Genomic DNA, 50,262 nt, shown 5'->3' with positions numbered 1-50,262 from the left:
CCCCCCCCCCCCCCCCCGGGGGGGGCGGGGACGGGCGGCCGCGGCCTCGGGCCCGGCGCCGGCTCCGCCCGCGGCCGCGGATCCACCGCGTCGCGCTCCATCGGGGAGCGGGGCCCCGCCGGGCGCACGGCCGGGGCGCCGACCCGGCGCGGGAGCAGCGCCGCCGCCGGGCGGGCCGCCGGATCGCGCACCAGGCACTCCCGCAGCAGCGGCTCCAGCCACGGCGGCACGTCGTCGAGGTCGGGATCGTGGTGCACGACCCGGTATCCGACCGCGGAAGCCGGACCCGTGCCGTACGGGTGGCGGCCGGTCGCCGCGAAGGCCAGCGTGGCCGCGAACGAGAAGACGTCGGCCTCCGGCCCCGCCGCGCCGCCCTCCAGGATCTCCGGCGCCAGGTAGCCGGGCGTGCCGAGCACGGCCCCGGAGACGGTGACCGCCGCGGAGTCGACCAGGCACGCGATGCCGAAGTCGATCACCACCGGCTCGCTGCCCTCGATGATGACGTTGGCCGGCTTCAGGTCGCGGTGGATCACCCCCGCGGCGTGGATGGCCGCCAGGGCCTCGGCCAGGCCGCGCGCCAGCCGTACCAGGGCGTCGTCGGCGACCGGGCCGTCGGCGGCGACCACCGTGTTCAGCGGCCGGCCCTGGACGTAGCGGGTGGCCACGTAGGGGCACTCGCCGTCCAGCGAGGCGTCGAGCAGCTCGGCGACGTACGGGCTGCGCACCCGCCGCATGGCCTCGACCTCGCGGGCCAGCCGGGTCAGCGCCGTGCCGTCGGCGGCCAGGTGCGGGTGCAGGATCTTGACCGCCACCGTGCGCCCCTCGGGGTCCAGCCCGAGGTGGACCTCCCCGAAGCCCCCCGCCCCCAGCGGCGAGAGCAGGCGGTACGGGCCGCAGTGCTCACCGTCCGGCGCTCCCATTCCACTCCTCCCGGCGACGTCCCCTTCATGTTTCCCCGCGGACCGCCGGAACGCACGGCGTCAGGACAAGAAAACGCCCGCCGGGTAAGGGGACGCGGGCCGCGCCCCCTCCGGGCGGGCGGGGCGGAACCTACGCCCAGAAGGCCAGGAAGCCGAGGCCGACGCTCTTGAGCAGGTCGTTCACCAGGCCCCCGATGAGGTCCATCGTGCCCATCACGCTCTCGTTGGCCTGGGTCTTCCAGCTCTCGGTCAGCTCGTCGACCGCGACGGACGGCGGCCGCCACGGCTCGAAGGACGGGGCCATGCCCAGCGCGGCCATCACCGCGAAGAAGGCGAGCGTGCCCAGGACGATCGTGGTGACCATGGCGGCGCCGGGGCTGCGGATCACCCCGGTCAGCGCGCGGGAGACGGCCTTGCGCGGCTTGCCGCCGCCGGGCAGCACGAACAGCCCGGCCACGAAGCCGCCCGCGGCGTAGGCGGCGGCCTGATCGGTGCCCATCTGCCCGATGAAGTGCAGCGCTCCCCACACGCACATGCCGAACATCGCGGCCAGCGGGGCGGTGACGGCCGTCGCCGCGACGGCCTTGACCAGCGCCCACGGCGTGCCGACCACGGCGAGCAGCGCGTCGGAGGCGCTGCTGCCCCGCACCGAGCGGCGCTCGGCCAGGTCTCCGAAGAGGTGCTCGCCCACCCGCAGGCAGAGTGCGGCGACCAGCGCGGCCGCGCTCACCATGACGGGCAGCACGCAGGCCAGCGCGACCGCGATCATCAGCAGCAGCGCCGCGGCCAGCGGGTGGCCGGTCCGGTACGGAGGGCGGGACTGCCGCTCGGGAGCGGGCGGGGTGTGCCGGGGCGGGGCGGGCGGGGTGTAGGGCGGGGGCGGGGCGGCCGGGGGCGCGTACGGCCGGGCCGGGCCGCTCGGCTGCGGCGCCGGGTAGCCGGCGACCCGCTGGTCCGGGTAGGGCGGCGCGGCGGGGCGCCGCGCCGCGGGCGGGGCCGGGACGTAGGGCGGGGGCGGAGCGGCGGGGACGTACGGCGGCGGGGGCGCGGCGGCGGCGCGGCCCGCATCGTCGCGGACCTCGCGGGCCCTGCGGTCGCGCCGTTCCGGTTTGGCGTACTCGACCGGCGGGAGCAGGTCGGAGAAGGACTCGTCCTGGGGCAGGGCCCGGGTGCCGTCCACCGGCGGCGCCGGGGCGGCGGTCCTCGTGCCGTCCGGCGGGACCGGATCGATGATCTTCGTCCCGTCCACCGGCGGGGCCGGGTCGATGATCCTCGTGCCGTCCGGCGGGACCGCGTCGATCACCTTCGTCCCGCCGTCCAGCACGGCCGTGGGCGGCGGCTCCTCGTGGAACGCCGTCACCGCGGGGTCGAGGGAGCGCGCCATCCGGTGCAGCTCCTGCGCGGTCGGCCGGGCCGCCGGATCGACGTCCAGCGCCCGCCGCAGCCAGCCGCGCAGCCAGGCCGGGGCCAGGTCGAGGTTGGCCCGACCCTCCATGATGTTGAAGCAGACGACCTCGAAGCTGCCGGTGCCGAACGGCGGCTTGCCGACGGCGGCGAAGAAGACCGTGGAGGCCAGCGCGTGCACGTCGGCCGCCTGCGTGATCTCCGAGTCCCGGATGATCTCCGGGGCGAGGTAGCCCGGGGTGCCGACGAACATGCCCGTCTGGGTCAGCCGCGTCGCGTTCACCAGGTGCGCGATGCCGAAGTCGATGACCAGCGGCTCGCCGTCGACGAGCATCACGTTGGCCGGCTTGAGGTCGCGGTGGACGACGTCGGCGGCGTGGATGGCCACCAGCGCGGCGCACATGCCCCGGGCCAGCCTGATGACCTGCTCGTCGGGGAGCGGGCCGTCCGCCAGGACCGTCTCCTCCAGCGTCCGGCCGGGCGCGAAGCGGGTCACGATGTACGGCTGCGCGCCGCTCAGCCGGGCGTCCAGCACCTCCGCGACGTACGGGCTGCGCACCCGCCGCATGGTCTCCACCTCGCGGGTGAGCCGGTCGCGCGCCTTGAGGTCGGCCGCCACGTGCGGGTGCAGGACCTTGACGGCCACCTCGCGCCCGTCCTCGTCCAGGCCGAGGTGGACGGCCCCCATGCCGCCCTCACCGATCTTCCTGAGCAGCCGGTACGGCCCCAGCCGCTCAGGCGCCTGCGTGTCCCCCGTCATCGCGCGGCCCTCTTTCTCAGCCCGTTCAGTTCGTCCACCACCGTTCCGACGTCCGCGGGCGCCCATTCCGCCCTCCGCGCCCCGTCCCCCACGGTGCCGGCGGCGAGATAGACCATCAGGACGGCCACCACGCCCAGCACCGCCGCCGTGGCCGTGGCCGCGGCCCGGGAGGGCAGCAGTGATGCCAGCGTACGTCGCATCTGGCGGCCGGGTCCTTCGACTCCCGGTCCCGCGCAGACGGTCGCCAGGGCGACCGCCGCGCCCCAGCCGAGCGCGTTGGTCGCGGGCATGTCCGCGACCAGCACGGCGAGCAGCAGCGTCACCGGCAGGCCGAGGATGAGCCCGTACGGCACGAGCGCGAGCGTGATGCCGGCCGATCTCACCAGCGCGTCCGGGCGGCCGAGCACCCGGATGACGTCGGTGGCCGCCGCGCCGATCGGGCGGCGGGCGTTCAGCCACGGCTGGGCGATGTCGGCGGCGCGCAGCAGGACGACGGCGGGGAGCACCACGATCGCCACGACGACCGGGAGCATGACCGCGCAGACCACCATGACCACCAGCAGCAGCGTGCTCGCCACGCCGTACGCCGGGGAGCGCCGGAGCGTGTAGCCCTGCCCCTGCGGGTCGTCCTGGTAGGGCGGGCCGGGCGCGATCGGCGGCTGCCGGACCGTCGGCGCCGGCGTGTACGGGTACGGCGGCGGCCCGGGCTGCCGGAGGTGCGGGGTGTCGAAGGAGGCCGGGGCCTGCTCGAACGAGGCGTGCTGCGGGTGCGGCTGCTGCGGCTGCCGGTAGGAGTGCGGGTCGTGCCGGTGGCCCTGCGCGCCCTGGTGGGGCTGCGCCTGCGGAGGCTGCGGCCGGTGGGGCCGGGCCTGGTGGGGCTGCGACGGCTGCCGGTGCGGCTGCGCGGGAGCGCGCAGGTGCTCCGGCAGGTCCTGGGGACGGACCCGCTGGGTCGGGATGTCGCCGTCGGCGATCGGCGCGGTCGCCGGACCGCCGGCCGTACCGGATGCCGTCCGGCCCTGCTCTCCCGTCCGGCCCGGCTGTCCCGGCCGGTCACGGGCGACCCTGCCGGTGGGCACGTCCTGCGGGTCGAGCGCCCCGGTCGGCAGCTCGTGCGAGGCCTGCGGGGACGGCGGCTGCGGGAACGCCGCGGCCTGGCGCAGCTCCTCCGGCGTCACCCTCCGGGTCGGCCACGGGTCGGGCTGCTCGGAGCCGAGCAGCGAGGAGTAGTCGCCCGGCCGGGCCGGGGACCGGGGCGCGTCGGCCGGGCCCGTCGGCCGCGACGCCACCGGGGTGGGCACGTCGCCGGGGTCCGCGGGCAGCAGCGAGCCCGTGGCGAACGCCGGTCCGGCGCCGGCCGGCGACGCCGGAGCGCCGTGGCCGCCCGTACCGCCCCGCCCGCCCGGGCCGGGGTCGTCGAACTGCGGGACGGTGCTGATCTCGTCCGGGACGCGGGGACGGCCCCGCTCGGCCGCCGTCCGGGCCAGCAGGCGCGCCGTCACCGCGGCCAACTCGGCCGCCGGGGGCCGCCTGGCCGGGTCGCGCGCCAGCGCCGCGCGCAGCACCGGCTGCAGCTCCGGCGGGGCGCCGTCCACGTTCACCTTGCCCGCGGTGATGTTGTAGAAGATCATCTCCAGCGTGCCCTTGCCGAAGGGCGGCTGGCCGGTGGCCGCGTAGACCAGCGTGCCCGCCCAGGCGTGCACGTCCACCTCGGGCCCCGCCTCGTGCCCCTCGATGATCTCGGGGGCGAGGTAGCCGGGCGTGCCGATGAACATGCCCGTCTGGGTGAGCCGGGTGGCGTCCACGGCCTGCGCGATGCCGAAGTCGATCAGGACGGGCGCGCCGTCCAGGATGAGCACGTTGCCCGGCTTGAGGTCGCGGTGGATCACCCCGACGGAGTGCACGGCGGCCAGCGCCGCGGCGACCCCGTGGGCGACCTGGAGCAGCGCGGGCAGGTCGAGGGGGCCGTCCTCCTTGACGACGTCGTCCAGGGACCGTCCGGGGACGTACCGGGTGACGATGTAGGGACGGTGGCCGGTCACGTCGGCGTCGAGCACCTCGGCGATGTACTCGCTGCGCACCCGCCGCATGGTCTCCACCTCGCGCGAGAGCCGGCGGCGCGCGACGTCGTCGCCCGCCACCTCAGCGCGCAGGACCTTGACCGCGACCTGGCGGCCCTGCGGGTCGACGGCGAGGTGCACCACGCCCATGCCGCCCTCGCCGAGCCGCCGCAGCAGCCGGTACGGGCCCAGTCGATCGTCCTGATTCATGGCATGAAGCACCATACCGGCTTAAACCCCGCCTACGAGATGAACCATCAGGCCACATTCCCCGGTTGGACAACGTCTGGCACGCCTCAACGGTTTCCCAAGCGGAGGTAAGGCGCAATCTCATTTCGGCGTCAGTTTGCCAGGGGCAGGACCTCCGCCGAGCCGAGGCCGGCCAGCACCGCGCCCGCGAGCGCCAGCTTGGAGCGGCGCACGCCGCTGCCCACGACCACCCCCGGATGGGCCGCCACCGCCTCGTCGACGAGGACCGGCCACTCCTCCGGCAGCCCCAGCGGCGTGATGCCGCCGTACTCCATCCCGGTCAGCGTGACCGCGTCGTCCTGCGGCGCGAACGAGATCTTCCGGGCCCCCAGATGCCGCCGGACCGCCCCGTTGACGTCGGCCCGCGCCGTGGCGAGCACCACGCACGCGGCGTAGCGGATCTCCCCGGCCCGCTTGGCCGCCACGATCACGCAGTTGGCCGACTCGTCCGGGCGCACGCCGTACCGCTCGCAGAAGGCGGCCGTGTCCGCCAGCGCCGGGTCGATCTCCGCCACCCGGACCCCCGCGGCCGCGCCGAGGTCCTCCACCGCGCGCGCCACCGGCTCGGCCAGCAGGTCCGGCCGGCCGGCGGCCTCCCGCCAGTCCAGCGTCCCGATCGTCATCTCCGTCCCCCTTCGCTCGCTCTCCGCCGACCCTACGGCCCCGCCGCGGGCCCCGGCCGGGCGGTCCCTCCGGACGGCCCCGCGCCCGGGGCGCCGGGACTCCCTGGCGGAAGCCGCCCGGGGTCCCGCCGCTCAGGTCTCCGCGAGCACGCGCCGGTGCAGGGCCGTGACGGTCCTCCTGGCCGACTCCATGGAACCGGCCTGCCAGGCGACCAGGTGGGTGAGCCAGTCACCGGCGAAGTACACCCGGCCGGCCGGCTGCTGCAGGACGGTGAACATCCCGGTGCGGGAGGGCCAGGAGACCCAGCCGCCCTCGATGTGCGGGCGGCGGTGCCAGGCGACGGAGACGCTGGAGCGCAGCTCGGCGCGGTACTTCTCGCCGTGGATCTTCTTGCCCTGGGTGAGCGCGCGGGCCCGGCGCTCGTGGTGCGGGAGCGCGCCGTACAGCTCCGCCTCCGGGCCGGTGTTGTAGTAGCCGACGATCACGCCGCCGTCGCCGTGGTAGCCGTGCGAGGGGTACCAGATGTGGGTGATGTCCAGGTCGGTCTCGGTGATGCCGCCGTAGATGCGGTCGTCGATCTCCCACCAGCGCCTGCCGTACTCCAGGCCCATCTTGCCCGCGGCGACCGGCCGGGGCGTGCGCAGCGCGGCGGTGACCTGCGCGCCCAGGTTGTGCGGGATCCGGGCGAACAGGTGCGGCGGGAGGGTCGCCACGCAGTAGTCGGCCCGGACCACGCCACCGGAGCCGCCGGGACCGCCGTCGTAGGCCACCTCGACGCCGTCGGCCAGGCTCTTCACCCCGGTGACCCGGGCGCCCGTCCTGATCCGCTCCTCGCCGACCGCCCGCGCCAGCGCCGTCACGATCGCGTCCATCCCGCCGACCGGCTGGAACATCGGCACGGCCTGCTCGAACCCGAAGTCCGCGGTGACGGCCCGGCCCGTCCCCGCGGCCAGCACCTCGCTCAGCGACGGCGGCCCGGCCAGCGGCTCGCCCGGGCCCGCCCCCGGGTAGGCGGCGAACCCCCGGCGCGGGGAGCCCCGGTAGGTCAGGTCCGGGCCGATGTCGCCGAAACGGCGCAGGAAGTCGGTCAGCCGCTCGCGGTCCTCGGCCGTCAGCCGCCGGTCCAGCGCGCCCGTGTCGGCCGCCTTGGCCAGCAGCTCGGCGACGTAGCCGTACAGGTCGGCGCGGGCCGTGCGGGCGCGGACGGGCGCCTCCATGCCGCCGGTGTGGACGTAGGCCGAGGCGTTGTTGTTGACGAAGACCTCCAGGGGCACGCCCAGCTCGCGGCAGTAGTCCATGGTGACCATCCACTGCGCGATCCGGCCGGGACCGGCGTTGAAGTAGAGGTCGTCCCGCGCGAACCCGGCGGTCTGCGTCAGGCCGCCCAGCTCCTCCAGCCGGTCCCCCCGGCGCACCGTGAGGTTCCTGCCGCCGGCCTTGCCCGCGGCCTCCAGGACGGTGCAGTCGTAGCCGGCCTTGCCCAGCTCGTAGGCGCAGGTCAGTCCGGCGACCCCGGCGCCGAGGACCACGACCTTCGCCGCCGCCCGGCCGGTGAGGGAGAAGTCCGAGCGCTGCGGCGGGGTGAACGACGTGTCCTGGGAGTCGGGGGCCAGCCCCAGCGCGCCCATCGCGGCGAACATCGCCCCGGCGCCGCCCGCCGCGCCGAGGCCGACGAGCAGCGCGCGCCGCGTCAGCGTGCCCGGCCCGCTCCCGGCCGGGCGCTCCCGGGCGGGCCGCTCCCCGCCCGGCCGGGCGGGCACCGCCCCCACCGCCGCCGCCCCGGCGGGGGCGTCCGGCACGCCCGCGGTGGTCCCGCCCCCGGTGGGTCCGTCTCCGGTGGGTCCGTCTCCGGTGGGTCCGCCCATCTCAGCCGTAGATCCCGCTGCCGCAGGCGATCTGGCCGCCGACCATGGCGAAGACGCCGAACAGCGCCATGATCTCGCCGAAGTCGCCGGTGGTGAACTCGGTGTGCCGCGGCCCCGCCGCCCGCACCCCGGGGATCGTCGCGCAGCCGGCCGCGATGGCGGTGGAGTTCCACTCCACGCCCAGCGTGTAGGGCGGCTCGACGACGTACGGGCGGAAGTCGCCCAGGCGGCCGAGCGCGCGGGCCGCGGCCTCGCGGATGCGGGCCTGCGCCACGACCGGCGGGAGGAGCTCGGCGGAGAAGCGGTCGATGCCCTTCTTCACCGCCGCGGTCTCGACGTCGCCGAGCAGCTCCCGCGCCTCCTCGCAGACGGCCTCGTCCCCGGTCACCAGCGCCACCGGCACGCCGAGCGAGCCGGCGAAGGCCGCGACCAGCCGCGTCTCGCCGCAGATCTCGCCGTTCAGATAGACGTTCTGGATCTCCTTGCCCATCCAGGTGTGGTTGAGCACGCCGTGCCGCACCCCGGCCCGCGCGTGGTAGCCCGCGAAGCAGGCCGCCGTGTAGGTCTCGTCGAGCCCCTGGCCCATCCGCAGCGGCTTGCCCGGCCCCCGGACCAGGGTGGCGCGCGGGTCGAGCAGGTCGATCCTGAGGTTCTTGGTCGAGCCGTGCGCGTCGTTGACGAGCACGGCCCGCGCCCCGGCGTCGAAGGCGCCCTGGACGACGGCGTTGGCGTCGCCGGTCATCAGCTCGCAGCCGCGCTCGTAGCCCCGGCCGCCGGCCTGCATCTCCTCCGGGTCCGTCAACCCGGTGACGCCCTCCATGTCCACCGACACGTAGACCTTCACGACAGCTCCTCCCGGAGTCCCCACGTCTCGACGCGGCGCGCCTCATCCTCGTCCATGAACCCGACCTCCGCGGCCATGAACGCGCGGACCCGCTCGCGCCACGGCTCGGGGATCTCCTCGATGGCCGGGGGGTAGCAGCGGTCCAGCCAGGCGGTCGACTCCTCGGTGGCGTTCAGGTGGGCCGCGGCCTTGGCGAAGACCGTGTCCTCGATACCGGGTACCCGGGCGCAGCCGTACTCGATCATCTCCTGCCCGCCGTACGGCGGGGGCTGCTGCCACTTGCGCGCGACCGGGCGGTCCGCGGTGATCGTGGTGCGCAGCGGGCGGCGCTCGACGGAGGCCACGATGAACTCCTTGCGCAGGCACTTGCCGCACGTGCCGCAGGGCCCGTCGACCCCGCGCAGGCACCAGCGGACGTGCTCGCGCAGCGGGGAGGCCAGGGCGAGCCGCATGGTGACGGCCTCGCTGACCCCGCCGACCGGGAGCACGAGGTTCAGGCCCGCCGCGGCGAACGCCCGGCCCCAGGCGCCGTGCGCGGCCCACATCGGGTTGTCGGGGGTGTAGCGGAGCAGGTAGCGGTCGCCGCCCAGCCAGCGCGACCCGAGTTCGTAGCCGAAGGCGATCCCGCCCAGGTCGAGCTCGTCGGCCAGCAGCAGCGCCCCGGCGGCCACCGCGTGGTGCTCGGGGTAGCCGGGGCGGGGCTCGGCGAGGGTGAACTCCAGGTCGGAGCGGACGGTGGTCAGCTCCCTTCCCGACTCCCGGGCGGTCCGGGTGACCAGCCGGGCCAGCACGTCCGCCCGGTAGTGGGTCCAGCGGTCGGGCACGCGCGGGTGCCGGACCCGCTGGAAGTGCACGAACGGCGCGTCGGGCAGCATCGCGGCGACCGCGGCGGAGTCCGCCCCGCCGCTGTAGGAGATCGCCAGCCTGCTCCCGGAGCGCGGGGACCCGCCGACCGGGCCGGCCTCGATCCCCCACCCCTCCTCGATCGCCTCGGCCAGTTCCGGCGAGATCGGCCGGTCGAAGACGACCCGCCGGCGGGTCCACGGCGCGACGACCGTCCACGCGGCCAGGGCGAGCAGGTCCGGGTGGATCTCCCCGGGGTCGTGCGGGAGCTCCACCCGGCAGGAGTTCGTGGCCAGTTTCAGGGGCTGGCCGTCGGTGCACAGGCCGGTGATGGAGTCCTCGGCGTCCAACCGGAAGGCGAGGTGCCGGACGCCGTCCCCGGCCGTCCAGGAGACCCTCACGCCGCCCCTCCGGACGGCAGCGCCCGCTCCGGGAGCGCCCGGCCATCGGACGGGCCGCCGTCCCCGGCCGCGCGGTCCACCGCCTGCCAGAGCAGGACCTCGTTCTGCAGCACCCGGTCCAGCGCGGCGGCGGTCTCCTGCGCCAGCCGGTGGGCGTCGTCCCACCGGGCGGCCCGGGCCTCGTCGACCCTGACTCCGGAGGCGGCCGGCCGGGCCCGGAGCCGGTCGACCTCCTTGCGGAGCCTGTCGGTCTCCGCACGGAGCACGGCGACCTCCCGGCCCAGCGTCTGGACCTCCCACAGCGCGTCCTTGATGTCCTGCCGGTGGTCGGCCCGTGAGATGTAGCGGGAGTCGAACCAGCCTCGGATCATCCGCCGCAGGCGCGCGGGCACCAGAGCACGCTTCACCAACCGAACCATAATTTCGCACGATATACGCAAAAGATGATCTATTTCATTGCGGAATCGTATTCTGGGGAAGATCGTGGCGCAGTGGGTGCGCGCCGGGGTGCGGGATCACAGAAACGGTCAGGCATGTCTCGAACGCGTACACGGCTCGCGGCCGGCTCGCTCGCCGCGGGCCTGCTGCTCCCCCTCCTCACCGCGGTGTCCGCCGCCCCCGCCACCGCCGCCGCGGAGCTCGGTGCGGCGCTGGTGCGGACCGTCGACCTCTCGGCGCTGGACCCCCCTCTGCCCGACCCCTCGGGCATCGCCTACGCCGCCGACAGGGACCGCCTGCTGGTCGTCGACGGCGAGGTCGACGAGATGCCCGTCTTCGACGGCGCCAACCTCTTCGAGATCACCCGTTCCGGGACGCTCACCGACCGAGGGCTGACGAACCCGCCCACCAAGGAGCCGGTGGGCGTCAGCCACGACCCGGGCAGCGGGCACGCCTTCGTGGTCGACGACGACCAGCAGCGCGTCCACATCTTCGACCCCGGACCCGACGGGCGGTTCGCCACCGCCGACGACGTGCGCACCTGGTTCAGCACCGGGGCCTTCGGCAGCACCGACCCCGAGGACGTCGCCTTCCACCCGCGGACCGGTGAGGTGTTCGTCCTGGAGGGCACCGACAACGACATCCACCGGGTCTCCCCCGGGCCGAACGGCGTCTTCGACGGGGTGGCGCCGGCCGGCGACGACGTGGCGGTGGAGTTCGACGTGCTCGGGCTCGGCATCCGCGACCCGGAGGGCATCGGCGTGCACCCGGCCAGGGACACCCTCCTGGTGGCCGACTTCACCACCGGCCGCGTGTACGAGCTCAACCGCGAGATCATGCTGGTCAACACCATCGACATCTCGGCGTCCGGCCAGACGAAGGCGGCGGGCGTCGCGGTCGCCCCGGCAACCGGCGACCCCGGGCGGCTGAACCTCTACATCGTGGACCGCGGCGTCGACAACGACACCGACCCGGACGAGAACGACGGGAAGATGTACGAGATGTCGGTGGACCTGCCGCCGATCCCCAACCTCGCCCCCGTGCCGCAGGCGGGGCGCGACGTCGCCTCCCACCTCACGGACCCGCTGACGCTGCGCGGCGCCGTACGCGACGACGGCGGCCCGGCACCGGTGTCCGTCACCTGGTCGCAGGTCTCCGGGCCGGGCACCGCCGCGTTCGCGGACGCGACCGCCGCCGCGACCTCCGTCTCCTTCTCCGCCACGGGGACCTACGTCCTGCGCCTGACCGCCTCCGACTCCGCGCTGTCCGCCTCGGACGACGTGGCCGTCACCGTGCTGGCCGACGGCGCGCCCATCCCGCTGAACATCCCGGTCGCCAAAGCCTTCGACGACGTCGAGCAGCCGCCGACGGGCTACGTGGACTGGCTCGGCAGGTCGCTGAACATCCCGAACGCGGGCGGCACCGCGCAGACGATCGGGCTGCGCTTCGACGGGCTCGACGTGCCACCGGGATCCACGATCACCTCCGCCTCCGTCCAGTTCACCTCCGCCCGCTCCGGATCGGCCGCCGCCTCCGTCCAGGTGCGGGCCGTCGCGGAGGACGACACGCCGACCTTCGCCACCACGCCCGGCAGCGTCGGCGCCCGGCCCCGCACCCGGGCCTCGGTCACCTGGAACCCGCCCGCGTGGTCCGGCGCGGGCCAGGCCGGGGAGGCGCAGCGCACGGCCGAGCTGAAGACGCTGGTGCAGGAGGTCGTCGACCGGCCCGGATGGGCGCGCGGCAACGCCATCGCGTTCGTCATGACCGGGTCGGGAGAGCGCGCCGCCCAGTCCCACGACGGCGGCACGGCCCCGGTGCTGCACCTGAGCTACGTCGCGGGCGGCACGCCGCCGGCCCAGCCGATCGCCTTCCGCGCCGCGGCGCACACCGTCGGCAACACCACGAGCGCGAGCGTCACCGTGCCGCCCTCGGTGCAGAGCGGCGACGGCATGCTGCTGTTCGCGACGCTCAACACCGCCTCCGCCGCGGTCACCGGGCCGACCGGGGTGATCGGCTGGACGCAGATCGCCGACTTCACGACCGGCTCCGCGCGGACCCTCGTGTGGAAGAAGACCGCCGTCGCGGGCGACGCGGGCGGCGCGCTCACCCTGGAGCTCAGCCCCATCACCAAGATTGGCCTGCAGCTCGTCGCCTACGGCGGGACGTCCTCGGCCGACCCGGTCGCCGCGGTGGCCACCCGCTCGGAGACCGCCTCCACGACCTCCCACACGGGACCGGCCGTCGAGGTGGGCGAGCCGGGCGGCTGGCTGGTGTCCTACTGGGCCGACAAGTCCTCGGTCACCACCGGCTGGACCCCGCCGGCGGGCGTGGTGGTCCGGGACGGGGTCGCCGGATCCGGCTCCGGGCGCATCACCGCGCTGCTCGCCGACAGCGGCGGCGCCGTACCCGCCGGCACCGCCGGAGGGCTGACCGCGACGACCGACGGCTCCTCCCGGGCCGCGTCGGTGAGCGTCCTGCTGGCCCCGGAACGGTGACCGACCGCCCGGGAGCACCGGCGGCCCGGCCCGGCGGGCGCCGTCGGCGGCCTTCCGGGCCGGGCCGTTGGCCGTTGGGCGGACCCGGCGGCCCGGCCCGGCGGCGCGGGTCAGCGGCCGGTGAACTTCGCCTGGGTCTTCTCCGCGAACGCGCGCATGCCGATCCGGGCGTCCTCGGTGGCGAACAGGCCGGAGAACTCCAGCCGCTCGATCTCCAGGCCGGTGCCGAGATCGGTCTCCAGGCCGTGGTCGACCGCCCGCTTGGCGGCGCGCAGGGCCGCCGACGGGCCGCCGACGAACGCGGCGGCGTAGGCGAGGGCCTCGGCGTAGACGTCGGCGTCGGGCACGACCCGGTCGACCAGCCCGATCGCCAGCGCCTCGGCGGCGGGCACGTGCCTGCCGGTGAAGATGAGGTCCTTCGCCCTGGCGGGACCGATCAGCCGGGGCAGCCGCTGGGTGCCGCCCGCGCCCGGGATGATGCCGAGCAGGATCTCCGGCTGGCCGAGCTTGGCCGACTCGCCCGCGATGCGGATGTCGGCGCAGAGGGCGAGCTCGCAGCCGCCGCCGAGCGCGTACCCGGTGATCGCCGCGATGACGGGCTTGCCGATCTCGGCCACCGCGGTGAAGCAGTCCTGCAGGACCGCGGAGTGCGCGGCCATCTCCGCGTAGGGCATGTCCGCCATCTCCTTGATGTCGGCCCCCGCCGCGAAGACCCGCTCGCCGCCGTAGACGACCACGGCGTACACGCCGGGATCGGCGTCCACCTGCCGGGCGCAGTCCGCGATCTCCCGCTGGACCTGCCCGTTGAGCGCGTTCATCTTGGGGCGGTCGAGCCTGATCGTCGCGACTCCGTCGGCCGACTCGACCCGTACGAACTCACCCATCGTCGTCCTTTCGCTGGAAGTGCCGTCGCCCCACGATAGAGCCGGGCACTTCCGCCTCCGGACCGGCCGGGGGCGCAGACGCACCGCAGGAGTCACCGGCTCCCCGGCCGCGCGGCGCCGGCGCACGGGCGGCTCACCGGCCCCCGGCCGGGGGTCAGCGCACGGGCAGCGCCGCCAGCCCGTCCGCCTCCCCGGCGAGCCCGGCCGGGCCGGCGGCCGCCTCCCGGTAGATCCGCTCGTAGCCCTCGGCCATCACCTCCACGTCGAAGCGGTCCTCGACCCGGGACCGGCAGTCCCGCGGGTCGAGCGCGCCGACCGCCTCGATCGCCTCGGCGAGTTCCTCCGGCCCGCTCCGCACGAACCCGGTGAGGCCGTCCACGACCACCTCGGACACCGCTCCCCGGTCGAGGGCCACCACCGGCGTGCCGCAGGCCATGGCCTCGATCATCACCATGCCGAACGGCTCCTCCCACAGGATGGGGAAGAGCAGGCAGCGGGCCGCGGCCAGCAGCTCGCGCTTGCGGGCGGCGTCGGCCTCCCCGACGTACAGGGCGTCGGGGCCGAGCCGGGGCCTGACCCTGCGGTCGAAGTACTCCTGCTCCCCCGGTTCGGTGACCCGCCCGGCGAGCAGGATCCGCCGGCCCGCCTCGCGGGCGGCGTCGATCGCCAGGTGCGCCCCCTTGTCCTCGTTGAACCGGCCGAGCCACAGGACCCAGTCCTCCTTGCGCTCCCGGAAGGGGAACGAGCCGGTCTCGACCGCGTTGTGGACCACGCCCGCCCAGTTCAGGTCGGGGGCGATGCGCCGCTGGGCCGAGGAGATGGCGGCCATGGACACGCTCGTGCCCAGAGCCCGGTAGTACGCGCCGAACTCGCCGTCCACCTCGTGGTGGCAGGTGACCACGGTCGGCACGGGCCGCGCCGCGGCGGTCAGCGGCCCGGCCAGGGAGTGGTCGTGGACGACGTCGGCGTCGATCCCCGCGATCATGTCGTACGCCTGCGCGGCGTGCAGCACCTCGGGCAGCGCCTGGCCGATCCGCTCGGACGGGGGGGAGACGTAGGTGCGCAGGAAGCGCGCGGGTGCGTCCGACCTGCCCGCGCCCACCAGTGTGACCTCGTGCCCGCGCCGGGACAGCCCCGCGATGAGTTCGGCCAGCACCGACTCGATCCCTCCGTAGCCGCGGGGCGGCACCTCGTACCAGGGCGGCGCGACCATCACGATGCGCAGTCCGTCGCGCCACCCCTGGAGATGATCCGTCACGGAACCCATGTCAACCTCACCTACGGCCACCCGGCCCTCGAGAACGTCAGGAAATCTGGACAGCTGGTCGGAAAGGAGCGGCGGGGGCCTTCCGCTCGGGACGGTCAGTGGATCTGCTCCAGGACGGCGGTCAGCGGCGGCCGCGGCTCGTCGAGCACGGTGATGCCCTCCGGCAGACCCGTGACGGAGGTCTCGCCGCCGTCGATGTCGATCGTGATGCGGGCGCCCGCCAGCTGGAGTCCCGAGATCTTCAAGGTCGTCAGGCCCACGGGGGACATCCACACCCTCTTCTGCGGCACGCACGGGTCGAGGCGGAGCAGGCTGCGCATCAACTGGATGGGGGCCGCCGAGGCCCACGCCTGCGGGGAGCAGGAGGTGGGGAACGGCACCGGCTGGGGGAACTCCTCCCGGTCGAACCCGCAGAACAGCTCCGGCAGCCGCCAGCTGAAGGCCTTGGCCGCGTCCAGCAGGCCGAACGCGACCCGCCGGGCCTCCTCCTCGAAGCCGTAGCGCATCAGGCCCGCCGTGACCAGCGCGCTGTCGTGCGGCCAGACCGAGCCGTTGTGGTAGCTCATCGGGTTGTAGGCGCCCATGCTGGAGGCGAGGGTGCGCACGCCGTACCCGGTGAACATCGCCGGCGACATCAGGTGCTCGGCGACGGAGGCCGCCTTGTCCTCGTCGACGATGCCGGTCCACAGGCAGTGGCCCATGTTGGAGCCGAGCCCGTCGATGGGGCGCCCCGCACGGTCGAGGCCCATCGCGTAGTAGCCCCTGTCCTCCAGCCAGAACCGCTCGTTGAACGCGTCCCGCAGCCGCATCGCGCGCTCCGTCCACTGCTCCTGGAGCGCCAGGTCGCCGGCCTCCCGGGCGAAGTGCGCGCGCGCGATGAAGGCCGCGTAGACGTACCCCTGGACCTCGGCGAGCGCGATCGGCGGGCGGGCCAGCGTGCCGTCGGCGAAGTTGACGCCGTCGAAGGAGTCCTTCCAGCCTTGGTTGAGCAGGCCGTGGTCGGTCTTGCGCCGGTAGTACAGGAACGGGTCGGCGGACCTGGTGATCCAGTCGAGGGCGGCGTCGGCGTGCGGCAGGAGGTCGTCGACCGCCTCGTCGTACAGGCCCCACCGGCGCAGTTCGCCCAGGACCATCACGAACAGGGCGCTGGAGTCGACCGAGCCGTAGTAGGCGTGGCCCTCCTCGGGGGTGACGCCGTCCTTCACCCCGAAGCGGAGCTCGTGCATGATCTTTCCGGGCTCCTCCTCGGAGAGCGGCTCGTCCTGCCTGCCCTGCAGGCGGGCCAGCCGGCGCAGCGTGCCCAGGGCGAGCGACTGGTCGAGCGGGAGCGCCATCCACGAGGTCAGCAGCGAGTCGCGGCCGAACAGCGTCATGAACCACGGCGCGCCCGCGGCGATCGACGGCGGCTCACCGGGCTTGTCCGACTCGAAGAGCCGCAGCGAGCCGAGGTCCTCCCGCGACCGGAACAGGACCTGGGCGACGGAGCGGTTGGAGGTGGTGACGACCGGCGTGAGCCGTTCCCAGTCGGCGCGCCGCCGGACCGGCTCGGCGTGCTCCAGCGGGTGGTGGGTGGAGAACCAGGCGGGCGTCTCCTCCCCGTCCACGATCGGGTTGACCTGCACGGTGACGGTCCACTCGCCGCGGGCCGGGACGATGACCCTGAAGTGGAGCAGGCCGGGGGCCGCCGCCGGCATGGGGTTCGTCATGATCCGCACCCCGCGGCCCCGGCTGGCGGACACGACCAGCAGGCCCGAGATGTCGGAGGTCATCTCCACGTCGGTCACGTGCACGATCCGCCCGGTCTTGACCTCGAACAGGTCGGCGAGGTCGGAGCCGACGTGCAGGCTGACGGCGCACCCGGCCGCCTCGTCGGACATGTTGCGCAGGGTCAGATCCTCGCGCAGGCCGCCGCCGACGTAGCGGTCCCTGATCACCAGCATGGTGCTCTCCGCCTGGCCCGGGCGGGGTCCGGTCCGGCCGAGGAACGTCGCGTGGTACGGCTCGGCGTTGATCGTGCGCAGGGACTCGATCGGGGCCTCGTCCACCCTCAACTCCAGGCGCGACACCAGGCGGGTGTCGGCGTGGTACATCCCCTGGGCCCCGCCGGGCGTGATGTCGCCGTTGCAGTTGGACACGCAGAAGGAGCCGCCCTCGACCAGGGTCACCGTGGTGCCGCCCAGCGCCCCCGGCTGGCCCTCGAAGGTCCATGCGTTCACTGTTCTCTCCGCCGTGTGGAAGGGTCCCCGTTCCTGAGCCATTCCCTTTCCACCCCGAAGGGGGCAACAAAAGCGCATTTCAGAGGCATTGCGGATTCTTTGCGGTAAAACTAATGAATCTCCCTGCTTGCCCCCTCCCGTCTCTCCGGAACCTCGTCACCATGGAAGCCGTCACCCGGGGAAGCGCGGCCCCGGTCCCCCCTGCCCCGGCCTCCGCGCGCCCACCCGGCCGGCACGGCGCGCCGCCGGCCGGGGTCACCGCCTCCCCTGCCCGGCCGGCCGGTAGCCCCGCACGTAGTCGACGGTGAACCGCTTGGGGTAGGGGTGCTCCGGTGCCGCCGGCGTGTCCCGCTCCGGCGCCTGCGGGAACTCGTAGATGTTCAGCATCAGCTGCATCGGATAGCGCGGCGACTGGCGGACCGTCCGCACGTGCCGCCCGTCGACGAGGAAGGAGACCCGCTCGGGCGTCCACTCGGCGGCGTAGACGTGGAACTCCCGGGCGTCGATCGGCAGGGTCTCCACCGTGAAGTCGTCGGTGATCCCCGGGTCGCCGAAGGGGTGCAGGCCCATGCCGACCCGCGCCGAGTCCGGCCCGACGTCCCGGCCGAAGATCTCGCAGACGCAGATCTCCGCCGACCGCTCGGGCTCGTCCTCGTAGCCGATCATCCAGAGCGCCACCATGGAGCGCGGGTCGTCGATCGCCCGCGCCCGCATCTCGACGAGGCCGTACCGCGGGGTGTAGAGCCGCACGTCGCGCTGCTCCTCCCGCACGACCGCGCCGGAGCCGCGCCCGTGCTGCCCGACCGTGCTGCCCACCGGCCCCGCGAAGACGCCGGTCTGCAGCGACGAGACGCGCAGCGGCCCCTCCAGCTCCGGGCACCAGGGCGGCTGGTCCTCCTCGATCAGCAGGTGCAGGTGACCGCCCGCCAGCTCGTACCGGGCCGCGGCGCGCTCGCGCCCGCTCCACTGCGGCAGGTAGTACGGCACCCAGCGGCTCCCGTCGAGCCGGTCTCCCTCGAAGGCGTCCTCGAACTCCAGCTCGTAGCCGGCCTTCGTCACCGGGTCGAGCCCCTCCGGCCACCGCTCCGCCGTCTCCGCCACGCCGTACCCGCCCTCCCCGACGAATTCCAGCCATCCGACGCCATGATCCCCCACCCGCCGCCCGTACGGCAGTGCCGCCGGGCGGGTGCAGGACCGGGCGGGTTTCCGCCTCCCTGCATGGCCGCGCGGCTCCCGGGTACCGGCGGGGCATGCCGGATCTGCTGCCCGAGGCGTTCCTGCGCGAGGCCGTCGACCTGCTCGTCCGCCTCGTGGAGGCGGCGGGCGCGGTCGTCATCTTCGCCGGGGCGGCCGCGGCCTTCGTCCGTTTCCTGCGGATCGCCGTACGGCGGCGCGGCGACGACGACTTCGTCGCCGTCCGCCTGTTCCTGGGGCGCTTCCTCGCCCTGGGCCTGGAGTTCCAGCTCGCCGGCGACGTGCTCCGGACAGCCGTCGCCCCGAGCTTCACGCAGATCGGGCAGCTGGCGGCGATCGCGGCCATCCGGACCGCGCTGAACTTCTTCCTGAGCCGGGAGATCGAGCGGGAGGGCCGCACGGTGCGCGAGTCCCGCCGGGCCTCCCCGGCGGGCGCCTCCGGCCCGGACCTCCCGTCGGGCGGCGACCGCCGCGGCTCCTCCGCCGGACCGGGGGACGGCTGAGCTCGTCGCCGTGGCCGTCCCGCTCGTCGTCGTGGCGGGGCCGCTGCCGGCGGCGGCCGTCCTGCTCGGCGGCGGGACGCCGGCGACCTCGTGCTGATGAGGACCGATCAACTGGAGCAGGACGGCTGGAAGCACCTGGCCCGGCACGTACCCGGCGATCTGCGGCGCGCGTTCGAGGCGATCCGGGCGAATCCCCGCTCCGCGACCGATCCCGCACGGCATCACCGTTCGAAAGGAAGCCTCGGAAAGGCTCCGTCCGAAGGTGAGCAGGTCGAACGCTGGCAGTACGAGGTCACCGGCGGAGGCCGGATCCGGCATCTGATCGACGATCCGAACCGCGCCGCATGGATCACCCACGCAGGCACCGGTCACCCCGGAGCCACGGACTGATCCAAGGACTTCGCCACTCGCTCCCGTCTCGGCCACCCGCCTCCCGGATCCGGTGGTCCGGGAGGAGCGACTCCTTCCGGACCACCGGGGACGGGTCAGCGCAGGGTGCCGTTGGTCATGCCCTCGGGCTCCTGCGGGACCGTCATCAGGCCCAGCTCGGCGGGAGCGGCCATCAGCGGGTGCGACGGGACCACCCGGACGGTGTAGCCGAAGGCCCCGGTGCGCTGCAGCGGGACCGAGCCGGTGAACACGGCCCGGCCGTCGTCGCCCCGGGAGTCGGGGGTCAGGGGCGCGTAGGAGGGGTGGACCAGTTCGTCGTGGATCCCGACCCGGCCGTAGGCGACCTGGACCTCGACGTCGTCGGGGCTCAGCTCGCCCAGCGCTATCGTGGCCCGCAGCTCCAGGGAGGCGCCGACCTCGGGTGTGTCGCCCAGCCCGGAGGCCTCGACGTGCTCGACCCGCACGCCGGGCCAGGCCCGGCCGACCCGGAGCTTCCAGGAGGCGAACTCCTTGGCCGGGGCGTGCCCGTCGGACGTCAGCGCGCGCGCGGCGTGGGCGGCCGGCGTGTAGAGGCCGACGACGTAGTCACGGAGCATCCGGCCCGCCAGGACCTTGGGACCGAGGGAGGTCAGGGTGTGGCGGACCATCTCCAGCCAGCGGCGGGGCAGGCCGTCGGCGGGGCGGTCGTAGAACCGGTCGGCCACCTCGTGCTCGATCAGGTCGTAGAGCGCGGCCGCCTCCAGCTCGTCGCGGCGGTCGGGGTCGGCGACGCCGTCTGCGGTGGGGATGGCCCAGCCGTTGGTGCCGTCGAACCACTCGTCCCACCAGCCGTCGCGGATCGACAGGTTGAGCCCGCCGTTCAGCGCGGCCTTCATCCCGCTGGTCCCGCAGGCCTCCAGGGGGCGGAGCGGGTTGTTCATCCACACGTCGCAGCCCTGGACCAGGAGCTGGCCCAGGGCCATGTCGTAGTCGGGCAGGAAGACGATGCGGTGCCGGACCTTCTCGCCGTCGGCGAACCTCACGATCTGCTGGATGAGCTTCTTGCCGCCCTCGTCGGCCGGGTGGGCCTTGCCCGCGATGACGATCTGGACCGGCCGCTCGGGATGGAGCAGCAGCTCGCGCAGGCGCTCCGGGTCGGAGAGCATCAGCGTCAGCCGCTTGTAGGAGGGCACCCGGCGGGCGAAGCCGATGGTGAGCACCTCCGGGTCGAGGGCCTCCTCGATCCAGCCGAGCTCGGCCGGGGAGGCGCCCCGGTCGATCCAGGAGCGGCGGAGCCGGACGCGGGCCTCCTCGACCAGCCGCGCGCGCATCCGGCCGCGGATGGCCCAGATGTCCTCGTCGGAGATCTTGCTGACGTCCTCCCAGCCCTGGGCGCGCTCCACCAGCGAGGGCAGCTCGCGCCCGGCCAGCTCCATGATCTCCCGGCCGACCCAGGTGGGCGCGTGCACGCCGTTGGTGATCGACCCGATCGGCACCTCGTCGACGTCGAAGCCGGGCCAGAGCCCCTTGAACATCTCACGGCTGACCTCGCCGTGCAGCTGCGAGACGCCGTTGACCCGCTGTGCCAGGCGCATGCCCATCGCCGCCATGTTGAACACGCCCGGCTCGTCCTCGGCCCCGAGCGCCAGGATGCGGTCCACCGGGACGGTGGGCCAGGCGTTGTCGCCGCCGAACTGGCGGGCGATCAGCTCGGCCGGGAAGCGGTCGATGCCCGCGGGCACGGGGGTGTGCGTGGTGAAGACGGTCCCGGACCGGACCGCCTCCAGCGCCTCCTCGAAGGAGAGGCGGGCCTCGGTGAGCTCGCGGATGCGCTCCAGGCCGAGGAAGCCGGCGTGCCCCTCGTTGGTGTGGAACACCTCCGGCTCGGGATGGCCGCTGATCCGGCAGTAGGCGCGGATGGCGCGCACGCCTCCGATGCCGAGCAGCAGCTCCTGCTTGAGCCGGTGGTCGGTGCCCCCGCCGTACAGGCGGTCGGTCACGTCGCGCTCGGCGTTGTCGTTCTCGGCCACGTCGGAGTCGAGCAGCAGCAACGGGACCCGGCCCACCTGGGCCACCCAGACCTGGGCGTGGAGCGTGCGGTGCTCGGGCAGGCCGATCCTGATCCGGACCGGGTCGCCGCCGGGCTCCTTCAGCAGGGTCAGCGGCAGCCCGCCCGGGTCGAGCGACGGGTAGTGCTCCAGCTGCCAGCCCTCGGGCGACAGGGACTGCGTGAAGTAGCCGTGCCGGTAGAGCAGGCCGACCCCGAGGATCGGCACGCCGAGGTCGCTGGCCGCCTTGAGGTGGTCGCCGGCGAGAATGCCCAGGCCGCCGGAGTACTGCGGCAGCGCGGCGGCGATGCCGTACTCGGGTGAGAAGTAGGCGATGGCCCGCGCGGCGTCCGGCAGGGACTGGTACCACCGCGGGGCGGTCATGTACTCGCGGAGGTCGTCGGCCATGTCGGCCAGGCGCCTCAGGAAGCGGCGGTCGCCGGCCAGCTCGCGGAGGCGCTCGGGCTCGACGGCGCCGAGCAGCGCCACCGGGTCGTGCCCCACCCGCTCCCAGGTGACCGGGTCCACCTCGGCGAACAGGTCGAGCGTCTCGGGATGCCAGGACCAGCGGAGGTTGTGCACGAGCTCGCCGAGGGCGGCCAGCTCCGAGGGCAGGACGGTGCGGACGGTGAACCTGCGGATAGCTCTCACGCTGTCAGACCCTAGTTACTCAACGCCACAGGGGCGACCAGAATGCTCACGCGTGTCCCCCTCACCGCTATCGACCGGGTCCAAACGCGGCCGGGCGAGTTCGTCGTGCGACCGGCCGGGAGGTGAACTCCCGGGAAGGAAGCCGCGCCCCTCTTCCTCCGTCAGGTATGAAGAGCCACTATTGGGGCAACCCAGATATGAGCCAGCAGCGCTGCCTCCCGGATCCGGCCGTCCATGTGGGAGGCGGTGCTCCGCCCTGCCCTGCGGCCGGTCAGGGAACGTTTGAGACGCCGAAGGGTCTTTCTTGATCTCTCTTGCCCGGACCATCCCGGCGGCACCGGTGTGCCGCCGCTACCGTGAGACGCGATGATCGGACGAATCCCTATCCAGGACATCCACCCCGTCGTCGAGTGCGGCCGCTATCCCGCCAAGGCCGCCGCGGGTGAGACATTCGAGATCACCGCGGTCGTGTTCCGGGAAGGGCACGACGCGGTGGCCGCCGGTGCCGTGCTGACCGACCCGGAGGGGGTGCGCGGGCCGCTGCTGCGCATGCGCGAGCTCGCTCCGGGGACCGACCGCTGGGGCGTGGAGGTGACGCTGCCCGCCGAGGGCACCTGGCACTTCCGCGTCGAGGCGTGGAGCGACCCCATCGCCACCTGGCTGCACGACGCGGGCATCAAGATCCCGCGCGACATGGACGCCGACCTGATGTGCGAGGAGGGCGCGCGGCTCTTCGAGCGCGCGGCCAAGGCCGTACGGTCCGCGGACTGCTCCGGGAAGGGCAGGCCGGACGACGAGGAGAACGGCGCGGCGGGCCGCGACGGCGAGGGGAGGAACGGCAGGAACGGCAGGAACGGCAACGGGGGCTGCGGGCACCGCGCCGCGCTGCTGGAGGTCGCCGCCGTGCTGCGCGACGAGAGCCGTGACCCCCGGGCCCGCTTCGCGGTGGCGCAGACGCGGGAGACGGCCGGGCTGCTGCGCCTGCACCCGCTGCGGGAGCTGGTGACGAGGTCGGCCCGCTACGCGATCACGGTCCACCGGCGCAGGGCGCTGTTCGGCTCCTGGTACGAGTTCTTCCCCCGCTCCGAGGGCGCGGTCGTCGAACCGGGCCAGGCGCCCAGGTCCGGCACTCTGCGGACCGCGGCCGAGCGGCTGCCCGCGGTGGCGCAGATGGGCTTCGACGTCGTCTACCTGCCGCCGATCCACCCGATCGGGCACGCCTTCCGCAAGGGGCGCAACAACACGCTGACCCCCGAGGAGCACGACCCGGGCTCGCCGTGGGCGATCGGCTCGGAGGCGGGCGGCCACGACGCGATCCACCCCGACCTCGGCACGTTCGCCGACTTCGACGCGTTCGTGGCCAGGGCCCGGTCGCTCGGCATGGAGGTCGCCCTGGACCTGGCGCTGCAGTGCTCCCCGGACCACCCGTGGGTCAAGGAGCACCCGGAGTGGTTCAACGTCCGCGCCGACGGCTCGATCGCGTACGCCGAGAACCCGCCGAAGAAGTACCAGGACATCTACCCGCTCAACTTCGACAAGGACCCCGAGGGGATCTACGCCGAGGTCAAGCGGGTGGTGCGGCTCTGGATGGACCACGGAGTGCGGATCTTCCGGGTGGACAACCCGCACACCAAGCCGGTGGCGTTCTGGGAGCGGCTGCTGGCCGACATCCACAGCACCGACCCCGACGTGCTGTTCCTGGCGGAGGCGTTCACCCGGCCGCCGATGATGCGGGCCCTGGCCAAGGTCGGCTACCACCAGTCGTACACGTATTTCACGTGGCGGAACTCCAGGCGGGAACTTGAGGACTACCTCAACGAGCTCGCCCACGAGACGTCACATTTCATGCGCCCCAACCTCTTCGTCAACACTCCGGACATCCTTCACGAATATCTTCAGCATGGCGGGATCCCGGCGTTCAAGATCAGAGCGGTCATCGCAGCCCTGACCTCGCCGACCTGGGGGATGTACGCGGGGTACGAACTGGGAGAGAACATCCCGGTACGGCCCGGCAGCGAAGAATACCTCGATAGTGAGAAATATCAGTACAGACCGCGTGATTGGGCTAGGGCAGAGCAGGAAGGGCGCAGTCTGGCGCCTTTCATCACCCGGCTGAATTTGTTCCGAAGAGCGCACCCCGCCCTGCAGGAATTGCGTAATCTACGGTTCCACAGCGTGGACAACCCGGACATGATCTGCTTCTCCAAGCGGCTCCCCGGGGCCCGCGACACGGCCTCACGACGGCACGGCGCGGGTGACGTCGTGCTGGCCGTCGTCAACCTGGATCCCCACCACACCCATGAGGCGACGGTGTTCCTGGACATGCCGGCCCTCGGTCTCGACTGGCAGGACGAGTTCGTCGTCGACGACGAGCTGTCCGGCGAGTCGTACCGCTGGCGGCAGTCGAACTACGTGCGTCTCGATCCCCACATCCACCCAGCGCACGTCTTCACCCTGCGCACGGCGGCGGCGCACTCCAGGTGAGCCGGCCGGGCGCGATCCGGCAGAACAGCGGGGAGAAATGAGCCATTCGTCCGAGCCCATTCCGAACACCTTCGACGAGGAAGAGCCGCGCGATCCGTACTGGTTCAAGCGCGCGGTCTTCTACGAGGTGCTGATCCGGGGATTCGCCGACTCCAACGGGGACGGCACCGGCGACATCCGCGGCCTCATCGACAAACTGGACTACCTCCAGTGGCTGGGGGTCGACTGCCTGTGGCTGCTGCCCCTGTACGAGTCGCCGCTGCGCGACGGCGGCTACGACATCTCGGACTTCATGAAGATCCTGCCGGACTTCGGCGACCTCGGGGACTTCGTGCAGCTGGTCGAGCAGGCGCACCAGCGGGGCATGCGCGTCATCGCCGACCTGGTGATGAACCACACCAGCGACGCCCACCCGTGGTTCCAGGCCTCCCGGCACGACCCCGAGGGCCCGTTCGGCGACTTCTACGTCTGGTCCGACACCGACGAGCTGTACAAGGACGCCCGGATCATCTTCGTCGACACCGAGTCGTCCAACTGGACCTACGACCCGGTGCGGCAGCAGTACTACTGGCACCGCTTCTTCTCCCACCAGCCGGACCTCAACTACGAGAACCCGGACGTGCAGAACGCGATGCTGGAGGTGCTGCGCTTCTGGCTCGACCTGGGCATCGACGGCTTCCGGATGGACGCCATCCCCTACCTGTTCGAGGCCGACGGCACCAACTGCGAGAACCTGCCGAAGACCCACGAGTACCTCAAGCGGGTCCGGGCCGAGGTGGACCGCCTCTACCCGGACCGGGTGCTGCTGGCCGAGGCCAACCAGTGGCCGGCCGACGTGGTGGAGTACTTCGGCGACCCCGCCACCGGCGGCGACGAGTGCCACATGGCCTTCCACTTCCCGCTGATGCCGCGCATCTTCATGGCCGTGCGCCGGGAGTCCCGCTACCCGATCTCGGAGATCCTGGCGCAGACCCCGAAGATCCCCGAGAACTGCCAGTGGGGCATCTTCCTGCGCAACCACGACGAGCTCACGCTCGAGATGGTCACCGACGACGAGCGCGACTACATGTACTCCGAGTACGCCAAGGACCCGCGCATGCGCGCCAACGTCGGCATCCGGCGCCGGCTGGCCCCGCTGCTGGAGAACGACCGCAACCAGATCGAGCTGTTCACCGCCCTGCTGCTCTCCCTGCCCGGCTCCCCCGTGCTCTACTACGGCGACGAGATCGGCATGGGCGACAACATCTGGCTGGGCGACCGCGACGGGGTGCGGACCCCGATGCAGTGGAGCCCCGACCGCAACGCCGGGTTCTCCGACTGCGACCCGGGCCGGCTGTACCTGCCGGTCATCATGGACCCGATCTACGGCTACCAGGCGATCAACGTCGAGGCGCAGCAGAAGAGCGCCGGCTCGCTGCTGAACTGGACCCGGCGCATGATCGAGATCCGCAAGCGCCACCCGGTCTTCGGCCTGGGCGCGTTCACCGAGCTGAACGCCTCCAATCCGAGCGTGCTGGCCTACGTGCGCGAGCTGGGCGACGACCGGATGCTGTGCGTCAACAACCTCTCGCGCTTCCCGCAGCCGGTCGAGCTCGACCTGCGCCGGTTCGAGGGGTCGGTCCCCGTCGAGACCATGGGCGGCGTCCCGTTCCCACCGATCGGCGAACTTCCGTATCTTCTGACGCTTCCTGGGCATGGGTTCTACTGGTTCACCCTGCCGCCCGCGCCCAAGGAGGCATAGATCGTGCTGACGGAGCTCCTTACCGGTTGGATAGCGCATCAGCGATGGTTCGCCGGTAAGGGGCGCCCCATCGACGCGCTCGCGGTCGACTCCGACCTCGAACTCGCGCCGGGGCTCCGTCACCTCATCGTCTCCGTCCGCCAGGGGGAGACGCGCGACCGCTACCAGCTCCTGCTGGGGTGCCGCCAGGAGATCCCCGACCGGCTCACCCACGCCCAGATCGGCTACGCCGACGGCCAGGGGTTCTACGACGCCGCCCACGACGCCGACCTCACCGGCACCCTGCTGGAGGCGATGGCGGCCGGGCGCGACCTCGGCCCGCTGCGCTTCCGCCACCTGGAGGGCGCCGGGATCGACACCTCCCAGCGCAGCCTGGTGCTCGGCGCCGAGCAGTCCAACACCTCCCTGGTGTACGGCGACGCCTACATCTGCAAGCTGTTCCGCCGGCTGATCCCCGGCGTCAACCCCGAGCTGGAGATCACGAACGCGCTGGCCCTGCGCAAGGCGGCCCACATCGCGCAGCCGTACGGCTGGATCGAGACCGACCTCGACGGCGAGCCCACCACGCTCGCGATGACCCAGGAGTTCCTGTCCAACGCCAACGACGGCTGGGCGCTGGCCCTGGCCAGCGTCCGCGACCTGTACAACTCCCCGGAGCGGTCCGCCTCGGACGCGGGCGGCGACTTCAGCGCCGAGTCCTTCCGGCTCGGCACCGCCACCGCCGAGGTCCACCGGGAGATGGCCGCCGCGTTCCCGACCGGCGTGATGGAGGCGGCGGAGGTCAAGAGCCTCATGGAGGACCAGCGCCGCCGCCTCGCCCGCGCCGTCGAGGAGGTCCCCGAGCTCGCCGCCCGCGCCCACGTCGCCGAGGAGGCCTACCAGCGGGTCGTGGACGTCGCGCACGCGGTGCCCGTCCAGCGGGTGCACGGCGACTACCACCTCGGCCAGGTGATGCGCACCCCGACGGACTGGATCATCCTCGACTTCGAGGGCGAGCCGGGGCAGCCGCTGGCCGAGCGCCGGGCGCTGAGCTCCCCGCTGCGCGACGTGGCCGGGATGCTCCGCTCCTTCGACTACGCGGCCCGGCACCTGCTGGCCGACCACCCCGAGGCCGGCGACCTGCACGCGCAGGCCGTGGAGTGGGCCGAGCTCAACCGCTCGTCGTTCCTGGCCGGCTACTCGGCGGGCGGGGGGCGGCTGCGCGGCGAGGACGCCGTCCTGCTGCGCGCCCTGGAGCTGTCCAAGGCGGTCTACGAGGTCGTCTACGAGGCGCGCAACCGGCCCTCCTGGCTGCCCGTGCCGCTGGCCGCCTTCGACGCCTGATCGCACCGCTTCCCCATTCGGCCCAACCGATCACCCCGGGTTCACTACTCTTCGCATACGAATACGCGCGGAGAGTAGGTGGCGATGAGACGGGCACGGATCATGATGGCGCTCGCCGGAGCGGGGGTGACGGTCGTCGCGGGGACCTTCTTCCTGTTCCCCGGGGAGCCGGGCTCACAGGCGGCCCGGTCCGTCTCCCGGCCGCCCGCCCCCGGAGACCCGCTGACCGGTGACGAGATCGCCGCGGCCGGCAAGGTCGCCTCCGCGACCTGGCGCACGCACATGACGAACGGGCAGGCCGAGCTGCTCTACGTCGAGCGCGACGACGACAAGGCCGCCGGGGAGCGGCGCCGGGCCGACGTCTACATCTACGACTACCGCACCGACCGGCTCGTGGTGCGGACCGTCGACCTGGCCAAGGGCGAGGTCGTGGCGGAGCAGGAGGAGCGCGGCGTGCAGCCGCCGCCGTCCCGGGGCGAGGAGATCAGGGCCGCCGAGCTGCTGCTGGCCGACCCGGAGTACGGCCCGCGGATACGCGACGCCCACGCCAAGGCGGGCGGCAGGCCGCTGGTCTCCGCCTCCGACCTGGGGCTGCGGGCGCTGAGCTTCACCCCGGGTCCCCGGGACACCGGCGCGGCGGCCTGCGAGACCCACCGGTGCGTCCGGCTGTTCGTCCGGCTCCCGGACGGCACCTGGCTGGACACCAGCCGGATCGTCGTCGACCTGTCCGCCAAGAAGATCTTCACCCTGGAGTGGTGACCGTGTTCCTCCGCCTGACCCTCTCCTCCGCCATGCTCGCCGCCGGGCTCACCACCGCGACCGCTCCGGCCCCCGCTGTGGTCCCCGCTGTGGTCCCCGCCGGGGGCGCCCCCGGGAGCGCGCACGCCGCCCAGGCCGCCCCGGCGACGTGCAACCCGCCGTACCGGATCGACAAGACGCTGCCGAACGGCGCGCGCTGGCGGATGTGCTGGGAGATGCGCACCATCGAGGGGCTGACGCTCACCAACGTCACCTACACCCCCGAGGGGGGCGAGGCGCTGCGCGTGCTGCGCAGCACCGCGCTGGCCCAGATCCACGTCCCCTACGACAGCGGCGAGCCCCGCTTCCACGACATCGGCACCATCGGCGACGACGCCATCGCGCTGAAGGCCGCCGACTGCCCCGGCGGCGAGCGCCGGGACCAGTACGTCTGCGTGACCACCCGCCCGCGCGGCCACGGCTACCTGAAGTCCGACGGCGAGGGGGTCACCTCCTCCGTCCAGGGCACCGACCTGGTGGTCTTCGCCGCCTTCCAGCTCGGCTGGTACACCTACCTCGTCGAGTGGGCCTTCGGCGACGACGGCGCGATCACCCCCCGGGTGGGTGCGACCGGCTCGCTGTCCGGCTTCACCACCACGCCCCAGCACGGCTGGCCGATCGGGGTGGGCGCCACGAAGTTCGAGGAGAGCCACAGCCACAACATCTTCTGGCGGCTCGACTTCGACATCGACGGCGCGGACGGCGACGTCGTCGAGCAGTACGACTTCACCGGCTCCGGCACCGCCAAGCGGAGGCTCACCCGCACGGTCTTCACCGAGGAGACCAAGGCGGTCAACTCCCGGATGCGCTGGTGGCGGGTGGTCGACTCCGGTGTCCGCAACGCCGACCGGCACCCCGCCTCCTGGGAGATCAACAACCTCGCCAGCGCGGAGTACCGCGGCCCCGCCGACGAGGCCTTCACCCGCGCCGACCTCTACGTGACCAACTACCGCGCCTGCGAGCGCCTGGCCAGCACCAACCCCGTGGCCGGCTGCGGCAAGAGCGTCGACCGCTACGTCGCCGACGCCCAGCGGCTCACCGACCCCGTGCTCTGGGTCCACGTGGGCTTCCACCACGTCGCCCGCGACGAGGACGCCGACCCCATGCCCACCCACTGGCAGGGCTTCCGCGTCACCCCGCGCGACGTGACCGCGGAGAACCCGCACTGAGCCCCGGCCGCCGGTCCCGCGCGGGCCGTGCACGGCCCTCCCCGGACGGCGGGAGGGCTTCCGCACGGCCCGCACGGCGCCGTGCGGGATCCCTCACGGACCCCTCGCCGAGTCCCTCCGGAGACGAGAAGATCTTCTCCGGCGCACCTCCCCGCCGAATGGGTTGAATGCCGACAGGCGGGCAGGGTTTAGGGAGTATCGACCGACGGGAGTGATCCATGAACGCGGACCTGGACCTGAACCGGCTGGCAGGCGGAGCACATCACGATCCGCACTCGATCCTCGGCGCGCACCCCGGTGAGAACGGTGTGACGATCCGGGCGCTGCGTCCGCTGGCGGAGAAGGTCCAGGTGCTCCTCGACGGCGAGGTCCACGACATGCGGCACCTGGCCTTCGGGGTGTTCGAGGTGACGGTCCCGGGGCTGGACAAGGTCCCCGACTACCGGTTCCGGGTCTCCTACCCGGGGGTGGAGCCGTACGAGGCGGACGACCCCTACCGGTTCTGGCCCACGCTGGGCGAGGTGGACCTGCACCTGATCGGCGAGGGCCGGCACGAGCGGCTCTGGGAGGTGCTCGGCGCCCGGGTCATGCGGCACCAGGACGTCGAGGGCACCGCCTTCTCCGTCTGGGCGCCGAACGCCCGCGGGATCCGGGTCATCGGCGACTTCAACCACTGGGACGGCTCCGGCCACCCCATGCGCTCCCTGGGCGGCTCCGGCGTGTGGGAGCTGTTCGTCCCCGGGATCGGCGAGGGCGAGCGCTACAAGTTCGCCGTCCTCGGGGCCGACAGCGTCTGGCGGGAGAAGGCCGACCCCATGGCCCGCCGTACCGAGGTGCCGCCCGCGACGGCCTCGGTGGTCGAGCGCTCGGAGTACGGCTGGCAGGACGGCGCGTGGATGGCCGCGCGCCCGGACCGGCGGGCGCTGGAGGAGCCGATGAGCGTCTACGAGGTGCACCTGGCCTCCTGGCGGCCCGGCCTGTCCTACCGGCAGCTGGCCGAGGAGCTGGTCGACTACGTCAAGGACATGGGGTTCACGCACGTGGAGCTCCTGCCGGTGGCCGAGCACCCGTTCGGCGGCTCCTGGGGCTACCAGGTGACCTCGTACTACGCGCCGACCTCCCGGTTCGGCTCGCCGGACGAGTTCCGCCACCTGGTGGACCGGCTCCACCAGGCCGGGATCGGCGTGATCCTCGACTGGGTCCCGGCGCACTTCCCCAAGGACGCCTGGGCGCTGGCCCGCTTCGACGGCACCCCCCTGTACGAGCACGCCGACCCCCGGCGGGGCGAGCACCCCGAGTGGGGCACCTACATCTTCGACTTCGGGCGCAAGGAGGTGCGCAACTTCCTGGTCGCCAACGCGCTGTACTGGCTGAAGGAGTTCCACATCGACGGGCTGCGGGTGGACGCGGTCGCCTCGATGCTCTACCTCGACTACTCGCGGCCCGAGGGCCAGTGGACGCCCAACCAGTACGGCGGGCGGGAGAACCTGGACGCGGTGGAGTTCCTCAAGGAGATGAACGCCGTCTGCTACCGGGAGGCGCCGGGCATCGTCACGATCGCCGAGGAGTCGACGGCCTGGCCGGGCGTCTCCCGCCCCGCCTACCTGGGCGGCCTCGGCTTCGGGTTCAAGTGGAACATGGGCTGGATGCACGACACCCTCGCCTACCTCAAGCACGAGCCGGTCTTCCGGCAGTACCACCACCACCAGATGACGTTCTCCCTGATGTACGCCTACTCGGAGAACTTCGTGCTGCCGCTCTCGCACGACGAGGTCGTGCACGGCAAGGGCTCGCTGCTGGGCAAGATGCCCGGTGACGAGTGGCAGCGCTTCGCCAACCTGCGCGCGCTGCTGGCGTTCATGTGGGCCCACCCCGGCAAGCAACTGCTGTTCATGGGCGGGGAGTTCGGCCAGGGCTCGGAGTGGTCGGAGGAGCGCGGGCTCGACTGGTGGGTGCTGGACTTCGACGGGCACCGGGGCATCCAGCGGCTGGTCCGCGACCTCAACCGGGTCTACCGGGACACCCCGGCGCTGTGGCGGCTGGACACCTCGCCGGACGGCTTCCGCTGGATCGACGCCGACGACGCGCAGGGCAACGTCTTCTCCTTCCTCCGGCAGGCCCCCGACGGCTCGGTCCTGGCCTGCGTGGCCAACTTCTCCGGCGCACCGCACGAGGACTACCGGATCGGCCTGCCGACCGGCGGCACCTGGGCGGAGGTGCTCAACACCGACGCCTACGACTACGCGGGCAGCGGGGTGGGCAACTTCGGCTCGGTGGAGGCCGGCGCGGAGCCGCACCACGGCCTGCCGTACTCCGCCTGCCTGCGGGTGCCGCCGCTGGGCGCCCTCTGGCTCAGGCACGTCCCGGCGGAGCAGCCGGCGGAGGCGGAGCGGCCCACGGCGGAGTGAGCCCGCCCCGCCCGCGGGCCGCCGGGCCCGCGGCCCGGCTGCGGGGGAACGTCAACCGGGCGGAGTAGACGCTCGGGCATCTGGGCCGGTCACGCGACGCGTGACCGGCCCCTTCCATGCCCGCCCCCGTCCGGACCCGGCCCGCGGCCCGCCCGCAGGCGGTTCCGGGCCCGTCCGCGCGGTCCCGGTCGGGGCACTCAGGGGCCGGGCACCATGATCCAGTCACACCTTAAATCTGACTTATGTCTGACTTATGCGCTCACCGAAGCGTTGACCGCCGCGAGAACGTGGTCTTACCCTCCAGAATCAATAGGAAACTTTCCTATGAATTACGGGGGCTAGGCACTCTCTGACCTGGAGCGATCCTTGCGAAGAATCACCATCGGCTCTCTGGTGGCGGCAGCGGCGCTGCTGGCTCCCCTGGGACTCGGCACCGCGTCCGCCGCCACTCCGGCCACGGCCACCTACGCGACCACCTCCGACTGGGGCTCCGGTTTCGAGGGCAAGGTCACCGTCAAGGCGGGCAGCTCCGCCCTGACCGGCTGGAAGGTCGAGTTCGACCTCCCCTCCGGCACCTCGATCTCCTCGTCGTGGGACGCCGACATGACCAAGAGCGGCAACCACTACACCTTCACCGGCAAGTCCTGGAACGGCTCCCTCGCGGCGGGCGCCTCGGTGAGCTTCGGGTTCGTCGGTGCGCCCGGCGGGCTGAAGAGCCTGACGAACTGCAAGCTCAACGGCGCGCCCTGCGGCGGCGGCACCACCGAGCCGACCGCGACGCCCACGGCCACCCCCACCGTGACTCCCACCGCCACCCCCACGGCCACGCCGACCGCGACGCCCACGGCCACCCCCACCGTGACTCCCACCGTGACCCCGACCACCGGCCCCTCGGGCAAGAAGATCGTCGGCTACTTCACCAACTGGGGCGTCTACGGCCGCAACTTCCACGTGAAGAACCTGGTCACCAGCGGCTCGGCGGAGAAGCTGACCCACATCCTGTACGCCTTCGGCAACACCACCGGCGGCAAGTGCTCGATCGGTGACGCCTACGCCGACTACGAGCGGGCCTACACCGCCGACCTGAGCGTCGACGGCAAGGCCGACACCTGGGACCAGCCGCTGCGCGGCAACTTCAACCAGCTCCGCAAGCTGAAGAAGGCCTACCCGCACATCAAGGTGATCTGGTCCTTCGGCGGCTGGACCTGGTCGGGCGGCTTCACCCAGGCCGCGGCCAACCCCGCCGCGTTCGCGCAGTCCTGCCACGACCTGGTCGAGGACCCGCGCTGGGCCGACGTGTTCGACGGCATCGACATCGACTGGGAGTACCCCAACGCCTGCGGCCTCACCTGCGACACCAGCGGCCCGAACGCCTTCAAGAACCTGATCTCCGCCCTGCGCGCCGAGTTCGGCTCCAGCGCCCTGGTCACCGCGGCGATCACCGCCGACGGCTCCAACGGCGGCAAGATCGACGCCACCGACTACGCCGGCGCGATCCCGAACCTGAACTGGCTCATGCCGATGACCTACGACTACTTCGGCGCGTTCAACGCCAAGGGCCCGACCGCCCCGCATTCGCCGCTCACCTCCTACAGCGGCATCCCGCAGGCCGGGTTCAACTCCGACGCGGCGATCCAGAAGCTGAAGAGCAAGGGCGTCCCGGCGAGCAAGCTCCTGCTCGGCATCGGCTTCTACGGCCGCGGCTGGAGCGGCGTGACCCAGGAGGCCCCCGGCGGCACCGCCACCGGCGCGGCCCAGGGCACCTACGAGGCGGGCATCGAGGACTACAAGGTCCTCAAGACCAAGTGCCCGGCGACCAAGACCGTGGCGGGCACCGCCTACGGCCTGTGCAACGGCGAGTGGTGGAGCTACGACACCCCGAGCACCGTCAAGGGCAAGATGGCCTACGCCAAGGAGCAGGGTCTGGGCGGCGCCTTCTTCTGGGAGACCAGCGGCGACACGGCCGACGGTGAGCTGATTACCGCCATCGCCAACGGACTCAAGTAATATTTCGGGCACTCGACCCTCCGTGCGCGTCACGCCGCGGAGGGTCGAGCCGTTCCGGGACCCGGCCGCCGTCCGGGAGGCCCCGGCCGCCGGGCGGTCCCCCTGAACGCCCGCTGTGAAGATCCACGAATCCCGCCGGAGGTATTCACCCCGCACGCGCCGCTGCCTAGACTCCGAATCGCCCGCTTCATCCCCCGGAGGACGTGTGCGATTCCGAGCCGCCGTGGCCCTGGCGATCACGCTCACCCTGACCCCGGCCGCGCCCGCGTCCGCGTCCGCCGAGGACCTGCCCGCCCCGGCGGCCACCGGGAGCCCGGCCGCACCGCCTCCGGTGAGCCCGCCCCCGGCGGACGCCGGAACCCCCGCCCCCGGGCCGCGGGCCGGTGACCCCGCCGCCCCTGAACCGGCCGGGTCGCCGGCCCCGCGGCCGAAGCTGGAGGAGGGGCTCGCCGGCGACTCCGACGGGGCCCGTGTCATCGTCGAGGTGAGCGCCCCCGCCGAGACCGCCCCGGTCGCGGGCGAGGCGCGGTCGCTGCCGGACGCCGAGGTCGTGCTCCAGTCGCCGGAGACCTCGTTCATCGTGGTCGAGGCCACCGGTGAGTCCCTGGCCGCGCTGGCCGCCGACCCGCGGGTGGTCTCGGTACGGCGGGACCGCACCTACTCCCCCGCCGCCCTTGCCTCCCTCTCCTCCGGCCTCCAGGTGATCGGGGCGGACCGGGCCCACGCCGCGGGGATCACCGGCGAGGGCCAGACCATCGCGATCATCGACACCGGGATCGACGCCGACCACCCCGCCCTGGGCGGCAGGGTCGTGCGGCAGGCGTGCTTCTCCTCCACCGACGAGGGATCGCAGTCCCTGTGCCCCAACGGCCTCACCGAGGACGTCTCCGCCGACGCCGAGACCGCCGCGTGCGTGCACGAGGGCGTCAACCTGTGCGACCACGGCACCCACGTCGCGGGCATCGCCCACGCGGTCGCCCCCGGGGCGGACATCGTCGCCGTCCAGGTCTTCAGCCGGAGCACCGACTGCTGGGAGGGCGAGAGCGCCTGCCTGACCGCCTACGAGTCCTCGATCCTGCGCGCCCTGGAGCACGTGGCCGGGCTCAAGGCGACCGTCCCCGGCCTCGTCGCGGTCAACCTCAGCCTCGGCGGCGGGATGTCCGACGGGGCGTGCGACGCCGAACCGGAGCTGCAGGCCATGCGGGAGCGGGTGGAGGCCCTGCGCGCCGCGGGCGTGGCCGTCGTCGCCGCGGCCGGGAACGAGGGCTACGCGGGTGCCGGAGCCCCCGGGTGCCTGTCCGGCTCGGTGACCGTCGGCGCGACCGGTGACGACGACCACGTGCCCTACTGGTCCAACCACGGCGCCGTGCTCGACCTGTTCGCCCCCGGCCTGGAGGTCGACTCCGCGGTGCCCGGCGGCGGCACCCAGGTCTACAGCGGAACCTCCATGGCCGCCCCGCACGTCGCCGGGGCCTTCGCGCTGCTGGCGCAGAAGGACGCCGACGACGCCCCCGACACGCTCCTGCGCAGGCTCGCCGGGTCGGGCCGCCCGATCTCCTACGCCGGGGTGACCACGCCCCGGATCGACCTGAACGTGGCGGTCAACGGCGGCGCCCCCGCCCCCGGCATCGCTCCTCCCCCGGGGCCCGGGGCGGGCGCCTCACCGGACGACCCGTCCGCCGGTCCGGTCCCCGACCCGAGCGCGGGCCCGGAACCGGCCCCCGGGCCGGAGGACGCCCCCGCCCCGGCCGACCCCGCGCCCGTCCCGCTGCCCACGGTGACGGTGACGGTGACCGTGACCGCCACGCCCGCCGCCGCCGCGCCGGCGGTCTGCACCCGGGGCACGGCCACGCGGACCCTGACCGCCGCCCGGTGGGCCGCCGAGATCGCCCGGGGCAGAGGAGAGCTGCCGGACCAGACGCTCGCCTGCTACCTGCGCCTGGTCGGCAAGGCCAGCACGGTCTTCTCCGAGGTCGCCCGCGCCTCGACGCTGGGCACGGCCTACCGGGTGCTCAAGCCCGCCAAGCGCACGAAGCAGGCCGTACTGGACAGCGAGCTGCTGGCCGCCTGGCTGAACTGGGCGCACGGTGCGGTCAACCTCACCGCCAAGGCCGGCGAGACGGGCACGGTCAGGGCCGTGCTGTCCGCGGCCGAGAAGCGGCGCCTGGCCGGCTCGTCCCCGTCCGCGCCGGTGGCGGCCCTGCGCAAGCACATCAACACCCGCCGCCCCGCGTGATCCGGCGGCGCGTCGCTTAGGGTGAATCCATGGACGCGACCAAGGTGATCATCGACACCGTCGACCGGATCCGGCAGCGGCGGACCGCCCCGCTGGTCCTCGAGCTCGACCTCACCGAGGGCCTCATCGACAGGCCGCCCGCCGACCCGCTGAGCGCGGTCCTGTCCATGCGCAGGGCGCGCCTGTCCGACGTGCTGTCCGGGCTGAAGCGCGCCCGCCGCGACGAGCGCGTCAAGGGGCTGGTCGTCAAGATCGGCACGCATCCCCTGGGACTGGCGATGGTGCAGGAGCTGCGCCAGGCGGTGCGCCGCTTCCGCGAGGCGGGCAAGCAGGCGGTGGTGTTCGCCGAGACGTTCGGCGAGTTCGGCGCGGGCACCGTCCCCTACTACCTGGCATGCGCCTTCGACCGGGTCTACCTGCAGCCCTCCGGCGACGTGGGGCTGACCGGCGTCGCGCTGGAGCAGCGCTTCGTGCGGGGCGCGCTCGACAAGCTCGGCGTGGAGTACCAGCTCGGGCAGCGGCACGAGTACAAGACGGCCGCCAACATGTTCACCCAGGAGAGCATGACCGAGCCGCACCGCGAGTCGGTGGCCCGCATCGCCGAGTCGGTCACCGAGCAGATCGTCGCGGGCGTCGCCGAGGCGCGCCGGCTCGACCCGGCCAAGGTCCGCGAGCTCGTCGACGCCGGGCCGTTCACCGCTCCCGAGGCGGTGGAGGCGGGCCTGGTGGACGGGCTGGCCTACCGCGACGAGGTCTACGACGAGGTACGGCGGGCCGCCGGCGAGGACGCCCTGCTGCTGTACGTCACCCGCTACCACAAGGGCGCGCTCGCCAGGAAGCTGCCGCACCCCGGCGAGCAGGTCGTGGCGCTGGTGCAGGGCAGCGGCCCGATCAAGCTCGGCCGGAGCGGGCGCAGCCCGATGGGCGGTGGCGCGATGGGCTCCGACACGATCTGCGCCGCCCTGCGCGCGGCCCGCCGCGACGACGCCGTGAAGGCCGTCGTCTTCCGGGTGGACAGCCCCGGCGGCTCCTACGTCGCCTCCGACGCCATCTGGCGCGAGGTCGGGCTCACCCGCGAGGCGGGCAAGCCGGTGATCGTCTCGATGGGGGACGTGGCCGCCTCCGGCGGATACTTCGTCTCCATGGCCGCCGATGTGATCATGGCGCAGCCGGGCACGCTCACCGGCTCCATCGGCGTGTTCGGCGGCAAGCCCGTCATCGGCGAGCTGCTGGGCAAGCTCGGGGTGACCTCCGAGACCGTGCGCGAGGGAGCCAACGCGGCGATGTTCTCGCCCACGCACGGCTTCTCCGAGGCCCAGTGGGCCCGGGTCGACGCCTGGCTGGACCGGATCTACGACGACTTCGTGGGCAAGGTCGCCCAGGGCCGCGGCCTGACCCGCGAGCGCGCCCACGAGCTGGCCAGGGGGCGTGTGTGGACCGGTGCCGACGCGCGTGCCGGCGGGCTGGTGGACGAGCTCGGCGGGCTGGAGGACGCCCTCGCCCTGGCCCGTAAGAGGGCCGGGCTGGCCGCCGACGCCCCGGTCCGACCCTACCCCCGGCTGAACCCCCTGGAGCGGCTGCGCCCGCCGGACTCCAGCGAGGACCGGACGGCCGCGCTCGCCCGGGTCCGGCTGGAGGCGTGGGGCCCGCTCGCCGCCCTCGCCGGAGAGCTCGGCCTGCCGGCGTACGGCCCGCTCATGCTCCCCGGCTCCTGGCGGATCCGCTAGACGAGTACGTCCTAAAGCTGAGAGCGGGTACGGCCTCGCTGTCGGCTGGTGAGCCCGCCTGTGGGGCGCGCCCGTGGTGGGCCCGGTGTCGCCCATCCGGGCTGCGCCTCAGGACAGACGAGCCTGGCTTCGACGCCGGAGCGGACACGACGAGGGGTGCCGGGGATCGATGCGTGACCAACGACCTCAACACCCTTCTCACCGCACTGTGAACCTCGCCGGGTTTCGTGGAGGCCGTGCCGGGTCCGGGCAGCGACTATGACCAGCGGCTGTGGCGCACCGCGCTGTACCGGGTTTTCCCGGCTGCCGCGGTGGCCGCAGAGACCTGCACCGGCAGCCGGACTATCTGCGCGTGCTGCGCGACAAGATCGCCCAGCACCGCCCGATCCGCCACCGGCACCTGCAGGCCGGCCATCAGGCGATCCTCACGGTACTCGGCTACATCGACATCGAGCCGGCCGACTGGGTGCGCCGCTACAGCCAGTCCGACGCCGTCCTCGCTCAACGCCCTTCCGCGTGACCACGCTACGTAGAAGGGAAGCAGTCGACGGCCTTCTGACGCTGCTGTCGCAAAGAGCGCAGACGGCATCGGCCGCCCCCGGTGTCGATCACCGAGACCAGGGCATCGGACCACCTCGCTTCCCGCGGCGGTCAGCCTCCTGTGATCCGCCGCTCAACCGGCGCCCCGACGGAGGGGGAGTTCTTCCTGGCCCACGCCCCGGCCGGCACCGTGTCCCGGCCCGGCTGCTCATCCCCGCGGCCAACGCCAACGGGCATGTCCTGGTCTGGTCACACTTCCGGCGGCTCAACCAGACCCGTGCCCCGAGCGTTTTTCATCCTGGGCAGCGGCCCTCTTCGATGAGCTGCAGGACGGGGACGGCCTGGACGATCGCGGTGGCGCGGCGGGGGCAGCAGCGGAGCCGGACCAGCACTTTCCATGCCTTCGAGGTCGCGGCGGCGCGTTCCCCGATCGCCCGGATGCGGGCGTGGGAGCGGTTGACGGCCCTCTGGTGGCGCGACAGGCGCGGCCGGTGCCGGTGGCGCTTGAACGGCGTGCGGATCGTGCCGCCCGCGCCCTGGTGCCCCGGTCGGCGAAGACTCAGGCACCGGCACCGGCGCCGGTCAGAGCGTCGGCCAGGCCGGCCCGCCGGGCCGCGGTCAGATCGTGCACCGCCCCGGGCGGCGCGGGCGCGACCTGCACCAGGCGGCCGGCCGGATCGGCGAGGAACGGGACGTTGACCCCGTGCCGGTGGTGTTTGCCGGAGGAGTACGGCCTGCCGCCGGCCGGTCGATCGGGATGAGCGTGCCGTCACCGGCGGCATAGGCCAGGCGGGAGGCCTTCTGCGCGGCGGTGTGCACGTCGTCGGCCAGGGCGGCGAGCAGGTCGACGCTCTCCTGCACGTAGCGCCAGGCGGTGGTGGTGCCGATGGCGGACCCGCCGGCCAGGCGGGCGTAGGTGTCGCCGCCCGCGCAGATGCGCCAGGACGAGGAGGGCTTGCTGCCCGGGGCCGAGGCGGCGCCAGCGGGAGCGGCGTTCGGCGCGGTGGGCGCGGATCAGGCCGGCCAGGCGGACGAGGGTGCGGCCGGCAGCGGAATCGCGGCACGGTAGGACAGCAACGAGGCTCCCGGTCGGGGTATCGGATCTTGGTCGACTGCTGTCTTACCGGGAGCCTCGTCTCATCCGCTACCGCCTTCCGCAGGTCCGCCGTGGCCTGGGCCATCAGGATGAAAAGCCTCCCGGTGAACCTATGCGGTCAGAGCACTGGACACCGGGCCCGTCCGGCCCGGTCCCGGGCCGGACGGGCCCGCGGTGCGAGCCGCCGCCGGACCCGCCCCGGTCCGCGGCGGACGGGGCGGTCAGGAGCGGGAAGGGCTCACCTCCCAGGCCGGAGGCGGGTTGACCGGCAACCGCACGGTGAAGACCGTGCCGCCGCCCTCCCGCGGAGCCACGGAGATCTCACCGCCGTGCGCGTCGACGATGGCCTTGGTGATGGGCAGTCCCAGGCCGGTGCCCTCGATCCCGGCCTCCTGGGCGGTGGAGGCCCGGAAGAACCGGGTGAACAGCTGCGGATACTGCTCGGCCGGAATGCCGATGCCGGTGTCGGCCACCGTCACGACGACGATCCCGTCCCGCCCGCCTTCCTCGCCGGCGTCCTCCTCATGGCGGGCGGTGACGGTGACGCGGCCCCCCTCGGGGGTGTACTTGACGGCGTTGGACAGCAGGTTGTCCAGGACCTGGCGGAGCCGTACGGGGTCGGCGTGCACGCCCAGGTGGCGGTCGAGGTCGACCTCGACGGCCAGGCGCCCGGCCTCGGCCGCGGGCCGCAGGTCCTCGACGCTCTGGCGCACCAGCCGGGTCAGCGAGACCGGGCGGGGGTCGATGCCCATGTGCCCGGCGTCCAGCCGGGCCAGGTCGAGCAGGTCGTCGACCAGCCGCTGCAGGTGCGCGCTCTTGCGGTCGATCACTCCGGCGAACGCGCGCTGCTCCTCGCCCAGGTCGGGGTCGTCCAGGAGCATCTCGACGTAGCCGCGGACGGCGCCGATCGGGGCGCGCAGCTCGTGGCTGACCAGCGCCACCAGCTCGTCCTTCATCCGGTCCAGCTCGCGCAGCCGGCGCACCTGCTCCCGTTCCCGGGCGAGCAGGCGCTCGCGCTCCTCCTCGATGCGGTGGCGCTCGGTGACGTCGGTGGAGATGCCGTCGACGAAGAGCCGGTCGCCCTCGCGGCGGGGCATCCCCCGCATCCAGATCCAGCGGGTGACGCCGTCCAGCCCGATGAGCCGGTACTCGACCTCCATCGGCCGGCCGCGGGAGATCGTCTCGTTGAAGGCGGCGATGATCTCCCGGTCCTCGGGGTGGACCCGCTCCCTGACCGCCTCCGCCTTGTCCGTCCCCGCGGGCACCGGCCCGCCGAGCAGCTTGGCCACGTTCGGGCTGGCGTAGACCGAGTGCAGCACGCCGTCCGAGCCGATCTCGGTGGTCCACACGTCGTCGTCGAGCTGGGCGACGATCTCGTCGAAGTGCCGGCGGCTGGCGGCCAGGGCCAGCTCCAGTTCCTCGGCGCGGCGGCGCTCCTTGTAGCGGCCGAGGTGGGCGCCGATGCCGTCGAGCACGGAGACGAGGTCGTCGCGGGCCTCCTGGACGGTGTCCGCGAAGAAGGTCAGCACGCCGAGCGTCCTGCGGCCGCTGCGGACCGGCAGGCCGATGGCGGAGCGCAGTCCGGCCCGCAGGGCCGCCCGCTCCCGGGCGAAACCGCGGAGGTCGCCGGCCAGGTCCTCGATCCACACGTCGCGGTCGCCGCTCCAGGCCGCTCCCGCCAGGTCCTGCCCCGCGCCGAACGTGTCGGGGCGGCCGTCGAGGAAGACCGACAGGTCGCGGCCCGGACGGACCCACGTGCAGACGCGGGTGACGGTCGCCTCGTCGTCGTCGGCCCGCCAGTACTCCCCGCAGGTCCAGCCCATCTTCTCGGTGACCGCGGCGACCACGCCGGTGGCCGCCTGCTCCGCGGAGGCGGCGTCGGCAAGCACCCCCGCCACGGCGTGCTGCACCTCGCGCAGCGTCTCGGCCCGGCGGCGGCCGGAGACGGAGGCCGCGGCGTCCGGGGTCTGCTCCAGGATCGCCCGCAGCCTCGGCAGCTCCTGGCGCGCCGACCACAGCTCCAGCTCGTCCTCCGCGGTCCGGGCGAGGTCGCCGGCCGCCTCCAGCTGGGCGGGGCTCCACTGGCGCGGCCTGTGGTCGGCCACGCACAGCACCCCGTGGACCCGCCCGTCGCCGGCCCGCAGCGGAAACCCTGCGCAGGCGGCCACCTCCGGCCCGCCGGACCGGACGCCGGCCGGCCGCCCGCCGGAGCGGGCGCCGGTCAGCCGCTCGTCGGAGCGGGCGTCGGCCGCGACCACCGGCGCGCCGTCCGCCGCGACCCGTTCGCACAGTGCCTGGGCCAGACCGGTCCGCGGCACCGCCGCCCACCCCGCCGGTCCGGCCGCGCCGGCGGTCGCCCACCGGCCGTCCCGGAGCAGCGAGACCCAGGCGGCGGGCACCTGAAGCAGCCTGGTCGCCAGCCGGGCGGGCCGGTCCAGCGGGGGCTCCCCCCGGACCTCCGGCAGGCCCGCCGCCTCCGTCCGTCCCGGATCGCCACCATGCTCCGTAGGTTCCACGGCCTCATCTCCCGAGACCGCTCCTACCCCCGCCAACCAGACATATCACCACACCACCCGGCCCGACCTGCGGAAACCTCGGTCACCCGGCGGACGCGCACCGGCCGGGCTCAGCCGACGGGGCGGTAGCGGCCGCGGAGCCGTACGAGCGCGGCCGCTGCCGGGTCGACGTAGTCCACGCCCAGGACGCGGGCGATGTAGACGGTGTGGTCCCCGGCCGGGACGACCTGCACCGTCTCGGCCTCCAGGGCGGTCACCCCGCCCTCCACGACGAGCGCCTCGCTCAGCGGCCCCCGGTGGTGCGGGGTGCCCGCGAGCAGGAGCCGCGCCCCGGGGCGGCCCGCGGCGGCGAAGCGGCTGGCGATCGCCTTCTGCCCGGCCGACAGCACGCTGACGGCCCAGCGGTCGCGGCGGAGCAGCAGCTCGTTGAGGTAGCCGCGGCCGGCCAGGCTGACCATCACCAGCGGCGGGTCGAGGGAGATCGAGGTCAGCGTGCTCACGGTGGTGCCCACGTCGTCGCGCTCGTCCCGCACGGTCACGACGCTCACCGCCCCGGCGACCTGTGCCATCGCCTCCACGAACCCGCTCATCACCACCACCTCACGCGCCACCCTAAGGGCTGCCGCCCGTGGGCCGCGGACCGGCACGGCACCGCGGAGGCGACCGGCACGCCGGACCGCCCCGGGCGGGCAGCCCGGTGCGCGGGTACGCCGCACGAGGCCGCCCGCCGGGCACCCGGCCTCTCCGTCCGCCGTCCGGGGCGTCTCGCATGTACGCCGCACGAGGCCGCCCGCCGGGCACCGGCCTTCCCCGCCCCCGGCCGGGGCGTTCGGATTGCTTGGCCCGGATTTGACGCATGTCTCCCCGGCCGCCGCCCGCGCCCGGACTAGGTTGGCCCCACGAGCAGCCGCACGGGAGCCGACATGAGCACTGCCAGCACCTCGCCCCGGATGCCGGCCGCGTTCATCGGGCACGGCAGCCCGATGAACGCGCTGGAGGACAACCGCTACACCCAGGCGTGGCGGGCCTTCGGCCGGGCGGTGCCGCGTCCGCGCGCCATCCTGGCGGTCTCCGCGCACTGGTACATCAACGCCACCGCCGTCACCGCGATGGCCCGCCCCCGCACCATCCACGACTTCTACGGCTTCCCCCGCCCGCTGTTCGAGATCGACTATCCGGCTCCCGGCCTGCCGGAGCTGGTCGCCGAGGTCGCCGACGCCGTCCACCCCACCTGGGTCGGCGCCGACCTCGACAGCTGGGGCCTCGACCACGGCACCTGGTCGGTCCTGGTCCACGCCTTCCCCGAGGCCGACATCCCGGTCGTGCAGCTGAGCATCAACGCCGACAAGGACTTCGACTACCACCTGAAGCTGGGCGCCGCGCTCGCGCCGCTGCGCGAGCGCGGCGTGCTCGTCGTGGGCAGCGGCAACGTCGTGCACAACCTGCGCGGCATGAACGGCGCGCTGCCCGACACCGGCTACGACTGGGCGCAGCGCTTCGACGAGCACGCCAAGGAGACGATGCTCGGCGACCCCGCCTCCGCCGCCGCCCTCGGCGGCCACCGCGACTTCGAGCGGGCGGTGCCCACTCCCGACCACTTCCTCCCGCTGCTCTACCTCGCCGGCCTGGCCGGCGCCGACGGGGGCGGCACCGCGGTCCTCGTCGACGGGTACGCCTACGGATCACTGTCGATGACCGCCTACACCCTCGACGCGGCCTGCCCCGGCGCCGGCGACGGCGGCACGCCGGCGCCGCCGCTGCCCGGCGACGTGCCGCCCGACGCCTCCAACATCTGACGCGCCGGAGCGGGCCGCCGCCGGGCGGCGGGCCGGCCGGTCAGAGCAGGCCGTTGCCGCTCAGCCAGTCCTTCGCCACCGCCGCGGCGTCGTCCTTGTCCACCGCGACGCGCTTCATCATCTCCAGCAGGCCGGGGGTGTCGAGCTTGGCGGAGACCGCGTCCAGCGCGCTGCGCACCGTGTCGTCCACGCCCGCCCTGTTGACCAGCGGCGTGACGTTCTCCGCGGCGAAGGCGCCCTTGTTGTCCTCCAGCGCGACCAGGTCGTTGAGCACGATCTTGGGGTCGGTGGTGAAGACGTTGCCGACCTGGACGGTGCCGTCCTTGATCGCGTCGGCGGTGGCGGCGCCGGTCTTCTTCCACTCCTTGAACTCCAGGCCGTAGACCTTCTTGAAGTTCTCCTCCTGGCGCGACTGGAACTCCGGCGGGCCCCCCACCGCGTAGCCCTTCGCGACCTTCACCAGGTCCTCGATCGTGGTCAGGCCCTCCTTCTCGGCGGTGGCCCGGGTGACGGTCAGGGAGTTGTTGTCCTCCGCGGCGGCGGGTGCGAGGATCTCCAGCTCGGCGGGGAGCTTCTCCTTCAGCGCGGCGACGACCTCGTCCTTGGTCCGGGCCGTGGCCTGCTTGTCGACGTAGGCCAGCAGCGAGCCGGCGTACTCCGGCAGGATGGTCAGGCCGCCGCTTCTGACCTGGTCGTAGAGGACCTCGCGGCTGCCGATGTTGAGCTTGCGCTCGACCTGCACGCCCTTGGCCTCCAGCGCCTGGGCGTAGATCTCGGCCAGCAGGACGTTCTCCGGGAAGTTGGCCGAGCCGACGACCACCTTCCCCGCGGCGGGGGCGGAGCCGGAGCCCGCCGGCGCGGGCGAGGCGCCGGTGAGCGGATCACCGCTCCCGCACGCGCTCAGCGTGAACGCCGCGGCCAGGACGGCGGCCGCGGTACGGAGCAGGCGTTTCATAGAGGTTCCCTTCGTGCGGCGGGGGGAGCGGAAGGTCATCGGGCGCGCCGCCGCCGGCTCACCCCCGGTGACACGGCGACGCGCGAGAGCAGGGCGGACAGGCCCTGCACGGACAGGGCGAGCCCCGCCACGAGCACGGCTCCCCCGATCGCGCGGGGGTAGTCCTGGGTGGCCAGCCCGTCGATCACGTAGCGGCCCAGCCCGCCCAGGCCCACGTACGCCGCCACGGTCGCGGTTGCCACCACCTGGATCGCGGCCGTGCGCAGCCCGAGCAGCACCAGCGGGAGCGCGACCGGCACCAGCACGCCGAGCAGCACCTGCCGCCCGCGCAGGCCCATGCCGTAGGCGGCGTCGCGCAGTTCGGGGTCCACCCCCCGCACTCCCTCGTAGGTGTTGACCAGGATGGGCGGAACCGCCAGCGCCACCAGCGGGATCAGCACCGGCGCGAACGAGCCGGCCCCGGTCAGGAGCACCACGAGCACGAGCAGGCCCAGCGTCGGCAGGGCGCGAGCCGCGCCGGCCGCCAGCGTCAGCGCCGACGCGCCGCGTCCGGTGTGGCCGGTCCACAGCCCCAGCGGGAGCGCGATCACCGCCGCGACCAGCAGCGCCAGTCCGGAGAAGGCCAGGTGCTCGGCGAGCCGGGCCGGGATGCCGTCGGGTCCGGCCCAGTTGGCCGGGTCGGCGAAGAAGTCGGCCAGCCAGTTCACGCGGGCGCCTCCGTCCGGGCCCTGGCCCAGGGGGTCAGCAGGCGCTGCGCGCCGACCAGCAGCAGGTCGGCGGCCCCGGCCAGGGCCACGACGCCCGCGATGCCCACGATGATCGGGGTGGGGAACTGCCGCTGCCAGCCGTCGATGAACAGGTAGCCGAGCCCGCCCCTGCCGACCAGCGCGCCCACGCTGACCAGGCTGACGCTGGAGACCGTCGCCACCCGCAGCCCGGCGAGCACGACCGGCACCGCGATCGGCAGCTCGACCGCGAGCAGCCGCCGCAGCGGGGTGAAGCCCATCGCGACCGCCGACTGGCGGACGTGGTCGGGCACCGAGGCCAGCCCGTCCACCACGGCGGGGACCAGTACGGCCAGCGCGTAGAACGTCAGCGGGACCATGACGGTCAGCCGGGTCGCCAGGCCGGTGACGGGGATCAGCACGATGAAGACCGCCAGCGAGGGCAGCGAGTAGACCACGTTCAGCACGGCCACGGTGGGCTGGTACAGCCGCCGCCGGCGGGTGCCGGCCAGCCCCAGCGGGAGCGCCAGCAGCAGGGCCGCCGCGACCGGCACCAGCGCCATGACCGCGTTGTCGGCCAGCAGGTCCCACAGCACGGCCCGGTTGCGCCCGATCCAGTCCCAGCGGACCAGCGGTTCCTCACCCACGGGCGGCCTCCCCGGCGCCGGCCGCGACCCTCGCCAGCGCCTCGTCCAGCGCCCGCCGGGTCACCACGCCCTCGACCCGGCCGTCGCCGTCCACCGCGATCGCGCCCCCCGAGGGGGACAGCAGCGCCGCGTCCAGCACCGCGCGCAGCGGATCGCGGCCCCGCACGAACGTCCCGTACGGCTCCGGCCGCGCCTCGGCCAGCGTGCCGGCGCCCGGCAGCGCGCGCGGGGCGACCCAGCCCAGCGGCCGGCCGCCCGGGTCCACCACGGCCAGCCACTCCTCGGCCCCGCTCCCGGCTCCCCCGTCCGCCGCGCCCTCGAGGGCGGCGCGCGCCGCCGCGACGTCGGCGGTGACCGGGACGGTCAGGTCGGTGCGCACCCGCGCCACGTCACCCGGGACGAAGGAGAGCCGGCGGACGCCCCGGTCGCGGCCGAGGAACTCGCGGACGAAGTCGTCGGCGGGCCCGGCCAGCAGCCGCTCCGGGGTGTCGAGCTGGGCCAGGCGCCCGCCGGTCCGGAACACGGCCACCCGGTCGCCGAGCGTGATCGCCTCGTCGATGTCGTGGGTGACGAACACGATCGTCTTGCGCAGCTCGGCCTGCAGGCGCAGCAGCTCCTGCTGCAGGCTCGCCCGCACCACCGGGTCCACCGCGCTGAACGGCTCGTCCAGCAGCAGCACCGGCGGGTCCGCGGCCAGCGCCCGGGCCACGCCGACGCGCTGCTGCTGGCCGCCCGAGAGCTGGGAGGGGTAGCGGTCGGCCAGCGCGGCCTCCAGCCCGACCCGCTCCAGCAGTTCCAGGGCCCGTGCCCGGGCCCTGCGCCGGTCCCAGCCGAGCAGGCGGGGCACCGTGGCCACGTTCTCGGCGACCGTGCGGTGCGGGAACAGGCCCGCCTGCTGGATGACGTAGCCGATGCCGCGCCGCAGGGCGGGCGGGTCGACCGTCGACACGTCCACGCCGTCCAGCAGGATCCGCCCCTCGGTCGGGTCGACCATGCGGTTGATCATGCGCAGCGAGGTGGTCTTCCCGCAGCCGGACGGGCCCACGAACACGGTGATCTCCCCCGTGGGGATCTCCAGATCGAGCCCGTCGACCGCGGCGGTCCCGGCGGCGTACCGCTTGGTGACGCCGTCAAATGTGATCATGCTCAACCCCCGCTGTCCGGCGAGGCGGCGGCCCCCTGACCGCAACCGCCCGTGATCTCTCCCCGGCTCAGACTACGGCGCCGCCGTCCGATCCGTCCCACCCCTTTTCCGGTCGACCACCCGGCCCGTACGTGTTCGACATCAAATAGGTATCCGATAGTGCCGAGAACCTCGATCTGGGGGCATGATTGCCCATATCGTGGGCACCGGCATCTCCCATGTAACTTCCGTCACAGATGTCGTCCCCACCCCCCGCCCGACCCGTCAGGAACCGGTCTCGCCGTGACCCAACCGCTCCTCGGTCAGCGATCGCGCGTCGAGTCGATCGCCGAGCTCTACGACCTCCATGCCGCCGGCCTGTTCGCGTACTGCCACGACCAGCTCGGTGATCCCGGCACCGCCTCCGCCGTCGTCGTGGCCGTCCTGTCCGCGGCGCCCGGCGGGCAGGCGCCCCCGCGTGCCGGGCTGTACGCGCTCGCCCGCCGCGAGATCCAGCGGCGCGACGTGGTCCACGCCCCGCCGCCCTCCGGGACGGACCCCGTCGCCGCCCTCCTCGGACGGGTCCTGCGCGGCCTGCGCCCGCACCAGCGCGAGGTGCTGTACCTGTCCGGCGTGTGCGCGATGGACGTCTCCGAGCTCGCCTGGGTGCTCGACGTGGCCGCCGACACCGCCGACGAGCTGACCGCGGGCGCCTGCCGCGCCTTCGCCAGGGCGCTGAGCCCGGCCCTGGCCTCGGCCCGGCCTCCGGCCCGTCTCGCGGAGGTCTTCGCCGCGCTGGAGAGCGCCCCGATCCGCGACGTGCTGGCCCGCGCCCCGTGGGCCGTCCCGCCCGGATCGCTGCGCGCCGCGGTGCTCGCCGCCGCCTCCGCCCTCCCCGGGACGGCGCCCGCTCCGGGGCCGGGCACGGCCCCCGCCGGGGCCGTACCCGGCGGGAACCCGCTGCAGGTCAAGAGGCTCTGGCCGACCGCTCCCGCCTGGCCGCTCCCGCTGGCCGAGCCGCACGCGCTGACCAGCACCCGTCTGTTCCTCCCGCCGGACCCCGACACCGTCTCCGCCCACGAGGCGACCACCGAGCCGATGCCCAGGCTCCGCGGCGCGGTCCTGACGGCGCTCGACGACGCGCTCCTCGACTCGGCCCCCGACGAGGCCGCCCCGCCGCCGCCCCGCCCGCGCCCCCGGCGTCCGCGCCCCCGCCACGCCGCGCCCGCGGCGCCCCGGGTACCCCTGTCCGCCCCGGTTCCGGGCGACGTGCTCGACGCCGCGCCGACCGCGGGCGACCGCCCCGCCGGCGAGGACCTGTTCCGCCCCCTGACCCCGCAGGCCCGGGCGGCCCTGGCCTACACCGACAAGCTGGTCGCCTCCGCCCCGCTCAGGGCGCCCGCGCCGGTGCCGGACGCCGGCCGGGCGTCCGCGGCGCCGGAGGACCGCGTCCCGGCCTTCCCGGGCACCGCGCCCTCCGCGGGCGCCGCGGTCTCCTCGGTTCCCGCGGCCTCTCCGGGCCCCGCGGCCGGAAGCGCCACCGGGGACGCCACGGCCGGTCCGCGGGCCCGCGACCGCGCCGGGGCCGCCCGCCCCGGGCGCGCCCGCGGAAGCCGCCGCAGGCACGGGCCCCGGCAGGCCCGGCGGGCCGCACGCCACCACGACTGGGCCTGGGAACTGCTCGGCTTCCTCATCTGCGTGGCGATCGCGATGATCGTCTTCTTCGCCGTCCCGACGGTCACCACTCCCTGAGGCGTCCGGGGCCTCCGGTCCGCTCCCCCGCCGGGGAGCGCGGCGGTCAGCTCGTCGGTGCGGGCCCTGCTGCCCCAGAACCACTCCACGTGGGCGTGCCGCCGCTGCTCGGCCAGCCAGTCGTCGAAGATCCGCCGCTCGACGAGCCCGCGGGTCACGTGGTCGAGCGTCGCCGGCTCCACCGCCAGCACGCACACGACGCAGAAGCCCCCGTCCGGGAGCCGTGCGGGCCCGAGCACCTCGCCGGCCCCCGCTTCCGCGGCCGGGACGCCGAAGAGCGCGACCAGCTCGCCCCGGCCGTTCGCCTCCATCCGGCAGGTGGCCGCGCCCGCCAGCGTCTCCTCGGCCGCCAGCGTGACGGGATCGGTCCCCCCTCCGGATCCGGGCGCCCCGCCCGCGCCGGGCCGCACGCCACCGGTGCCGCCGGCCCGCCACCCGGCGCGCAGCAGGGCCGCGGCGTCATCGGCCCGGTCCCCGTCCGCGTACCGCAGCCTGACCACGCGCAGCCGGTCGAACTCCGCGCGGTGCGCGGTGAAGAAGTCCTCCGCACGCCCCCCGGCCACCTCCCGGCGCAGTTCCGCCACCGCTGCCTCGGCCGCCACGATCTCCTCCAGCCGGGCGTGGGTCAGCCCTCGCTCGGCCATCCAGCGCCGCGTCGCCTGCGCGGTCAGCAGTCCCCGCGCGCGGCGGAAGGCGTCCACCGCCTCCTGGAGCCGGTCGGCGGGCAGGGCGACACCCCGGGTGGCCAGGGCCTGCTCGACCAGGGCGGCGTTCACCAGCCGCCGCGCGAGGCCGGTGTCCTCCCAGAGCACGTCGAGCACCGAGACGGCCCGCTCCATCGTCACGTCGACGCCGTCGACGCGCAGCACGAGCTGCTCGCCGGTGCGCTGGCTCCCCCGCAGCGGCCAGGGGATCGCCCGGTCCGGCGCGAAGGCCAGCGAGACCGTCCCCTCCGGCGCGGGGAACAGCAGGTCGTAGTGGTGGTCTCCGGTGGCGGCCTCGCGCTGCCGCAGCAGCCGCATCCGCACCCCCGGATGCCGGGCGCGCAGCTCCGCGAGCCGCTCGTCCGCCGCTTCCGGCCGCACCCCGTCCAGTCCGCGCAGCCACTCCAGGGCGTCCGCGAGGAGATCCGCGGACACGGGCGGCGCGGGACGTGCGGCGGGCTCGGCCGGCGTGTCCGGCCC

At 74.0% G+C, this 50,262-nt stretch carries 34 protein-coding genes and 1 pseudogene (1 of these 35 cut by a window edge); 14 read left to right on the top strand and 21 right to left on the bottom strand.

The window, feature by feature from the left end:
* The 8 genes from ABD823_RS17360 to ABD823_RS17325 all read right to left on the bottom strand — a co-directional run.
* Positions 1–920: serine/threonine-protein kinase (locus ABD823_RS17360; RefSeq protein ID WP_344860764.1), on the bottom strand; the 920-nt coding region annotated here is incomplete at its 3' end.
* A gap of 130 nt (positions 921–1,050) precedes the next feature.
* Positions 1,051–3,084: a serine/threonine-protein kinase gene (locus ABD823_RS17355; protein WP_344860763.1), complete on the bottom strand. Its 2,034-nt coding sequence runs from the start codon at positions 3,082–3,084 to the stop codon at positions 1,051–1,053.
* Positions 3,081–5,354 (bottom strand): protein kinase domain-containing protein, encoded by a 2,274-nt coding sequence (locus tag ABD823_RS17350; protein WP_344860761.1) that lies wholly within the window; start codon positions 5,352–5,354, stop codon positions 3,081–3,083. The genes ABD823_RS17355 and ABD823_RS17350 overlap by 4 nt, the downstream gene beginning before the upstream one ends.
* 131 nt (positions 5,355–5,485) lie before the next feature.
* The gene (locus ABD823_RS17345; RefSeq protein ID WP_344860759.1) at positions 5,486–6,016 is read right to left on the bottom strand and encodes a YbaK/EbsC family protein; all 531 of its coding nucleotides are present in this window, start codon (positions 6,014–6,016) and stop codon (positions 5,486–5,488) included.
* Positions 6,017–6,148: 132 nt separating this feature from the next.
* Positions 6,149–7,816 carry a flavin monoamine oxidase family protein gene (locus ABD823_RS17340; RefSeq protein WP_344860757.1) on the bottom strand — a complete coding sequence of 556 codons (1,668 nt, stop codon included), beginning with the start codon at positions 7,814–7,816 and terminating at the stop codon, positions 6,149–6,151.
* Positions 7,817–7,883: 67 nt separating this feature from the next.
* Complete coding sequence (locus ABD823_RS17335) at positions 7,884–8,726, bottom strand: M55 family metallopeptidase (RefSeq protein WP_344860755.1); 843 nt, start codon at positions 8,724–8,726, stop codon at positions 7,884–7,886.
* A complete protein-coding gene (locus tag ABD823_RS17330) occupies positions 8,723–9,970 on the bottom strand; it encodes a DUF6395 domain-containing protein (protein ID WP_344860753.1) in 1,248 nt (415 codons plus the stop codon). The genes ABD823_RS17335 and ABD823_RS17330 overlap by 4 nt, the downstream gene beginning before the upstream one ends.
* Complete coding sequence (locus tag ABD823_RS17325; protein ID WP_344860751.1) at positions 9,967–10,377, bottom strand: hypothetical protein; 411 nt, start codon at positions 10,375–10,377, stop codon at positions 9,967–9,969. The genes ABD823_RS17330 and ABD823_RS17325 overlap by 4 nt, the downstream gene beginning before the upstream one ends.
* 126 nt (positions 10,378–10,503) lie before the next feature.
* Here ABD823_RS17325 and ABD823_RS17320 point away from each other — a divergent pair, with 126 nt between their 5' ends.
* A complete protein-coding gene (locus ABD823_RS17320) occupies positions 10,504–12,903 on the top strand; it encodes a PKD domain-containing protein (RefSeq protein WP_344860749.1) in 2,400 nt (799 codons plus the stop codon).
* Between the two features lie 110 nt (positions 12,904–13,013).
* On the opposite strand, the gene ABD823_RS17315 is transcribed toward ABD823_RS17320, so the two are convergent.
* From ABD823_RS17315 to ABD823_RS17300, 4 genes are all read right to left on the bottom strand, one after another.
* The gene (locus ABD823_RS17315) at positions 13,014–13,787 is read right to left on the bottom strand and encodes an enoyl-CoA hydratase/isomerase family protein (RefSeq protein ID WP_344860747.1); all 774 of its coding nucleotides are present in this window, start codon (positions 13,785–13,787) and stop codon (positions 13,014–13,016) included.
* A 154-nt stretch (positions 13,788–13,941) separates the two neighbouring features.
* Entirely contained in the window at positions 13,942–15,045 is a 1,104-nt protein-coding gene (locus tag ABD823_RS17310; protein ID WP_344860745.1) for a glycosyltransferase family 4 protein, read from the bottom strand.
* A 104-nt stretch (positions 15,046–15,149) separates the two neighbouring features.
* Entirely contained in the window at positions 15,150–17,270 is a 2,121-nt protein-coding gene (locus ABD823_RS17305; protein WP_344860743.1) for an amylo-alpha-1,6-glucosidase, read from the bottom strand.
* Positions 17,271–17,525: 255 nt separating this feature from the next.
* On the bottom strand, positions 17,526–18,425 hold the full coding sequence (locus tag ABD823_RS17300; protein ID WP_344860741.1) for a glycoside hydrolase family 16 protein: 900 nt from the start codon (positions 18,423–18,425) through the stop codon (positions 17,526–17,528).
* Between the two features lie 95 nt (positions 18,426–18,520).
* Between ABD823_RS17300 and ABD823_RS17295 the strand changes: the two genes are divergently transcribed.
* Both ABD823_RS17295 and ABD823_RS17290 read left to right on the top strand, forming a co-directional pair.
* Positions 18,521–18,967 (top strand): DUF1622 domain-containing protein, encoded by a 447-nt coding sequence (locus ABD823_RS17295; protein ID WP_344860739.1) that lies wholly within the window; start codon positions 18,521–18,523, stop codon positions 18,965–18,967.
* 96 nt (positions 18,968–19,063) lie between these two features.
* Entirely contained in the window at positions 19,064–19,357 is a 294-nt protein-coding gene (locus ABD823_RS17290) for a hypothetical protein (protein WP_344860737.1), read from the top strand.
* A 95-nt stretch (positions 19,358–19,452) separates the two neighbouring features.
* Here ABD823_RS17290 and glgP read toward each other — a convergent pair whose 3' ends face one another.
* Positions 19,453–22,035 carry an alpha-glucan family phosphorylase gene (glgP, locus tag ABD823_RS17285; protein WP_344860735.1) on the bottom strand — a complete coding sequence of 861 codons (2,583 nt, stop codon included), beginning with the start codon at positions 22,033–22,035 and terminating at the stop codon, positions 19,453–19,455.
* A 366-nt stretch (positions 22,036–22,401) separates the two neighbouring features.
* Here glgP and ABD823_RS17280 point away from each other — a divergent pair, with 366 nt between their 5' ends.
* The 10 genes from ABD823_RS17280 to ABD823_RS17235 all read left to right on the top strand — a co-directional run bounded on the left by ABD823_RS17280 (position 22,402) and on the right by ABD823_RS17235 (position 38,448).
* Positions 22,402–24,519 (top strand): alpha-1,4-glucan--maltose-1-phosphate maltosyltransferase, encoded by a 2,118-nt coding sequence (locus ABD823_RS17280; protein WP_344860733.1) that lies wholly within the window; start codon positions 22,402–22,404, stop codon positions 24,517–24,519.
* Positions 24,520–24,556: 37 nt separating this feature from the next.
* Entirely contained in the window at positions 24,557–26,260 is a 1,704-nt protein-coding gene (treS, locus tag ABD823_RS17275) for a maltose alpha-D-glucosyltransferase (RefSeq protein ID WP_344860731.1), read from the top strand.
* Positions 26,261–26,263: 3 nt separating this feature from the next.
* Complete coding sequence (locus tag ABD823_RS17270) at positions 26,264–27,583, top strand: maltokinase N-terminal cap-like domain-containing protein (protein ID WP_344860729.1); 1,320 nt, start codon at positions 26,264–26,266, stop codon at positions 27,581–27,583.
* 84 nt (positions 27,584–27,667) lie between these two features.
* Positions 27,668–28,342: a hypothetical protein gene (locus tag ABD823_RS17265; protein WP_344860727.1), complete on the top strand. Its 675-nt coding sequence runs from the start codon at positions 27,668–27,670 to the stop codon at positions 28,340–28,342.
* Entirely contained in the window at positions 28,339–29,550 is a 1,212-nt protein-coding gene (locus ABD823_RS17260) for a copper amine oxidase (protein ID WP_344860725.1), read from the top strand. The genes ABD823_RS17265 and ABD823_RS17260 overlap by 4 nt, the downstream gene beginning before the upstream one ends.
* A gap of 218 nt (positions 29,551–29,768) precedes the next feature.
* The gene (gene glgB / locus ABD823_RS17255) at positions 29,769–31,958 is read left to right on the top strand and encodes a 1,4-alpha-glucan branching protein GlgB (RefSeq protein WP_344860723.1); all 2,190 of its coding nucleotides are present in this window, start codon (positions 29,769–29,771) and stop codon (positions 31,956–31,958) included.
* A gap of 366 nt (positions 31,959–32,324) precedes the next feature.
* Entirely contained in the window at positions 32,325–33,965 is a 1,641-nt protein-coding gene (locus ABD823_RS17250) for a glycosyl hydrolase family 18 protein (protein WP_344860721.1), read from the top strand.
* Positions 33,966–34,170: 205 nt separating this feature from the next.
* Positions 34,171–36,201, top strand: coding sequence for a S8 family peptidase (locus tag ABD823_RS17245; RefSeq protein WP_344860719.1), 2,031 nt, complete (start codon positions 34,171–34,173; stop codon positions 36,199–36,201).
* 29 nt (positions 36,202–36,230) lie between these two features.
* Complete coding sequence (gene sppA / locus ABD823_RS17240; protein ID WP_344860717.1) at positions 36,231–37,928, top strand: signal peptide peptidase SppA; 1,698 nt, start codon at positions 36,231–36,233, stop codon at positions 37,926–37,928.
* A gap of 352 nt (positions 37,929–38,280) precedes the next feature.
* Positions 38,281–38,448: a hypothetical protein gene (locus ABD823_RS17235; protein ID WP_344860715.1), complete on the top strand. Its 168-nt coding sequence runs from the start codon at positions 38,281–38,283 to the stop codon at positions 38,446–38,448.
* Between the two features lie 313 nt (positions 38,449–38,761).
* Here the strand turns inward: ABD823_RS17235 and ABD823_RS17230 are convergent.
* From ABD823_RS17230 to ABD823_RS17220, 3 genes and pseudogenes are all read right to left on the bottom strand, one after another.
* A pseudogene (locus ABD823_RS17230) lies at positions 38,762–39,545 on the bottom strand (transposase family protein).
* A gap of 240 nt (positions 39,546–39,785) precedes the next feature.
* On the bottom strand, positions 39,786–42,080 hold the full coding sequence (locus tag ABD823_RS17225; protein WP_344860713.1) for a sensor histidine kinase: 2,295 nt from the start codon (positions 42,078–42,080) through the stop codon (positions 39,786–39,788).
* Between the two features lie 110 nt (positions 42,081–42,190).
* Positions 42,191–42,670: a flavin reductase family protein gene (locus ABD823_RS17220; protein WP_344860711.1), complete on the bottom strand. Its 480-nt coding sequence runs from the start codon at positions 42,668–42,670 to the stop codon at positions 42,191–42,193.
* Positions 42,671–43,003: 333 nt separating this feature from the next.
* Here ABD823_RS17220 and ygiD point away from each other — a divergent pair, with 333 nt between their 5' ends.
* On the top strand, positions 43,004–43,876 hold the full coding sequence (gene ygiD, locus ABD823_RS17215) for a 4,5-DOPA-extradiol-dioxygenase (RefSeq protein WP_344860708.1): 873 nt from the start codon (positions 43,004–43,006) through the stop codon (positions 43,874–43,876).
* A 40-nt stretch (positions 43,877–43,916) separates the two neighbouring features.
* On the opposite strand, the gene ABD823_RS17210 is transcribed toward ygiD, so the two are convergent.
* From ABD823_RS17210 to ABD823_RS17190, 5 genes are all read right to left on the bottom strand, one after another.
* Entirely contained in the window at positions 43,917–44,831 is a 915-nt protein-coding gene (locus ABD823_RS17210) for an ABC transporter substrate-binding protein (RefSeq protein WP_344860706.1), read from the bottom strand.
* A gap of 35 nt (positions 44,832–44,866) precedes the next feature.
* Positions 44,867–45,538 carry an ABC transporter permease gene (locus ABD823_RS17205; protein WP_344860704.1) on the bottom strand — a complete coding sequence of 224 codons (672 nt, stop codon included), beginning with the start codon at positions 45,536–45,538 and terminating at the stop codon, positions 44,867–44,869.
* A complete protein-coding gene (locus ABD823_RS17200) occupies positions 45,535–46,203 on the bottom strand; it encodes an ABC transporter permease (RefSeq protein WP_344860702.1) in 669 nt (222 codons plus the stop codon). The genes ABD823_RS17205 and ABD823_RS17200 overlap by 4 nt, the downstream gene beginning before the upstream one ends.
* Positions 46,196–47,347, bottom strand: coding sequence for an ABC transporter ATP-binding protein (locus ABD823_RS17195; RefSeq protein ID WP_344860699.1), 1,152 nt, complete (start codon positions 47,345–47,347; stop codon positions 46,196–46,198). The genes ABD823_RS17200 and ABD823_RS17195 overlap by 8 nt, the downstream gene beginning before the upstream one ends.
* Positions 47,348–48,684: 1,337 nt before the next feature.
* On the bottom strand, positions 48,685–50,262 hold the 3' portion of the coding sequence (locus ABD823_RS17190; RefSeq protein WP_344860697.1) for a TIGR04500 family putative peptide maturation system protein. It continues 30 nt past the right edge of the window; only the last 1,578 of its 1,608 coding nucleotides appear in the window; its start codon lies off the right edge, out of view; the stop codon is at positions 48,685–48,687.

This window comes from Planomonospora alba (genome assembly GCF_039534085.1).
Taxonomy (GTDB): Bacteria; Actinomycetota; Actinomycetes; order Streptosporangiales; family Streptosporangiaceae; genus Planomonospora_B; species Planomonospora_B alba.
Note: the sequence above shows the minus strand (reverse complement) of the source record. Positions and strands in the feature narration are given on the sequence as shown.

Coding starts and splice junctions, on each gene's coding strand:
- ABD823_RS17355 (WP_344860763.1), bottom strand. CDS start 3,084: ATGACGGGGGACACGCAGGCGCCTGAGCGGCTGGGGCCGTACCGGCTG.
- ABD823_RS17350 (WP_344860761.1), bottom strand. CDS start 5,354: ATGAATCAGGACGATCGACTGGGCCCGTACCGGCTGCTGCGGCGGCTC.
- ABD823_RS17345 (WP_344860759.1), bottom strand. CDS start 6,016: ATGACGATCGGGACGCTGGACTGGCGGGAGGCCGCCGGCCGGCCGGAC.
- ABD823_RS17320 (WP_344860749.1), top strand. CDS start 10,504: ATGTCTCGAACGCGTACACGGCTCGCGGCCGGCTCGCTCGCCGCGGGC.
- ABD823_RS17315 (WP_344860747.1), bottom strand. CDS start 13,787: ATGGGTGAGTTCGTACGGGTCGAGTCGGCCGACGGAGTCGCGACGATC.
- ABD823_RS17295 (WP_344860739.1), top strand. CDS start 18,521: ATGCCGGATCTGCTGCCCGAGGCGTTCCTGCGCGAGGCCGTCGACCTG.
- ABD823_RS17290 (WP_344860737.1), top strand. CDS start 19,064: ATGAGGACCGATCAACTGGAGCAGGACGGCTGGAAGCACCTGGCCCGG.
- ABD823_RS17280 (WP_344860733.1), top strand. CDS start 22,402: ATGATCGGACGAATCCCTATCCAGGACATCCACCCCGTCGTCGAGTGC.
- treS (WP_344860731.1), top strand. CDS start 24,557: ATGAGCCATTCGTCCGAGCCCATTCCGAACACCTTCGACGAGGAAGAG.
- ABD823_RS17265 (WP_344860727.1), top strand. CDS start 27,668: ATGAGACGGGCACGGATCATGATGGCGCTCGCCGGAGCGGGGGTGACG.
- glgB (WP_344860723.1), top strand. CDS start 29,769: ATGAACGCGGACCTGGACCTGAACCGGCTGGCAGGCGGAGCACATCAC.
- sppA (WP_344860717.1), top strand. CDS start 36,231: ATGGACGCGACCAAGGTGATCATCGACACCGTCGACCGGATCCGGCAG.
- ABD823_RS17220 (WP_344860711.1), bottom strand. CDS start 42,670: ATGAGCGGGTTCGTGGAGGCGATGGCACAGGTCGCCGGGGCGGTGAGC.
- ygiD (WP_344860708.1), top strand. CDS start 43,004: ATGAGCACTGCCAGCACCTCGCCCCGGATGCCGGCCGCGTTCATCGGG.
- ABD823_RS17210 (WP_344860706.1), bottom strand. CDS start 44,831: ATGAAACGCCTGCTCCGTACCGCGGCCGCCGTCCTGGCCGCGGCGTTC.
- ABD823_RS17195 (WP_344860699.1), bottom strand. CDS start 47,347: ATGATCACATTTGACGGCGTCACCAAGCGGTACGCCGCCGGGACCGCC.